Source organism: Limnohabitans sp. (assembly GCF_017848645.1).
GTDB lineage: Bacteria > Pseudomonadota > Gammaproteobacteria > Burkholderiales > Burkholderiaceae_C > Limnohabitans_A.
This window is the reverse complement of record NZ_JAFEIF010000042.1, coordinates 1-56,701: the sequence shown is the minus strand read 5'-3', so window position 1 is coordinate 56,701 and position 56,701 is coordinate 1. Positions and strand designations below refer to the sequence as shown.

At 61.4% G+C, this 56,701-nt stretch carries 52 protein-coding genes (1 of these 52 cut by a window edge); 26 read left to right on the top strand and 26 right to left on the bottom strand.

Features of this window, described 5'->3' with window-relative positions:
- The 3 genes in view from QZ190_RS09665 to QZ190_RS09655 are tightly spaced (at most 1 nt apart) and all read left to right on the top strand, a layout consistent with a single transcriptional unit that may run on beyond the window.
- Positions 1 to 1,223, top strand: the 3' portion of a protein-coding gene (locus tag QZ190_RS09665) for a glycosyltransferase (protein ID WP_291915556.1). It extends 769 nt beyond the left edge of the window; 1,223 of the gene's 1,992 nt are visible here — the last part of the coding sequence; its start codon lies off the left edge, out of view; its stop codon occupies positions 1,221 to 1,223.
- Positions 1,216 to 2,451, top strand: a complete 1,236-nt coding sequence (locus QZ190_RS09660) for an ABC transporter substrate-binding protein (RefSeq protein WP_291915555.1) — start codon at positions 1,216 to 1,218, stop codon at positions 2,449 to 2,451. The genes QZ190_RS09665 and QZ190_RS09660 overlap by 8 nt, the downstream gene beginning before the upstream one ends.
- Position 2,452: 1 nt before the next feature.
- On the top strand, positions 2,453 to 5,086 hold the full coding sequence (locus QZ190_RS09655) for an EAL domain-containing protein (RefSeq protein ID WP_291915554.1): 2,634 nt from the start codon (positions 2,453 to 2,455) through the stop codon (positions 5,084 to 5,086).
- A gap of 19 nt (positions 5,087 to 5,105) precedes the next feature.
- Here QZ190_RS09655 and QZ190_RS09650 read toward each other — a convergent pair whose 3' ends face one another.
- The 15 genes from QZ190_RS09650 to QZ190_RS09580 all read right to left on the bottom strand — a co-directional run bounded on the left by QZ190_RS09650 (position 5,106) and on the right by QZ190_RS09580 (position 20,961).
- A complete protein-coding gene (locus QZ190_RS09650) occupies positions 5,106 to 5,510 on the bottom strand; it encodes a YkgJ family cysteine cluster protein (RefSeq protein WP_062404282.1) in 405 nt (134 codons plus the stop codon).
- A 127-nt stretch (positions 5,511 to 5,637) separates the two neighbouring features.
- Positions 5,638 to 7,212: an acyl-CoA carboxylase subunit beta gene (locus QZ190_RS09645; protein ID WP_291915553.1), complete on the bottom strand. Its 1,575-nt coding sequence runs from the start codon at positions 7,210 to 7,212 to the stop codon at positions 5,638 to 5,640.
- Complete coding sequence (locus QZ190_RS09640; RefSeq protein WP_291915552.1) at positions 7,209 to 8,216, bottom strand: tripartite tricarboxylate transporter substrate binding protein; 1,008 nt, start codon at positions 8,214 to 8,216, stop codon at positions 7,209 to 7,211. The genes QZ190_RS09645 and QZ190_RS09640 overlap by 4 nt, the downstream gene beginning before the upstream one ends.
- Positions 8,217 to 8,228: 12 nt before the next feature.
- Positions 8,229 to 9,461 carry a CoA transferase gene (locus tag QZ190_RS09635; RefSeq protein ID WP_291915551.1) on the bottom strand — a complete coding sequence of 411 codons (1,233 nt, stop codon included), beginning with the start codon at positions 9,459 to 9,461 and terminating at the stop codon, positions 8,229 to 8,231.
- A complete protein-coding gene (locus QZ190_RS09630) occupies positions 9,458 to 10,195 on the bottom strand; it encodes a GntR family transcriptional regulator (protein WP_291915550.1) in 738 nt (245 codons plus the stop codon). The genes QZ190_RS09635 and QZ190_RS09630 overlap by 4 nt, the downstream gene beginning before the upstream one ends.
- Positions 10,196 to 10,205: 10 nt before the next feature.
- Positions 10,206 to 10,418 (bottom strand): biotin/lipoyl-containing protein, encoded by a 213-nt coding sequence (locus QZ190_RS09625; RefSeq protein ID WP_291915549.1) that lies wholly within the window; start codon positions 10,416 to 10,418, stop codon positions 10,206 to 10,208.
- Between the two features lie 111 nt (positions 10,419 to 10,529).
- Complete coding sequence (locus QZ190_RS09620) at positions 10,530 to 11,144, bottom strand: class I SAM-dependent methyltransferase (protein ID WP_291915548.1); 615 nt, start codon at positions 11,142 to 11,144, stop codon at positions 10,530 to 10,532.
- A gap of 86 nt (positions 11,145 to 11,230) precedes the next feature.
- A complete protein-coding gene (gene paaZ / locus QZ190_RS09615; protein WP_291915547.1) occupies positions 11,231 to 13,276 on the bottom strand; it encodes a phenylacetic acid degradation bifunctional protein PaaZ in 2,046 nt (681 codons plus the stop codon).
- A 113-nt stretch (positions 13,277 to 13,389) separates the two neighbouring features.
- A complete protein-coding gene (locus tag QZ190_RS09610; protein WP_291915546.1) occupies positions 13,390 to 13,731 on the bottom strand; it encodes a Na+/H+ antiporter subunit G in 342 nt (113 codons plus the stop codon).
- Between the two features lie 13 nt (positions 13,732 to 13,744).
- On the bottom strand, positions 13,745 to 14,020 hold the full coding sequence (locus tag QZ190_RS09605; RefSeq protein ID WP_108362688.1) for a K+/H+ antiporter subunit F: 276 nt from the start codon (positions 14,018 to 14,020) through the stop codon (positions 13,745 to 13,747).
- Entirely contained in the window at positions 14,017 to 14,571 is a 555-nt protein-coding gene (locus tag QZ190_RS09600; RefSeq protein WP_291915545.1) for a Na+/H+ antiporter subunit E, read from the bottom strand. Before QZ190_RS09600 ends, QZ190_RS09605 begins: the two co-directional genes overlap by 4 nt.
- Entirely contained in the window at positions 14,568 to 16,328 is a 1,761-nt protein-coding gene (locus QZ190_RS09595) for a monovalent cation/H+ antiporter subunit D (protein WP_291915544.1), read from the bottom strand. The genes QZ190_RS09600 and QZ190_RS09595 overlap by 4 nt, the downstream gene beginning before the upstream one ends.
- Positions 16,328 to 16,723 (bottom strand): Na+/H+ antiporter subunit C, encoded by a 396-nt coding sequence (locus QZ190_RS09590; RefSeq protein ID WP_291915640.1) that lies wholly within the window; start codon positions 16,721 to 16,723, stop codon positions 16,328 to 16,330. Before QZ190_RS09590 ends, QZ190_RS09595 begins: the two co-directional genes overlap by 1 nt.
- A gap of 58 nt (positions 16,724 to 16,781) precedes the next feature.
- Positions 16,782 to 19,616 (bottom strand): monovalent cation/H+ antiporter subunit A, encoded by a 2,835-nt coding sequence (locus QZ190_RS09585; RefSeq protein WP_291915543.1) that lies wholly within the window; start codon positions 19,614 to 19,616, stop codon positions 16,782 to 16,784.
- 181 nt (positions 19,617 to 19,797) lie between these two features.
- On the bottom strand, positions 19,798 to 20,961 hold the full coding sequence (locus QZ190_RS09580) for a serine hydrolase (RefSeq protein ID WP_291915542.1): 1,164 nt from the start codon (positions 20,959 to 20,961) through the stop codon (positions 19,798 to 19,800).
- Between the two features lie 298 nt (positions 20,962 to 21,259).
- Here QZ190_RS09580 and QZ190_RS09575 point away from each other — a divergent pair, with 298 nt between their 5' ends.
- From QZ190_RS09575 to maiA, 4 genes are all read left to right on the top strand, one after another.
- Positions 21,260 to 22,471: a 3-hydroxybenzoate 6-monooxygenase gene (locus tag QZ190_RS09575; RefSeq protein WP_291915541.1), complete on the top strand. Its 1,212-nt coding sequence runs from the start codon at positions 21,260 to 21,262 to the stop codon at positions 22,469 to 22,471.
- Between the two features lie 18 nt (positions 22,472 to 22,489).
- Positions 22,490 to 23,527, top strand: a complete 1,038-nt coding sequence (locus tag QZ190_RS09570) for a cupin domain-containing protein (RefSeq protein ID WP_291915540.1) — start codon at positions 22,490 to 22,492, stop codon at positions 23,525 to 23,527.
- Between the two features lie 182 nt (positions 23,528 to 23,709).
- Positions 23,710 to 24,411 (top strand): fumarylacetoacetate hydrolase family protein, encoded by a 702-nt coding sequence (locus QZ190_RS09565; protein WP_291915539.1) that lies wholly within the window; start codon positions 23,710 to 23,712, stop codon positions 24,409 to 24,411.
- A gap of 61 nt (positions 24,412 to 24,472) precedes the next feature.
- Entirely contained in the window at positions 24,473 to 25,108 is a 636-nt protein-coding gene (gene maiA / locus QZ190_RS09560; RefSeq protein WP_291915538.1) for a maleylacetoacetate isomerase, read from the top strand.
- Positions 25,109 to 25,607: 499 nt separating this feature from the next.
- Here the strand turns inward: maiA and QZ190_RS09555 are convergent, their stop codons facing one another.
- On the bottom strand, positions 25,608 to 26,510 hold the full coding sequence (locus QZ190_RS09555) for a LysR substrate-binding domain-containing protein (RefSeq protein ID WP_291915537.1): 903 nt from the start codon (positions 26,508 to 26,510) through the stop codon (positions 25,608 to 25,610).
- Positions 26,511 to 26,671: 161 nt separating this feature from the next.
- On the opposite strand from QZ190_RS09555, the gene QZ190_RS09550 reads away from it, so the two are divergent.
- The 6 genes from QZ190_RS09550 (at position 26,672) to QZ190_RS09525 (ending at position 32,274) form a co-directional block, all read left to right on the top strand.
- Positions 26,672 to 27,421, top strand: coding sequence for an SDR family NAD(P)-dependent oxidoreductase (locus tag QZ190_RS09550; RefSeq protein ID WP_291915639.1), 750 nt, complete (start codon positions 26,672 to 26,674; stop codon positions 27,419 to 27,421).
- A 56-nt stretch (positions 27,422 to 27,477) separates the two neighbouring features.
- Entirely contained in the window at positions 27,478 to 28,467 is a 990-nt protein-coding gene (locus QZ190_RS09545) for a TRAP transporter substrate-binding protein (protein WP_291915536.1), read from the top strand.
- 74 nt (positions 28,468 to 28,541) lie between these two features.
- Positions 28,542 to 29,069, top strand: a complete 528-nt coding sequence (locus QZ190_RS09540; RefSeq protein WP_291915535.1) for a TRAP transporter small permease — start codon at positions 28,542 to 28,544, stop codon at positions 29,067 to 29,069.
- 24 nt (positions 29,070 to 29,093) lie between these two features.
- The gene (locus QZ190_RS09535) at positions 29,094 to 30,353 is read left to right on the top strand and encodes a TRAP transporter large permease subunit (protein WP_291915534.1); all 1,260 of its coding nucleotides are present in this window, start codon (positions 29,094 to 29,096) and stop codon (positions 30,351 to 30,353) included.
- A gap of 44 nt (positions 30,354 to 30,397) precedes the next feature.
- Positions 30,398 to 31,267, top strand: a complete 870-nt coding sequence (locus QZ190_RS09530; protein ID WP_291915533.1) for a transketolase — start codon at positions 30,398 to 30,400, stop codon at positions 31,265 to 31,267.
- The gene (locus QZ190_RS09525; RefSeq protein ID WP_291915532.1) at positions 31,264 to 32,274 is read left to right on the top strand and encodes a transketolase C-terminal domain-containing protein; all 1,011 of its coding nucleotides are present in this window, start codon (positions 31,264 to 31,266) and stop codon (positions 32,272 to 32,274) included. Before QZ190_RS09530 ends, QZ190_RS09525 begins: the two co-directional genes overlap by 4 nt.
- A gap of 283 nt (positions 32,275 to 32,557) precedes the next feature.
- Here the strand turns inward: QZ190_RS09525 and QZ190_RS09520 are convergent, their stop codons facing one another.
- Positions 32,558 to 32,953, bottom strand: a complete 396-nt coding sequence (locus tag QZ190_RS09520; protein ID WP_291915531.1) for a PIN domain-containing protein — start codon at positions 32,951 to 32,953, stop codon at positions 32,558 to 32,560.
- A 23-nt stretch (positions 32,954 to 32,976) separates the two neighbouring features.
- Here QZ190_RS09520 and QZ190_RS09515 point away from each other — a divergent pair, with 23 nt between their 5' ends.
- Positions 32,977 to 33,588, top strand: a complete 612-nt coding sequence (locus tag QZ190_RS09515) for a hypothetical protein (RefSeq protein ID WP_291915530.1) — start codon at positions 32,977 to 32,979, stop codon at positions 33,586 to 33,588.
- On the top strand, positions 33,581 to 34,525 hold the full coding sequence (locus QZ190_RS09510; protein WP_291915529.1) for a nucleotidyl transferase AbiEii/AbiGii toxin family protein: 945 nt from the start codon (positions 33,581 to 33,583) through the stop codon (positions 34,523 to 34,525). Before QZ190_RS09515 ends, QZ190_RS09510 begins: the two co-directional genes overlap by 8 nt.
- A 99-nt stretch (positions 34,526 to 34,624) precedes the next feature.
- On the opposite strand, the gene QZ190_RS09505 is transcribed toward QZ190_RS09510, so the two are convergent.
- From QZ190_RS09505 to QZ190_RS09480, 6 genes are all read right to left on the bottom strand, one after another.
- Positions 34,625 to 35,629: an aldo/keto reductase gene (locus QZ190_RS09505; RefSeq protein ID WP_291915528.1), complete on the bottom strand. Its 1,005-nt coding sequence runs from the start codon at positions 35,627 to 35,629 to the stop codon at positions 34,625 to 34,627.
- Between the two features lie 38 nt (positions 35,630 to 35,667).
- A complete protein-coding gene (locus QZ190_RS09500) occupies positions 35,668 to 37,227 on the bottom strand; it encodes an HAD-IC family P-type ATPase (RefSeq protein WP_291915638.1) in 1,560 nt (519 codons plus the stop codon).
- The gene (locus QZ190_RS09495) at positions 37,110 to 38,453 is read right to left on the bottom strand and encodes an HAD-IC family P-type ATPase (RefSeq protein ID WP_291915527.1); all 1,344 of its coding nucleotides are present in this window, start codon (positions 38,451 to 38,453) and stop codon (positions 37,110 to 37,112) included. The genes QZ190_RS09500 and QZ190_RS09495 overlap by 118 nt, the downstream gene beginning before the upstream one ends.
- A gap of 39 nt (positions 38,454 to 38,492) precedes the next feature.
- Positions 38,493 to 38,930 (bottom strand): universal stress protein, encoded by a 438-nt coding sequence (locus tag QZ190_RS09490; RefSeq protein WP_291915526.1) that lies wholly within the window; start codon positions 38,928 to 38,930, stop codon positions 38,493 to 38,495.
- 102 nt (positions 38,931 to 39,032) lie between these two features.
- On the bottom strand, positions 39,033 to 40,358 hold the full coding sequence (locus QZ190_RS09485) for a helix-turn-helix domain-containing protein (RefSeq protein ID WP_291915525.1): 1,326 nt from the start codon (positions 40,356 to 40,358) through the stop codon (positions 39,033 to 39,035).
- Between the two features lie 311 nt (positions 40,359 to 40,669).
- Positions 40,670 to 43,234: a hypothetical protein gene (locus QZ190_RS09480; protein ID WP_291915524.1), complete on the bottom strand. Its 2,565-nt coding sequence runs from the start codon at positions 43,232 to 43,234 to the stop codon at positions 40,670 to 40,672.
- 245 nt (positions 43,235 to 43,479) lie between these two features.
- Between QZ190_RS09480 and QZ190_RS09475 the strand changes: the two genes are divergently transcribed.
- From QZ190_RS09475 to QZ190_RS09440, 8 genes are read left to right on the top strand one after another with little or no spacing between them, the layout of a single operon-like run.
- A complete protein-coding gene (locus tag QZ190_RS09475) occupies positions 43,480 to 44,916 on the top strand; it encodes a glycosyltransferase family 2 protein (RefSeq protein WP_291915523.1) in 1,437 nt (478 codons plus the stop codon).
- Complete coding sequence (locus QZ190_RS09470) at positions 44,913 to 45,569, top strand: hypothetical protein (RefSeq protein ID WP_291915522.1); 657 nt, start codon at positions 44,913 to 44,915, stop codon at positions 45,567 to 45,569. Before QZ190_RS09475 ends, QZ190_RS09470 begins: the two co-directional genes overlap by 4 nt.
- Positions 45,566 to 46,642 (top strand): hypothetical protein, encoded by a 1,077-nt coding sequence (locus QZ190_RS09465; RefSeq protein WP_291915521.1) that lies wholly within the window; start codon positions 45,566 to 45,568, stop codon positions 46,640 to 46,642. The genes QZ190_RS09470 and QZ190_RS09465 overlap by 4 nt, the downstream gene beginning before the upstream one ends.
- A complete protein-coding gene (gene wecB, locus QZ190_RS09460; RefSeq protein ID WP_291915520.1) occupies positions 46,639 to 47,916 on the top strand; it encodes a non-hydrolyzing UDP-N-acetylglucosamine 2-epimerase in 1,278 nt (425 codons plus the stop codon). The genes QZ190_RS09465 and wecB overlap by 4 nt, the downstream gene beginning before the upstream one ends.
- 10 nt (positions 47,917 to 47,926) lie before the next feature.
- Positions 47,927 to 48,742 carry a YaiO family outer membrane beta-barrel protein gene (locus QZ190_RS09455; RefSeq protein WP_291915519.1) on the top strand — a complete coding sequence of 272 codons (816 nt, stop codon included), beginning with the start codon at positions 47,927 to 47,929 and terminating at the stop codon, positions 48,740 to 48,742.
- The gene (locus tag QZ190_RS09450) at positions 48,739 to 49,551 is read left to right on the top strand and encodes a hypothetical protein (protein ID WP_291915518.1); all 813 of its coding nucleotides are present in this window, start codon (positions 48,739 to 48,741) and stop codon (positions 49,549 to 49,551) included. The genes QZ190_RS09455 and QZ190_RS09450 overlap by 4 nt, the downstream gene beginning before the upstream one ends.
- A 13-nt stretch (positions 49,552 to 49,564) precedes the next feature.
- Complete coding sequence (locus QZ190_RS09445) at positions 49,565 to 51,541, top strand: polysaccharide deacetylase family protein (RefSeq protein WP_291915517.1); 1,977 nt, start codon at positions 49,565 to 49,567, stop codon at positions 51,539 to 51,541.
- Positions 51,538 to 51,813, top strand: coding sequence for a hypothetical protein (locus QZ190_RS09440; protein WP_291915516.1), 276 nt, complete (start codon positions 51,538 to 51,540; stop codon positions 51,811 to 51,813). The genes QZ190_RS09445 and QZ190_RS09440 overlap by 4 nt, the downstream gene beginning before the upstream one ends.
- Before the next feature lie 148 nt (positions 51,814 to 51,961).
- On the opposite strand, the gene QZ190_RS09435 is transcribed toward QZ190_RS09440, so the two are convergent.
- The 3 genes from QZ190_RS09435 to QZ190_RS09425 all read right to left on the bottom strand — a co-directional run bounded on the left by QZ190_RS09435 (position 51,962) and on the right by QZ190_RS09425 (position 54,386).
- Positions 51,962 to 52,822 carry a hypothetical protein gene (locus tag QZ190_RS09435; protein WP_291915515.1) on the bottom strand — a complete coding sequence of 287 codons (861 nt, stop codon included), beginning with the start codon at positions 52,820 to 52,822 and terminating at the stop codon, positions 51,962 to 51,964.
- Between the two features lie 116 nt (positions 52,823 to 52,938).
- Complete coding sequence (locus QZ190_RS09430) at positions 52,939 to 53,991, bottom strand: TadG family pilus assembly protein (RefSeq protein WP_291915514.1); 1,053 nt, start codon at positions 53,989 to 53,991, stop codon at positions 52,939 to 52,941.
- A gap of 11 nt (positions 53,992 to 54,002) precedes the next feature.
- On the bottom strand, positions 54,003 to 54,386 hold the full coding sequence (locus QZ190_RS09425) for a TadE/TadG family type IV pilus assembly protein (protein ID WP_291915513.1): 384 nt from the start codon (positions 54,384 to 54,386) through the stop codon (positions 54,003 to 54,005).
- A 439-nt stretch (positions 54,387 to 54,825) separates the two neighbouring features.
- On the opposite strand from QZ190_RS09425, the gene QZ190_RS09420 reads away from it, so the two are divergent.
- The 3 genes from QZ190_RS09420 to cpaB are packed head-to-tail and all read left to right on the top strand — an operon-like array spanning position 54,826 to position 56,450.
- Positions 54,826 to 54,996 (top strand): Flp family type IVb pilin, encoded by a 171-nt coding sequence (locus QZ190_RS09420; RefSeq protein ID WP_291915512.1) that lies wholly within the window; start codon positions 54,826 to 54,828, stop codon positions 54,994 to 54,996.
- 34 nt (positions 54,997 to 55,030) lie between these two features.
- Positions 55,031 to 55,573 carry a prepilin peptidase gene (locus tag QZ190_RS09415; RefSeq protein ID WP_291915511.1) on the top strand — a complete coding sequence of 181 codons (543 nt, stop codon included), beginning with the start codon at positions 55,031 to 55,033 and terminating at the stop codon, positions 55,571 to 55,573.
- 28 nt (positions 55,574 to 55,601) lie between these two features.
- Positions 55,602 to 56,450: a Flp pilus assembly protein CpaB gene (gene cpaB / locus QZ190_RS09410; protein WP_291915510.1), complete on the top strand. Its 849-nt coding sequence runs from the start codon at positions 55,602 to 55,604 to the stop codon at positions 56,448 to 56,450.
- Positions 56,451 to 56,701: the final 251 nt, after the last annotated feature.

Below are 56,701 nucleotides of genomic sequence, written 5' to 3'. Positions count from 1 at the left end.
CAGACGAGCAACGCTTGTTTTTTGACCAGATGGCGGCTTCACGCGACGCGTGGCAGGCTGCCTTTTGCTGCGGCTCTTGCAGCATCATGCGTCGCCAAGCGGTCGATGCCATTGGTGGCATTCCCACGCAAAGCATCACAGAGGACCTGCTGACCACCTTGGTCATGTTGCGCAAGGGCTACCAAACCATTTACCTCAACGAACGCTTGAGCATGGGACTGGCAGCTGAATCGATCGAAGGCTTTTTCGTTCAGCGTGAACGCTGGTGCCGCGGCGCCATTCAATCCCTGTTCCTCAAAGCAGGCCCGCTGGGGCCGGGCTTGAGTGTCATCCAAAGAATCCTGTTTTTCCCCACCAGCTGGCTCACGCAATACGCCGTGCGCCTGATGCTGATCGCCATTCCTCTGGCGTATTTGCTGTTGGGTTGGTTGCCTTTTCACTTCACAGACACGGCCGACATGGTGTTTTACCAACTGCCTGTTTTCCTGTCGTTTTTTCTGGCCATGCGCTGGCTGGTCGGTGGCCATTTTTCACCGCTGGTCTCCGGGCCTGCGGGGGTGTTCGCCAGCTTCAGGTTGGGGCCAACGGTGCTGGCCTCGCTCGTCAAGCCCTTTGGCAAGCCATTTCGGGTCACGCCCAAAGGCTCGGACGCGGTCAATGGTGCCAAGGTGGACTTTTTCAGCCTGGGCATGATTTTGCTGTGCATGGGCCTGACGCTGCTGGGCTTGCTGCTGAACGTGGTGCCGGAACTGGCCGTGGTGCCCCACGACGAGTTTTTCCCCGTGGCCATGTTCTGGTCCCTGCTGAACGTCGTCACCTTGGGACTGGCGGCTTTGCTGTGTTTTGAAGGCCCTCGCTTGAGAAAGGAAGAGCGCTTTTTGATGGCCGAATCGGCCATTGCCCATGATGGCGAAACCCAAGTGGCGGTAGACATCATCGATGCCAGCGTCGATGGCTGCAAATTGGCCCTGCCGACCACAGGCCATGGACCGTTTCAAAAAGGCACGGCCAGCCTGACGGTGCAAGGCGTGGGGCGAATAAAGATCCAGCCCGTGCGACAGAAACATGCCCATCTGGCCGCGACTTTTGAATACGACAGCAAGGCGCAGCGCAACGCCATGATCTGCAAACTTTTTTCAGGGCAGTACACCACGGTGGCCCCTGCGACCAGCTCAACCCGACAGCTCATGTCATCCTTATGGGAGAAAACATTCCATGGCTAAACACCTTGTGACGCCATTCGAGGCCCTCCATGGCCGCCTTCAACGCCAGGCCTTGGCCCTTGCGTTCATCCTCTGTGCCTGCTGTGCTCAGGCTTTCGCACAAACCCCAGCCCAGACACAACACGCACCCGTGTGGATAGGTTTCGATGACGCCTATGGCCTGAAAACCAACACCTCCGCCATCGCCACCGAATGGGGCATCAAGGCGGCGATCGAAGAAATCAACAACAAGGGGGGCGTGCTCAATGGCAGACCTCTGAAGCTGATCACCACCGACAACAAAGGGGTCTCAGCCCGAGGCAAGGACAATTTTGTTCAACTGGCGGGCACCAAGGATCTGGTTGCCGTGTTGAGCGGTAAATTCAGTCCCATCAGCGTGGAGATGCTGCCCGATGCGCACCGCTTGAAAGTTCCTTTGATCAGCGTCTGGGGATCAGCAGACCCCATCACCGATCACGCGCACAAGCCCTCCTACTCGTTTCGTGTCTCACTCAAGGACGACTGGGGCGTCGAAGCCATGATGAGACGGCTGAGCACCAAATACAAGGTCCGGCAAGCCTGCGCCATCTTGCCCAACACGGCCTGGGGTCGTTCAGCGGAGAAAGTGATCCAAGAGAAGTCCAGGTCGAACACTGCCCAGTTTCCGGTGGTGCGTTGGTACAACTGGGGAGACGCTTCGTTGAAGGAGCACTACAAGGCCTGCCTGGACTCGCGCACCCAAGGGCTTTTGTTTGTAGGCAATGAAAAAGAAGGCGCTTTATTGGTCAAGGAAATTGCGGCACAAGCCCCTCCCATGCGCATGCCCGTGGTGGCGCATTGGGGTGCCGTGGGGGGGACCTTGCATGAACTGGTCAATGAAGAACTGTCCATGGTCAACATCGATTTCATTCAGACCTTCACGTTCATCAACAACAAGCGGCCCCGTGCCGTCTACCTTGCCGACTGGATTTTGAAAAACAATGGCCTGAACAGCACGCACGACATTCCAAGTCCGGTGGGTGCCGCACATGCCTACGACACAGTCCACCTTCTGGCCAAGGCCATTGACACAGCGAAAACCACATCCCCAGAAAAAATCCGGGATGCCTTGGAAAAATTACCGCCATTTCAGGGTGCCGTCAGGCACTACACCCAGCCCTTCACACCCCAACGGCATGACGCACTGGACAAATCACAAGTCCTGTTTGTCAAGTTGACGCCATCCGGTCAACTGATCCCGCAAGACTGACATGGGCCGATTGAAATCGCTCAAAGCCCAGATCAGCCACGATGTTTTCAGGCTGTTTGGGGCCTACATCCTGGGCGTGACATCGATCAGCATGCTGCTGGCCATCTATGGGATTTTTTTCTACCAACAAGAAGAGTTCAAACATTACAAAGCGCTGATCGCCACACGTCTGGACTCAGAAATCAGCGTCTCCTTTCGGCAAGCCCATGATTTGGCGCAATCGACCGAAATCTGGACTGGACTGACGGACTCGGATGGGCGCGGCTCCTACCTGTTGCCGCTCTTGACCAAAGCGAACCAGAACAAAAACTACAAGTTTGATCTGCTCGATTACCTCGGCAGGGTTTTCATCCACAGCGACAACACAAGCGGCTTGCTGTGGGATGCGCCGGCCAACATCCAGAAAACGATCGAGGACAGCCAAACCCATCTGGAGTTGGTCACCGTCGGTCCCACAGATTACCTGGCTGCCAGCGTGGCCGTCACGCCCAATTTCACGGACAGTGCCATCGGCATCATCTTGCTGCACCTGGATCTGGACAAGGTCATGTCGACACTGAAATTTCCGCAAGACCTCCAAATCCATTACAGCCTGACGCCTTTTGTCGACCGTGCGTCTGACCTGTCCAAACACAGTGAAGCCTTCCAATTTGAATGGAACGATTCGGGCCAAGACTACGTCCTCCACATTCAACTGCAGCAAAGCTATTTATCGGCTTTTCTTTTTGTCTTGACGGGCCTGGCCATTTCCATGGTGTCTGGCGGCTTGCTGTTCCTGGGGCTCAGGCGCTGGACCCAACTTTTTTCAGAACGCACCACACGGCGACTCGATGACTTGGTGCAACTGGCCACTGACACGGTACAAGGCCGCGGTGATGAATCTCTTGTGGACAACACTGGTGATGAGATTGCCAAGGTCTCGAATGCCTTGCAAAGCATGCTGCGAAATCAGAGACGGGCCACCCAAAGGCAAGCGATTTTCTCCAGGGTGTTCGAGACCGCCGCCGAAGCCATTCTGATCACCAACAAACAAGGTCTGGTGGTGGACGTCAACGCGGCTTTGACAGACATGACAGGCTACACCAAGGACGAACTCATCGACCAACCTGCGGGCAAACTCTATATTCAAAACGACAGGGGCGTCGATTTGTCGATCATTGCCGAGAGCGTGCGCAAGCACGGCGCCTGGCGTGGGGACACCTATTTTTTAAGTAAACAGCAAACCCCGTTGCCCGTGTTGCTGTCGGTGTCCACTTTGCTTGATGCACATGGCGTGAGCCAAGGCCATGTTTCGGTTTTTTCTGACATCCGGGCCATTCGGGAAGCAGAGAAAAAGCTCCAGGACCTTCTGCACGAAGACCTGCTGACGGGACTGCCCAACTACCGCGCTTTTTTGGCCTACATCCAGCAAAAAGTGGAAGGCAGCCGCTTTGCCATTTTGTTCATTGACCTGGACAACTTCAAAAACATCAACGACACCTACGGGCACGATCAAGGCGATGAAGTCATTCGGCTGATCGCGCAGCATCTCAAACAGGCGCTGCCTGCTGGCAATTTTCTTTGCCGACGCTCAGGTGATGAATTCATCGCGGTGCTGGATGTGGATGCGCATGAAACGATGGCGGTTTTTCAAAAAAACCTGAAACAGGCTTTCAAACCTGCAACCTTCACCATCCACCACATGGGAACCGTGCAAGTCACGGCCACCTTCAGTGCCGGGGCGGCCATGTTTCCCGATCACTCGACATCGATCCATGAGTTGCTCATTTATGCCGACACGGCACTGCTGAGCGCCAAGGAATCGGGTCGCAACCAGATCCAATGGCTCAACACCCAGATGATGACGGCCACCACCCGAAAAACCAAGGTCGACAGCAAGTTGGCTGTGGCCATCGGTGAAGGCCGAATCCACCCCCATTACCAACCCGAAGTGGATTTGCAGAACGGAAAAATCATCGGGTTTGAGGCCCTCGCGCGCTGGCATGACGATGAACTGGGCATGGTCAGCCCGGCCGAGTTCATCCCCTTGGCCGAGCAATCCGGTGCCATCGACCCCTTGACGCAACGCTTGTTTGCCCAGGTGGTCCAAGACAGCCACGCGATCCGCGCCCACTTTCCCCATGCCACCATCGCCTTGAACTCCTCGCCTCAGCTGCTCAGCGGCAAGCGCCTTTTGACCATGCTGTCGCATTTGGCATCCGAGCTTGAAAGCGGCTTGGACGGTTTTGTTTTGGAAATCACAGAAACGGACTTCGCCTTGAGCCCACAGGAGCTGGCCAGTCAACTGCAGGCCATCATGGGTTTGGGCGTTCGGATTGCGATCGATGATTTCGGAAAATCCTATTCCTCCCTGTCACGCCTGGCCAGCATGCCCATTCAGAAACTGAAGATTGACATGTCCTTCACAGCCGGCATGCAGCGAGAGGAAAACACCAAGATCATCTCTGGCATTTTGGCGCTGTCTCAGTCCTTGGGTCTGGAAGTGACGGCGGAGGGCGTAGAAAACGAGTTCCAGCGAGACACCTTGGTCCAGCTCGGTTGCCAGCAAGCACAGGGGTATTTTTATGCGCGACCGATGAGCCTCGTGGATTTGCTCGCTTTGCCAACCCACTTGGGCACCGCCAAGCAGGGCTGAGTCAGCCTGCTGGAGGCGATCAGCGCGACTGCGCTTTGTTGCCGTAGGGGCAGTGGTTGGGGCGCGGCCCCACTTGCGGATGCAGGCGGCAGGTGTTGGGGCGCTTGTCGTACACCGTGCAGCGGCGCGTCTTGGCATCGAGAAACTGGCAGTCGCCACTGGCGCGACGCGCCAGGCTGAAGATGCTGTTCTTGAAGTTGAAGTGTTCGATCAGCCCGGCCTTGGTCAGGCGCTTGGCGATTTGTTTGGGGTCTTCGTGCTCGGCTTCAAACGGGTCCACCAACTCCAGCCGCACCAAATCGGCCAGCTTGACCTCGACCGGCATGGTGCAGCAGTTGGCCGCACAGGTGTCGCACAAACCGTTTTTGTAACGGGTCCAGGTTTCGCAGCGGTCAACGTCAACGACGGCAATGGGGGATCTCATGGCATGGATTATCCCGGATCTGCGTGCTTAGACCACCTGCACTTGGTGCCAGTCATGAACGCTCAGCGGACGCAGCGCTCCAGAGCGAACGGGGCTGCCCCGAAAACGCTCGTGCCACAGAATGAAGTCATCCAACCCCTTCGCCGACACGCCCCAGCTTGACCAGCTCGCGCGCATCCTCAACCCAGTCACACAAAATGGCGCGGGTCTCGCGGGGGTCGATGATGTCCAAAATCCCGAATTTTTCGGCTGTGCGAAAGGGGGATGTCATGTTCAGATAAAAGGCCTCCAGCTCGGCCCGCTTGGCTGCGGGGTCGGGTGCGGCATCGATCTCGGTTTTGTGCGCGGCCATGACGCCGCCTTCAATCGGGATAGACCCCCACCGCGCCGACGGCCAGGCGTAGCGCAGGTTCAGCGCCTCGCCGTATTTGGGGGCGTGCAAGGCGCCGGCCATGCCAAAGCAGCGGCGCACCAGGATCGACACCCAGGGCGAGCGGCAGGCGTTGAGGGCCTCGCCCACACGCAAGGCACCCAGCAAGGTGCCGCCCAGCTCGGCCTCCAGCCCGGTTTGGTTGCCCGGTTGGTCTACAAAATTCACCACCGGCAAGCCAAACAAGCTGCACAGCTTCACATGCCGCTCCATTTTGTAGGCCGCTTGCACCGTCATCGCGCCGCCTTGTACCTTGGGGTCGTTGGCAATCACGCCCACGGGCACGCCGTTCAAACGCGCCAGGGCCGTGATGACCGAGCCGCCTTGGTAGCGACCGATTTCAAACACCGAGTCGAGGTCCATGACAGAAGCCAAAATCTTGCGCGGATCGTAGATTTTGCGGCGCTCGCGGGGGATGGCGTCTTTGAGCCAATCGTCGGCGCGTGTGGGGCTGTCTGGCGTCGGCAGCACTGGCGCCAGGTGGTGCACGCTGCGCGGCATGTAGCTCAAAAACCGCTGCACCTGCGCCAAAGCGTCGGCTTCGTCCTCGGCTTCGTTGTGCACCAAGGCGCTTTTGCGGTGCACCCGATGACCGCCTAAATCATTTTTGTCGACTTCTTGCGCATAGGCCTGGCGCACCACATGTGGGCCTGCGGCCATGACCTGCGATTGCTCGCGCACCATGACCGAGAAGTGCGAGGACAGCACCTTCACTGCCCCCTGCCCAGCACAAGCGCCCAAGGCCACCCCCACCACGGGTACGGTTTGCAGCAACTCGTTGGCGGGCCAGCTGGGGTATTCGGGGATTTTGGTCCCCCCGATTTGCATCAAGAGCTTGACGCTACCACCCGCTGAGTCCACCAGCCGCACCAAGGGCATGCGCAGTTGGTGGGCCATGCGCTCGATGTAAATCCACTTGTCGGCTATCGAGGCCTCGGACGAGCCCGCACGGATCGTGAAGTCGTCGGCATGCACAGCCACCTTGCGGCCTTGCACGCGACCAACCCCCACGATGGCGTTGGTGGGGTCCATGCGCTCAAAGGCCCCCTCACGGCTGTAATGGCCTTTGCCCGCCAGTGCGCCCAGTTCCCGAAAACTGCCCGCATCCATCAGGTGATCGATGCGCTCGCGTGCATTGAGGCGACCGCTGGCCTTGAAGCGGGCCAGCGCTTCGGCGCCGCCCATGGTGCGTGCCTGCGCGCGGCGCAGTTGCAGCTCGGCGAGTTCACTTTGCCATTCGCCCGAGGGCTCAAAAACAGGCCACTGGCTCATGCTGGCCCCAAACCCAAGGCGTCGACCAAGGCGCGCGTTTCGGCCAACTCGGCTTCGAGGTAGCGGTGCGAATCCACATAGCCTTTGAACATCGGGCGGTTGCCCGATTTCTCAACCATGGCTTGCCAGGCGGCAGACTCAGCCACTTGGCGCAAGGCGCTTTCCCAAAAACGGATCTGCTCCGCATCCACCCCACCGGGCAACAGAACGCCGTTGTAGCTGACGTAGTCGGCCGCCACCCCTTGTTCACGCCAAGTGGGCACGGCGGCCATCAAGCCAGTGCCGCGCTGGGGCGAGGCACTGGCCAACACACGCACCTTGCCAGCCTGCACTTGGGGCATGACGGTGGGGCCTGTGGCCGAGACCACATCCACATTGCCCCCCAGCAGCGCCACCATGGAATCGCCCGAAGAGCGGAACGGCACCACCGTGAGTTTGTCCACAGCAACACCCGCGACTTTGAGAGGTTTGGCAATGGCCAGGTGGGTGTTCAGTCCCCGCACTGGGGCGACGGCAAAGCTGACCGATGACGCATCGCGCTGCAAACGCGCCAGCAAGTCTTGCACGTTGCGCAGTGGGCTATCGGCCCGCACCGCCACCAGCGAGGTTTCTTCGACCATCATGGCCACAGGCACAAATTCGCGCATGTCGGCCTTGAGCATGCCCGTGGCTTGCCCCGCAATGCTGCCCGTGTGGAAGGTACCCAGGTGGTGCGCATTGCCCCGGTTGCGCTGCAATTGCTGCAAACCCAGCAAGCCCGCAGCGCCGGGTTTGTTTTCGGCCAACACGGTTTGGCCGTGTACCCGCTGCTGCGACTCCAGCATTTGCTTGATGCCGCGTGCATACAAATCGACCGAGCCGCCCGGGGCCACGCCAATGACGTAGCGGATCATTTCTGTGGGTTTCCAGCTGCTGTCTTGCGCCAGCGCCTCCCAGCCCATGGGGGCCAGGCTGGCACCCGCGATCAAGCCCAACGATTGGCGGCGGTTGATGTTGGTTTTCATGTCGCTTTCCTTTCAGACAGATGAAGAAGGCAGCACCACCGCACCACTGGCCACCAGGGCCTGCACGCGTTCGGGGCTGAGGTAAAGTTCCCGCTGCAGCACGTCAGCGCTGTCCGCGCCCAAGCTGGGGCCGCTGCGGTAAATGCCACCGGGCGTGCCAGACAGTCGGGGCACGACCCCGGCTTGGGTGGTATGGCCCAGCTGCTCGTGGGGCACCTGCTGCAGCATCTGACGCGCTTGGAAATGCGGGTCTTTGAAGATGTCGGCAATGGTGTAGACCAAGGTGCTGGGCACCTGGGCTTGGTGCAGCAGCGCCAACAGGCTGGCGGCCTCGTGGCCACGGCTCCAGTTGGCAATGATGGCGTCGATAGCGCGCATGTGCTCGGGCTGGCCGCGCACCTGGATCGTCTCGAAACGCGGGTCCGTCAACAACTCGGGCATCTGCATCAGGGCCACCAGCCGCTTCCAGATGGGCTGGCTGTTGGCCGCAATCAGCACCCAGGCCCCATCGCGCGTGGGGTAAGAGCTGTTGGGGGCCATGGAGGGCAAGTTCGAGCCCTCCCGCATGGGCACCACACCCAGTTTGTCATGCGCGGGCACGACGGGCTCCATTTGGGTGAACGCAGCCTCGTACAGGGCCACGTCCACCACCTGCCCTTTGCCTGTATGGGTGCGGGAATGAATGGCGGCCATGGCCCCGAAAGCGGCATAGACCGAAGACAAATAGTCGGTGGTCGCCAAGGCCACACGCGCCGGGGGGCGGTCCGGGTCGCCGGTCATGTGGCGCACGCCGCCTACGGCTTCGCAAATGGCCCCATAGCCGGGGCGTTCGGCATAGGGCCCGTCTTGGCCAAAACCACTGATGCGCACCAGCACCAAACCGGGGTTGCGTGCCGACAAGGCTTCATAACCCAGGCCCAGGCGCTCCATGACACCCGGGCGGTTGTTTTCCACCACGATGTCGGCCTTCGCCATCAGCTCAAAAGCCAGGGCTCGGCCCTGCTCGGACTTGAGGTCCAGGGCAATCGAGCGCTTGTTGCGCAAGATGGAAGCCGCGTACAAAGACACGTCGCCCACATGCTGCCCCATTTGCCGCACCGGGTCGCCATCGGGCGGCTCGATCTTGATCACGTCGGCCCCAAAGTCGGCCAACAGGCGAGCGCAGGCCGGTCCGGCAATCGTGCTGCACACCTCAATGACTTTGAGATCGGTGAGCGGGCCTTGGCGTTGCGGAGCGGCGTTCATGACTGCCCCCTTTGGCCCAGTTGCTGCACCGCTTCGTGCGCTGACTCTTCGATGCGCTGGCGGGTCAGTTGGACCACACGGTCTGCGTCGCCCGCCTCCAAGGCCCCAATGGCCTGCTGCCAAAGCGTCACCGAGCGCTGGCGTCGTGCCACAGAAGACAGGCCCAATTTGCTGTAACGCAAGGTCTGCAAAGAAATCGAGGTCAGCATGCGCTGCAGACGGCGGTTGCCCGTCAATCGGGCCACCAAAATCAGCAGTCGGTACGTGGTTTGGGCATAAAGCTCTCCCGCGTCGTCTTGCCCAGCCAAGGCTTGCAGGCGTTCGGTGCCTGCCCGCATCAGGGGCAACAGTTGGGTGCAGGGTTGGGCCATGAGTTTGCGCACGGCCACCTCAAACAAACCAGCTCGAATGTCCAGCAGCTCGGACAACTCCTGCGCACTCAGGTCGGTCACGATCGCGCCGCGCCGCGCCAGAAGGGTGGCCAAGCCCTCACGCTCCAAAATGCGCAGGGCGTCGCGCACGGGCCCCCGGCTGACTTTGAATTCGTCGGCCAACTCTTGCTCGCCGATCCGCGCGCCTGGGGCCAACTGACCACTGAGGATGCGTTCACCCACGCGGGATGCGATTTGTTCTGAAACCGTGAGCGTCGGCTCATCTTGATCAGCAAAGAGGCGAAACGCCACCGCACTGTCCAAGTCGATTAAGAGCTCTGCGGGCATGTCTTGGAGGGTCATCGCGTTGCCCTTATTCCAGCGACAGCAACCACTGCCCATCTTCCACCGCTTCGCCCTCAGCCACCAACAGCTCGCGCACGGTCCCGGCGGCCGGTGACTCCACCGGAATTTCCATTTTCATGGACTCGACAATCATCAAAACATCGCCCGCCGCGACGGCTTGCCCCGCCACCACTTCGACTTTCCAGATGCTGCCACTGACTTCAGAGTAAATTTTTTGCATGGTTGAATTTTTGAATGACATTCAGATTGTTAACAATCTTAATGCTTTCCAGAACCCGTACAAACCCTGCAAATCGTCAAAATTGTGGATTAACCCTCACTTACGGCCGTTTCAGGCTGCTTGCGTCTGGCCCCAGTAATGAAAAGTCATGGGGCGCGGCCCGGCCAGATAGGCCGATTGGGTTTGGGCCGCAAAGCCTGCGTCTTGCAGCAAGGCGGGAATGTCGCGCCCCAGCTGACAACCTCCGGCCAGCGGCCCCCAGAAGGGCTGCAAGCGCTCTTGCCAGCGGCGCACGTCCGCATCCGGTGCGCGGCCATGCTCGCAAAAAAGCAGATTTCCACCCGGCACCAGCACCCGGCGCATCTCGCGCAAGGCCTGCGCTGCATCGGGAATGCTGCACAGGGTGTAGGTGCATACCACGGTGTCAAAGCTGGCATCGGCCGTGGGCAGCTGCTGGGCCGACAGGCCCATCAGCTCCACAGCGATGCCCGCCTCTTGGCTGCGCTTTTGCGCCAAGCGGTGCATCTGCATGGCCGGGTCTACACCCACCAGACGGGTCACGCGGCTGCGGTCATAAAACGGCAAGTTGCGCCCGGTGCCCATGCCAATCTCCAGCACCCGGCCCTGCGCCTGAGGCACCAGCTGGCGGCGCTGCGCCTGCACCATGGGCAGGCCGCAAGCGAAGTCGATCAAGTAGGGCAGGACGTGTTGGTCGTAGAGGTTCATGGCAGGTCATTCTGTCACGGCCCACCCTTTGAAAGCCCATATCGGAAATGATGGTCCGACACGGGCTCGCATCGCGCAGCGGCCCATCAACCCTTCTTGGCCACCAAGGTCAAGATGTCATAACTGGCGACCACTTCGCCGAGCTGGTTGGTCACCTCCACGTCCCAAGCGACCACGCCTTGGCCCACGCCGTTGGCGTCTTTCTTGTTGCGGTCGATCTTGCGCTTGGCCGTCAGGCGCGCCTGAATGGTGTCGCCAATGCCCACGGGTTTCACAAAGCGCAGCGTGTCCAGACCGTAGTTGGCCAGCACCGGGCCGGGTGCGGGCGAGACAAACAAGCCAGCCGCTGCCGACAACACGAAGTAGCCGTGCGCGATGCGCTTGCCAAAGGGCGAATCCTTGGCGGCGATCTCGTCGAAGTGCATGTAGAAATAGTCGCCCGACAGGCCGCCAAAGGCCACAATGTCGGCCTCGCCCACGGTGCGGCGGTGGGTGAGCAAGCTTTCGCCAATCTGCAGCTCTTCAAAGTAACGGCGGAAGGGGTGGACCTCGGTCTCGATCAGTTTGGCGCCGCGCATGTACTCGCCCGTGACGGCAGCGATCATGGTGGGCGAGCCTTGCAAAGCGGTGCGCTGCATCAGGTGCTTGACGGCGCGGATGCCGCCGAGTTCTTCACCACCGCCTGCGCGACCGGGGCCGCCGTGCTTGAGCGGGGGCAGTGGCGAGCCGTGGCCGGTCGATTCGACCGCCGATTCGCGGTCCAGGATGTGCAGGCGGCCATGCAAGGCGGCGGCCACCGGGATCATGCGGGCCGCGATTTGCGGGTCTTTGGTGACCAGCGTGCCCACCAAACTGCCCTGCCCGCGTGCGGCCAATTGCAGTGCTTCTTCAATGCCGTCATAAGCCATGAGCGTGCTGACGGGGCCAAAGGCTTCCACGTCGTGCACGCTGTCGGTGTGCAAAGGCTTTTGGCACAGCAGCAGTGTGGGCTGGAAGAAAGCACCGCCCTCCACGCCCTGCCCCACGGGCTTGAAATCGGCACCGCCGCCAAACACCAGCTCGGCGCTTTGGCGCAGCAGGGCCACGCGCTCGGCCACGTCGGCTTGCTGCGAATGGGAGGCCAGCGCCCCCATCTTCACGCCTTCAACAGACGGGTCGCCCACCACCACCTTGGCCAGGCGGGCCTTGAGTTTTTCGGCCACTGCGTCGAGGTGCTGGCGCGGCACGATGGCGCGGCGGATCGCGGTGCATTTTTGGCCCGCCTTGACGGTCATCTCGCGAGCGACTTCTTTCACGAACAAATCAAACTCTTCATCGTCGGGCGAGACATCGGGCGCGAGGATGGCGCAGTTGAGCGAGTCGGCTTCGGCGTTGAAGGGGATGCTGTGTTTGACCACATTGGGGTGCACACGCAGCATGGCGGCGGTGTCGGCCGAGCCAGTAAAAGTCACCACGTCCTGACCATTCAGGCGGTCGAGCAGGTCACCCGTGGAGCCGATCACCAACTGGAGCGAACCGGCAGGCAAGATGCCCGATTGCTCCACCAAGCGCACCATGGCTTCGGTCAGGTAGCTGGTAGACGATGCGGGTTTGCCGATGCAAGGCATGCCCGCCAAAAAGCTGGGTGCGAACTTTTCCAAAAGACCCCAGATGGGGAAGTTGAAGGCGTTGATGTGCACGGCAATGCCGCCACGCGGCACCAAGATGTGCGTGCCCGCAAAGCCACCCTTTTTGCCCAAGGGGAAGGCCGGGCCTTCGTGGATCAGGTTGCCGCTGGGCAGCTCGTTGCTGCCCATGCCCGAATACGCAAACAAGGTGCCCGCGCCGCCTTCGATGTCCACCCAGCTGTCGGCGCGGGTGGCGCCCGTGTGGGCCGAGATGGCGTAAAGCTGCTCTTTGTGCTCACCCAAGTATTTGGCCAGGGCCTTGAGGCGCTGGGCGCGTTCCTGAAAATCCAGCTTGAGCAGGTTGGGCAGGCCCACGGTGCGGGCGTAGTGCACCGCGTCGCCAAAGTCGATGGCCTCGGCATGGGTTTGGAACACGGTCTGGCCGTTGAGGGCGCTGCGCAGGTTTTGTGCGCCTTGCTGGCCGATCCACTGGCCACCGATGAAACTTTGCAGGACTTGGGACATGGGGTGCTTTCCTTGAGGAGGTCAAAACCCGGTGCCTTGGCAAGCCCTAGCGCTGCCAATGCGTTAACCAACCGGGCGGTCGGTTAATTCTAGTCGCAATGGCAGGGTGGATTTCAGCTTTTGTGCCGCTCGGGCACCGCTTGGGGAGGCACCGGGGCTTGCGAGCGCGCTTTCAGGTGCAGCGCAGCCTGCGCCATCAGGTTGGCCGACACGGGCGCGGTGACAAACACAAACAAGGTGATGAGCAACTCGGCCATGCCCGCACGGCCCTGAAAAGCCGACACCAGCATGGACGCCACCAAAATGCCGCCCACGCCCAAGGTGGAGGCTTTGGTGGGCGCGTGCAATCGCATGTAAAAGTCGGGCAGGCGCACCAGGCCAATGGCGCCCACCAGCAGGAAAAAGGCGGCAATCACGATGATGGCCGCAGCGGCCCATTCGATCAGGGGATTCATGAAGAGGCTCCTTTTATTCGACCACGTCGCCGCGACTGAGGTAACGCGCCAGCGCCACCGTCGAGGCAAAACCCAGCATGGCCACCAGCAAGGCGGCTTCAAACAACAAGGCGGTTTGCCAACGGATGCCCAGCAGCACGATCAGGGCCACGGCGTTCATCGACAAAGTGTCGAGCGCGAGGATGCGGTCGGTGGTTTCGGGGCCACGAAAAAGTCGCCAGGCGCACAGTGCCACCGCCAGGGTGACGGCCACGATGGCGATCGACAGGGCCAGATCCAGGATGTTCATTGCGGGCCTTTCTGGGTAAGGGGTGCAGCCTGCTCGCTGCACCCAAAGATGTGCAGCAAGGGGGCTTCGTAGCGGGTTTTCATGTCGTCGATCATGGCTTGCGCGTCGTCGCAGTTGAGCGCGTGCACCAGGATTTCGCGCCGCGATTCATCCACCACACAAGACACCGTGCCGGGCGTGGTGGTGATGATGCTGGCGAACAAGGCGTTGACCATCGCGTGATCGCTGGCCAGGGGCACGGCCATCCAGGCGGGCGACATGGCCTTCATGGGGCCCAGCACCAGACGGGCCACGGTGATGTTGGACATCACGATGTCCTTGAGCACCACCAGCGCCAGACGCAGGGCTGCGCCCCAGTGGATGCTGGCGGCAGGGCCCAAAAACGGGTGGATCAGGCGCGGCACGATCAGCGCGATCAGCAAGGCAGCCAAAAGGTGCACGGGGGCCAGGCTGTGCGACAAAGCCATCCAGCTGACGCCCAGCAAGAGCGAGAGGATGGGGTGGCTGAGCCAGCGCGCGCGGATGGGGTGGTGCGCAGGGGTCGGTTTCATCGGGTTTCCTTTGCAGGAGCAGAGGCTGCGGCCTCGGCGGCAGAAGCCTCCGTGGCGGCAGCAGGTGCGGGTGTGGGCGCAGCGGTGGATGGCGCTGCAGCAGGCTCAGCCGGGGCTTGGGGTTGGGGGGCTGGCACCGACTGGCGTGCCCCGTCATAAGGCCGCGTGGTGGTCGAAGTCTGGCCCGGGGCCAGGCCCAGCACGGCTTGGGCGTAAGCGGCGGTGTCAGCCAGTTGCGTGGCCGTGTCGTCGGTGTAGCGCTTGATGGGTGAAGCCAGCACGGCCATGGCCAAGGTCAGCGCCATGAAGGCCCACACGGCCGACAAGAGCTTGGGGCTGCTGCCCGAGTTGCCTTGCGCCTCGTCCGGCTCGGGCTGCACATGCCAAAACAGCACCACACCCGCACGGGCCAAGCCCACGATGGTGAAAAAGCCCACGCTCAGAACCACGGTCCAGACCCAGGCCTGCGCGGGCAGGCCCGAGCTGCTCTCCAAAATCATGAGCTTGCCCAAAAAGCCGGGCAAAGGCGGCAAACCCGCAGCCGATGCCGCGCCAAACAACAGCATCAGGCCCAGCAGCACCGGCTCGCGCACGGCCACGGCGGGGCGCAGCTTGTCCAAGGCTTGGCCGCGCTGCGCGGCCATCAGCTCCACCAGCAAGAACAATCCCGCGATCACGATGGTGCTGTGCAGCGTGTAGTAAAGCGCCGCCGACAAAGTGTCGGTGGAGAACAAGCCCACACAGGCCAGCAAAGTGCCCACCGAAGACACCGTGAGGTACGCCACCAGGCGGCTCATGCTGTGCGCCGCCAAGGCGCCCAACACCCCCAAGGCGCTGGTGGTCAAAGCCAGTGGCAGCAGCCAGTCGGCCACGGCCAAGGCCGACTCCCCTGCCCCCACGCCAAAGATCACCCAGTGCGTGCGGATGATGCTGTAGACACCCACCTTGGTCATGATGGCAAACAGCGCCGCCACCGGGGCACTGGCTGCGGCGTAGGTGCCCGGCAGCCAGAAGTACAGCGGCACCAGCGCGGCCTTGAGGCCAAACACGGCCAGCAGCACCAGCGCCGCGGCCCGCGCCAGCCAGGCCTTCTCACCCGTGAGCTGCGCCACCTGCAGGCCCACATCGGCCATGTTGAGTGTCCCGGTCACGCTGTAGACCATGGACAGGCCGATCAGGAACAGGCCCGACGCCGCCAAGTTGAGCACCACGTAGTGGATGCCCATGCGAAAACGCTCGCGCCCCTGGCCATGCACCAGCAGCACATAAGAGGCAATCAGCAAGACCTCGAAGAACACGAACAGGTTGAACAAATCGCCCGTCATGAACGCGCCGCACAGCCCCATGAGCTGGAACTGGAACAGCGCATGGAAATGCCGCCCCCGCGTGTCCCAGCCGCCTGTGGCGTACCAAAGCACGGGCACAGCCACCAGGTAAGTCAGCAGCACCATCAGGCCGGACAAACGGTCCAGCACCATCACGATGCCAAAGGGCGCGGGCCATTCACCCAGTTGGTAGACCAGCAACTCACCCGTGCTGGCCTGCACCACCAGGCCAATGGCCATGAGCAAACCGAGCAAAACCGAGGCCATGGCCAAACGACGCGCCCAACGCTGGCGGCTGTCGCCATGGCCACCCCCGGCCACCTGTTGGCTGCCATCGCCCAGCAGCAACAGGGCCACGGCCGTGAACACGGGCAGCAAGACCGACAGCACAGGCGCGTGCTGCAACCAGAAAGAAAAAACAGCGTCGAACATCAGGCCTGTCCTCCACGCGCTGCACCAATCGTTAGGCCAGCCGTCTGGCCAGCCGCTTGGCCGGGAGCTTGGCCAGGCTCGTGCCCGTCCACATGGTCGCTGCCGCTTTCGTGGCGGCTGCGCAGGGCCAGCTCAATCACAAAGCCGGTGGTCGCAAAACCGATCACGATGGCCGTGAGCACCAGCGCCTGGGGCAAGGGGTCGGCCACGGGGCCGCTGCCCACCAATATGGGCTGGGCATTGCTCCACAAACGGCCCATGGCAAAGATGAAGACGTTCACGGCATAGCCCAACATCGACAAACCCAAGACCACCGTGAAGGTGCGCCCACGCAGCATCAGGTAAACGGCGCAGGCGGTGACAAAACCGATACCGCTGGCCAACAAAAATTCCATGCTCATGAGAGGTCCTTGCGGCGACTGAAAACACTGATCGACAAAGTTTTGAAGAGGGTCATGACAACACTTTCTGTCGCAAACCGGAGGCACCCGGCGCTTCGCGGGTCACGGTGCCCAGCACCGAGATGGTCAACAAGGTCGAGCCCACCACGACCAAATACACACCCAAGTCAAACAAGGCAGCCGAGGCCAGTGGCAGCTCGCCCAGGACCGGCACCACCGGGTAGCCATGCGCACTGGTCAAGAAGGGGCGGCCCCACACAAAGGCCCCTACGCCGGTCAAGCCAGCAATGCCCAAGCCCGAGCCGATCCACTTCACAAAGCGACGCCCCCCCTGGCCGCGCAGCAGGTACTCGGCCTTGGCCTGCCCCATGGACATGAACTGCAGCACCAGCGCCACGGCGGTGATCAGGCCCGCAATGAAGCCGCCACCGGGCATGTTGTGCCCGCGCATGAAGATGTAAATGGTGAACACCAAGGCCACCGGCAGCACCACCCCGGCAGCCACGCGCAGCATCAGGGGTTGGGCGGCAAAGGTCCAGGTGCGGCCATCGCTGTCCTGGGTGGGGCGGCGCGTGCGCATGCCCTCCATCAGGGCCAGCACGCCAATGGCGGCAATGCCCAGCACCGTGATCTCACCAAAGGTGTCGTAGCCCCTGAAGTCCACCAAGATCACGTTGACCACGTTGGAGCCGCCGCCCACTGGAATCGACTTGTCGAGGAAGTACCAGGAAATCGAGCTGTAGTCACGGGTGACAAACACCCAGGTCAACCAGGCCATGCCCGCGCCTGCGGCCAACGCGAGCGCCGCGTCGCGTGCACGCCGGGTGCTGCTCGACTCGCGTGGCGAATGCTGGGGCAACAAAGCCAGGCCCATCAGCAGCAAGACGGTGGAGACCACCTCGACCGACAACTGGGTCAGGGCCAGATCGGGGGCGGACAGGCTGACAAAGGTGAGCGATGTGACCAGGCCCACCACGCCCACCAGCACCACCGCCTGAAAGCGCTTGTGGTGCTGCAGCGCCAGCGCCAGGCTGACCGCGCCCAGCAGCAGCCAGATCATGATGGCCAGAGGCGATGCGGGCAGCAGCTCGCGCGGCCCGGTGCCAATGCCGCTGCTCAGCAAGGGCCAACCCACCACCAGCACCACGCCGCCCAGCATCCAGGCCACATAGCTTTGCAGCGAGCCGTTTTCCAGGCGCGTGGTGACCCGCGCAGCCAGCACAAACAGGCCGTCAACCAAGCCTTCGAACATCTGGCGCCCGGTGGCGCGGCCAAACCAGGCCTCGGACTCGATGCGGTGCAGGCGCTTGTTTTTGGCCAGCATCAGGTACAGCGCCACGCCCACCACCAGCGCGATCGCGCTCATGAGCAGGGGCAGATTGAAGCCGTGCCAAATGGCCAGGTGGTACTCGGGCAGCGGCTTGCCGGCCAAGGCTGTGGCCGCCACATCAACCAGCGGGCCCAGCGTGAGCGCGGGCAACACACCCACCACGATGCACAACGTGACCAACAAAATGGCAGGAAGCTTCATGCCCAGCGGCGGCTCGTGCGGGTGGGTGTTGGGCACATCGCCCAGTGGACCGTTGAAATACGTGTCGTGCACAAAGCGCAGCGAATAGGCCACGCTGCAGACCCCGGCCAAAGTCACCAGCGCGGGCACCAGCCAAGCGAACGCGCCAGAGGTGCCCACCACGGCTTCGGTGAAAAACATTTCTTTGGACAAGAAGCCGTTGGTCAAAGGCACACCCGCCATGGACGCGGCCGCCACCATGGACAGCGTGGCCGTCCAGGGCATGAGCGACCACAGGCCGCCGAGCTTGCGCATGTCGCGCGAGTGGGTTTCGTGGTCCACGATGCCCGCGATCATGAACAGCGAAGCCTTGAACGTGGCGTGGTTGAGCACATGGAACACAGCCGCCACAGCGGCCAGCGGCGAGCCCAGGCCCACCAAAAAGGTGATCAGGCCCAGGTGGCTGACGGTGGAATAAGCCAACAAACCCTTGAGGTCGTGCTTGAAGATGGCAATGAAGGCCGCGAACAAGACGGTGATCAGGCCCACCGTGGTGACAATCGCCTCGAAATAACCCGAGCCAGCCAGCACCGGGTACATGCGCATGAGCAAAAACACCCCGGCCTTGACCATGGTGGCCGAGTGCAGGTAGGCCGACACGGGCGTGGGCGCGGCCATCGCGTCGGGCAGCCAAAAGTGGAAGGGGAACTGCGCGCTCTTGGTGAAGGCCCCCAGCAGAATCAACAGCAGCGCGGGCAAGAACATCGGATCGGCCTGAATGGCGGCCACATGGCCCAGCATTTCACTGAGCTCGTAGGTGCCCGCAATCTGGCCCAAAAGCACAAAGCCCCCCAGCATGGCCAGGCCGCCACCGCCCGTGACCGCCAGCGCCTGACGGGCCCCGGCGCGGGCGTCTGGCCGGTAGCTCCAGTACCCCACCAGCAAAAACGACGAGACGCTGGTCAGCTCCCAAAACACCACCAAGAGCAGCAAGTTGTCCGACAGCACCACGCCCAACATGGCGGCCATGAACAGCATCATCTCGCTGTAGAACTTGCCGGCCGAATCCTTGGCGCTCAGGTAATAGTGTGCATACAAAATGATCATCAGCCCGATGAACAGGATCAGGCCCGCGAACATCATCGACAAGCCGTCAAGGCGGAAGGTCAGGTTCAGCCCGATCTCGGGCACCCAGGGCCAGGCGTTCATCACCGTCTCGCCCGCCAGCACGGCCGGGGCCATGGACAGCAACAGGCCCAAACTGGTGGCCGTGACGGTGCCGGCCGCGCAAGCGGTCAGTAGTCGCGAGCGGGAACCCAGCCAAAACGTGGCCAGGGTGCCCAGCAAAAGAGGGAGCAATACGATGGTGAGCAGCACGGCATGTCTTTCAAATGTGCGCCGCATTCTAGGCAGACCCTCGGTTTGGGCCCAGTGTGCGTGAGGCGAAGCCGCATCATGCAGGCGCAAAGCCGCACCAGCCGGTCGTTTCAGCCCCAAAACCCCATCAAAAAAGGGGCAACACCTGGCGGTGTGCCCCTGTCATTCAAGCTTGCGTTTGTCAGCGAGCGTCGTACACCGCTTTCTCGAAGTCGAGGTACAGCGGCAGCGACTTGTGATCGGCAAACGGGAAGATTTGCGTGAGGTAGACCCCCGCCAGCCCGTTTGTGGGGTCAATCCAGTAATAGGAGTTGGCCAGACCCGCCCACATCATGCCGCCTGCCGGGCGACCGGTGGGGGCGGCCTCGTGGTTGATCTGGAAAGCCAGGCTCCAGCTCTTGGGCACACCGGGGAAGAATTCGGCGTCATTGGTCAAGGGGATGGCCGCCTTGAGGTTGTAGACGCGGCAGTCACCCATGTGGTTCACGCCCAGCGAGGCCGCGCCCTCGGGGGTGATGATGCGCTCGCCGCCCAACTGTCCACCATTGAGCACCATGCGCAAAAAGCGCAGGTAATCCCCGGCCGTGCCGTACAGGCCGCCACCGCCCATCTCGAACTCGGGCTCCTGCGGAATCTCGAAGGGAAACACCGCCAACTGCCCATCAGGCCCACGCAAATGGGGCGAGGCCAGTCGCTGGCGCATGTCGTCCGAGATCCGAAAGGCCGTGCTGTTCATGCCCAGCGGTCCCAGAATGTTGTCTTTCAGATACTGGCCCAGGGTCTGGCCGCTGGCGGCCTCGACCATCTTGCCGGCCCAGTCGATGTTGATGCCGTACTCCCAGGCCTCACCCGGATCGAAGAGCAAAGGCAGCGTCAGCGCCTTGTTTTTACATTCGGTCACGCCGGGAATGCCCAGCGCGGCCTGCACCTTTTGCATGTCGGTGTTCCAGATTTCGTAGCTGAAACCGGCCGAATGCGTGAGCAACTGGCGCAGCGTGATGTCGCGTTTGGGTGGGCGTGTGGTGGGTTGGCCGTTGGCATCAAAACCTGTGAGCACGCCCACCTGGCCCAGTTGGGGGCACACGTTTTTGGCCGGTTCATCGAGCTTGAGCAAGCCCCGCTCCACACACTGCAAGGCGGCCACCGAGGTGATGGCCTTGGTCATGGAGGCGATCCAGCCGACCGAGTCGGTGGTCATGGCCGTGCCCGAGCCCAAGGCCCGCTCACCAAAAGCGCCCTCGTAAATCACGCCCTCGCGGTTGGCCACCATGGCCACCACACCGGGCACATCGCCGCGCTGCACACCCTGCGAAAGCACGGCACCAATCTTGTCTTGCATACCCATGGAATCACTCCTGAAGAAAAGCGGAAAGGGCCTTCAAGTTAAGCCGCCACCGCCTGGCAACCAACAGGGGAAACCCGCAAACCACCTTTGCGCAAGCTTGACCAGACGCTCTTTTTTGTAAGCACTTGTGACGATGCAGGCATGCGGCCTGATTGCGCCAAGCCCAGTGACCCGTCTGCAGGACGGCGCCACGCCCGTACGCCGTGGCGGCGTGTTGCCACTGGTCAACGGGGTTTTTAATAAGTATACTTATCGAATCGCCGTTATTCCTTTGCATACCCCCACTCCAGGAACCCCCATGAGCCCATCACCCAACACCCTCCCCGTCCTGGTCGCAGGCGGTGGCATCGGCGGCTTGGCCGCTGCTCTAGCGCTGGTGCGCCAGGGCTTTGCCGTCACCGTGCTGGAGCAGGCCCCCGAAATCGGCGAAATCGGCGCGGGCATCCAAATTGGACCGAACGGGTTTCATGCGTTTGACGCATTGGGCGTCGGTGACAAAGCCCGTGGCCGCGCGGTCTACACCGACTTCATGGTGATGCATGACGCGCTCGACGAGTACCAAGTCGGCAAGATCCCCACGGATGAAAAATTCCGCCAGCGTTTTGGCAATCCCTATGCCGTGATCCACCGCGCGGATGTGCACTTGTCCTTGCTCGAAGCGGCGCAAGAAACCGGGCAAGTGCAATTTCACACCAGCACCCGCGTGGAGCGCATAGAGCAGGACGACAGCAGCGTGACCGTGTGGGACCAAAACGGCAAGGCATTCAAGGGCTGCGCGCTGATCGGTGCCGACGGCGTCAAATCGGTGGTGCGCGAGCAGTTTGTGGGCGACCCGGCCCGCGTCACGGGCCATGTGGTGTACCGCGCCGTGGTCGACAAAAAAGACTTTCCGCAAGACCTGCAATGGAACGCCGCCGCCATCTGGGTCGGCCCCAACTGCCACCTGGTGCACTACCCGCTGCGTGGTGGCGAGCAGTACAACGTGGTCGTGACATTCCACAGCCGTGAGCAAGAAGAATGGGGCGTCAAAGACGGCAGCAAAGAAGAAGTGCAAAGCTACTTCCAGGGCATCTGCCCCAAAGCCCGTCAATTGATCGACCTGCCCAAGACCTGGAAACGCTGGGCCACCGCCGACCGCGAGCCGATTGGCCAGTGGACTTATGGCCGCGTGACCTTACTGGGCGACGCCGCCCACCCCACCACGCAGTACATGGCCCAAGGCGCCTGCATGGCCATGGAAGACGCCGTGACACTGGGCGAAGCCCTGCGCACACACCACAACGACTGGCCCAAGGCTTTGGACATGTACCAACGCGCCCGTGTGGCCCGCACGGCCCGCATTGTGCTGTCGAGCCGAGAGATGGGCCGCATCTACCACGCCAAGGGCGTCGAGCGCCTGGTGCGCAACGACCTGTGGCGTGGCCGCCGCCCCGAGCGCTTTTATGATGCGATGGCATGGCTGTACGGCTGGAACGTGGGCAACTGCCTCGACGCCGCACAGCACAACTGAACAGAACGGAGACAAAAAATGAACGACCTCGGCCGAATCGAAGACCTGCCCGCAGACTATGTGCAGGACCTGCGCAACGTGAACCTGGTGCCCCTGTGGCCCAGCCTGCGTGGCGTGCTGCCCCCCAAAGTGCCCACGCGCCAGACCCAGCCCACCTGCTGGGCTTACAAAGACATCAAGCCGCTCTTGCTCAAAGCGGGCGAGCTGACCCCGATTGAAAAAGCCGAACGCCGCGTGCTGGTGCTGGCCAACCCCGGCCACGGCCTCGACAAAATGCAGGCCAGCGCGGCCATGTACTTGGGCATGCAACTGCTCATGCCCGGCGAGTGGGCGCCCAGCCACCGCCACACGCCCAACGCGGTGCGCATGGTCGTTGAAGGCGAAGGCGCCTGGACCACGGTGGACGGCGAAAAGTGTCCCATGAGCCGGGGCGACTTGATCCTCACGCCCACAGGCCTGTGGCACGAGCACGGCCACGACGGCACCGAGCCCGTCATCTGGCTGGATGTGCTGGACTTGCCCCTGGTCTATTACATGGAGGCCAGTTACCACATCAACGGGGCACGCCAGAACGTGGTGCCCGGCCAAGGTGACAAGCAATACGCCCGTGGCGGCGTGGTGCCCTCACATGTGTTTGAGCGCAGCAAAAAGGCTTACCCCATGCTGCGTTACGCCTGGAAAGACGCCAAAGCCGCGCTCGAATCACTGGCCTCTGACGATACCGGTTTGGAGCAAGTGCAAGTCACATACACCAACCCCGAGACGGGTGGCGATGCGGAAAACATCCTGGGCTTTTACGCCCTGATGCTGCGCCCCGGCCAGACCCTGCGTTTGCCAGCTCGCTCGCCCGCGCAAGTCTTCCACGTCATCGAAGGCGCGGTCCAAGCACAGATCGTGGCCAGCACCTTCACCCTGCTTGAGGCCGACACCTGCTGCGCGCCCGGCTATGAGGCTGTGACGCTGACCAACCTGAACACCGACCAACTCGCCTTCGTCTTCATCGCCGACGAATCACCGCTGCACCGCAAGCTGGGGGTGTACGAGAACCGCGGCTAAACCGCCCGTCAGTGTGGCCCTTCGGGACCTGTTGATGCTTGACTTTTGTGGGAGGCCGCCCCTGCGGCCGAATGGTGAATTGACTCAGCCTTTTGCAAAGGCTCAAAGTGATTCAAACATTCGCGAGCAGGGGCTCGCTCCTACAAGGAAAACACATTGCCTTTTCACCATTTGACCCCCTCATGACCTCCTACCTCTTTACCCCTCCCGCCGTTCAATCCCTGCCCATCCGTGGCAAAACCGAGCGTTTCCCGATCAACCGCATTTTTTGCGTGGGCCGCAACTACCATGCACACGCGGTTGAGATGGGCCGCCCGGTCGACAAGAGCGTCGAGCAGGCTTTCTACTTCACCAAGTCACCGCAGACCCTTGTGGAAAGCGGCGCGACCGTCGACTACCCACCCCGCACCAACAACTACCACTTCGAGATGGAACTGGTGCTGGCGATTGGCAAAGAAGGTTTCCGCGTGAGCGAAGCCAATGCGCATGAACTGGTTTATGGCTACGCCGCAGGCCTGGACATGACACGCCGTGATCTGCAGCTGGTGGCGCGCGACAAAGGCCGCCCTTGGGACACGGGCAAGGACATCGAGCAAGGCTCGGTCTGCTCCGAGATCGTGCCCATGCCCGGCGTGGTGATCGAGAACGGTGCGATTGCCCTCGAAGTCAACGGCGTCACCAAGCAGTCGTCCAACGTGGACAAGCTGATCTGGAACATCCGCGAAATCATCGCCGACCTCTCCACCTACTACCACCTGCAGCCCGGCGACCTGATCTACACCGGCACCCCCGAAGGTGTGGGCGCGGTGGTGACCGGTGACAAAATCACGGGCCGCGTCGAAGGCGTGGCCGAGATCGCGCTGAACATCGGCGCTGCTCAATAATGCCAAGCGCCCGCAGCCGCCCTGTGCATGCGGCTGCACACCCACCCACAGGACCCCAGCCATGAAGCTCTACAACTTTTTCCGCAGCGGCACCTCGCACCGCCTGCGCATCGCGCTCAACCTCAAAGGCATCGCCACCGACTATGTGGCGGTGGACCTGCGCGTGGAGGAACACCTCAAAGACGCATTCAAAGCGGTCAACCCGCAGCAGCTGGTGCCTGCGCTCGACACCGGCGAGCAAGTGCTGATCCAGTCGCCCGCCATCATCGAATGGCTGGAAGAAAAACACCCCACGCCCGCGCTGCTGCCCACCGATGTCAACCAACGTGCCCATGTGCGTGCCCTGGCCGCCATCGTGGGCTGCGACATCCACCCCATCAACAACCGCCGCATTCTGGAAACCCTGCGCAAACAGTTTGGCGCCAACGAAGACGCGGTGAACGCCTGGTGCGCCACCTGGATCAGCGCAGGCTTTGACGCCTACGAAGCCCTGATCGAAGCCGACGCGCAACGCGGCCGCTTCAGCTTCGGCGACACGCCCACCCTGGCCGATGTGTACCTGATCCCCCAGGTCGAAAGCGCCCGCCGCTTCAAAGTGGACCTGACGCAATGGCCACACATCATGGCGGTGGAAAAAGCCTGCTTGGCGCTGGAGGCCTTTCAAAAGGCTGCGCCGGGTCAGCAGCCGGATGCCTGAGCGACACGCCTCAAAAGCAAGGGCCCTTCGGGGCCCTTTTTTGATGGTGATTTAGGAAGGAATTTCTGCTTTGCAGCGGGAGCAGTCATCGATCTTCGTAAGCTGACCTGCAGCTATCGGCCAGAAGCAGTCACTCGAACTCACTTGTCACTGTTTCGTCCGCTGACCGGTTTCAGGTGACCACCGTATAGCGGCAAAGTTCTGAATCGCATCAGGGAAATGACAGCCTGCTCCAACGCTGAGCGAAATATCCGGCTCTGCTACTACAACGCCGTGGCATTCGTAACGGTCGTGAGCGACTTAGCGTTTTTCAGGACTTTGGTGGGCACGTCCGGCCTTTGCCGATCGATGAACTGACATGCGCCAAGTACCCGAATGAAGTCAGCCACGGTAAAGAGTTGCCGATTGGCCTGTCGGTCTGACGGTCGTGGTCAATCCGGATCTTCATGTATGAGATGAGCGGGTGCACTGATCTTGGTATGTTGAGACTGTGCCGTGATCAGGCTGTGCAGGTTTCCTTACACCTCGAGGCTTCCCGATGCAGCCATGATAAGAAAGCCTCCACTGCAGGTCGCTTGGCATGCCGCTCGGGAAACACTGCAAAGTGAGCTTTGACCTTGATGGCCTTGTTGACTCCGAAAACGGGCGCGAGCTTGCCTTGCTCCAAATGGCCGCCAGCGTTGGTGGCGCTCTCCAGTGCCACGCCAAGGCCTTGGGTGGCCGCATCCAGTGACATCTGTGCCCGGTCAAAGCGCACTGGAAACCGCTCTGGCGCCCGCAAGCCGGTGTAGCGTGCGAACCAGTCAGACCACTGGACCACACTCACATTACTTTGGATCAAGGGTACTTCCAGCAACTGCTCAACGCTCTTTAGGTTATGTTCTTGAATGAACGTAGGGCTTGCCAAGGGCAGTATGTTTTCTTCAAACAAAGGCTCTACCACCAAGTCGCCCCACTGAGGCACGCCGTAGCGTATATCGATATCTGCCTGCCCCAGTGTGAAGTCGCTCGGGGTATGCGCGGCTGAAAGGTTCAGTGAGATATCGGGGTAGGCCTGGGCAAAGCGGTGCAACCTTGGCATCAGCCATAGACTAGCAAAGCTGGGTGCCGAATGCACATACAAGTTGTTGCGAACGCCTTGGCGAAGATCGTCAGTGACGGCCGTAATGGCTTCCAGTGCTGCGCTCACACGAAATCGGTAATGCTCTCCAGCAGTGCTGAGTCGAACGCCGTGGGCGCTTCGTTGAAAAAGACGCACGTCTAAAAAGGCCTCTAGTCGGGCGATCTGATGGCTGACCGCCGATGCCGTCAGGTTCAATTCTGCTGCAGCAAGTGCAAAACTGCGCCGCCTGGCCACAGCTTCAAATGCCTGCAAATTGTTGATCGGGGGGAGAGACGGCATAGGGGCAACCCTGTTTTAAGATGACAGATTGTCATCTTACTGTGAAAAAGCATCGCTTGTTTTAACTTTAACAGGCGACGATCATCGGCTTTCTCAATCCTGAACCTGCTGCTTCGGCAGGCCAGGTCTTTAGAAACTCATTCAATTGGAGACAAATGCAAATGCTGCTTAAAGACAAAGTCGCCCTCATCACAGGTGGTGCCGGAATGAATGGCTTGGGCTTTGCTACTGCACGCCAAATGGCGGCGCAGGGCGCTCGCGTGGTCATCATGGACCTTGCACGAGCTGAACCCGTTGCCGCTGCAGCCCGTCTAGGGGAAAGTCACCTGGGCCTGGTGGGCGATGTGACCGACAAAGCCGCCTGTGATGCAGCTGCAGCCCAAGTGCTGGCCAAGTTCGGTCGCATCGACATCCTCATCAACAACGCAGGCATTACCCAACCGGTCAAGACATTGGCCATCACGGGTGCTGACTACGACCGAATTCTTGACGTCAGCTTGCGTGGCACTCTTTATATGTCCCAAGCTGTTCTGCCCGCCATGCGTGAGCAGCAAGCGGGCTCTATTGTTTGTATTTCGTCGGTTTCTGCTCAGCGCGGTGGGGGCATTTTTGGCGGCCCGCATTACTCCGCAGCCAAGGCGGGCGTGTTGGGTTTGGCCAAAGCGATGGCGCGAGAATTTGGTCCAGAAGGTGTTCGCATCAATTGCGTGACCCCAGGCTTGATTGAGACCGATATCACACAAGGCAAGCTCAGCCCTGATCAGAAAAAAGACATCGCACAAACCATTCCACTGAACCGCCTTGGCAAAGCCGATGATGTGGCCGGCGTGTGCGTGTTCTTGGCCAGCGACTTGTCCGCTTATTGCACCGGCATCACGCTGGATGTCAATGGCGGCATGCTCATCCACTGATTTCCATTCCCCCATCAGTTCCCCATACATTCCAATTTTTCTAGGAGACAAACCTCATGCAACGCATTACTTTCACCCGCACCCTGATTTCGCTGGCCGCCTGCGCCTTGCTGCCTCTTGCAGCGCATGCCCAAACCGTCAAGCTCACGCTTGGTCACGGTGCTGCACCTGGCAACCCACGCCACGAAGCTTCGGTCAAGTTTGCCGAATCGCTCAAAGCCAAAACGAACGGACGCATTGAAGTACAGGTGGCTCCCTCTGCTCAGTTGGGTGACGATGCCGCGATGGTGACCGCGCTGCGCACCGGTGCGATCGACATGTCCGCCAACTCTCAAGGCGCGGTGGCCAACGCTGTGCCTGAGTTCAACGCCTTTGGCATGCCCTTCATGTTTGCTACGCCCGCTGCCGCCTTCAAGTTACTCGACGGCCCGCTGGGCAAAGAGCTGGGCGAGCGTTCAGCTGAAAAAGGCATGGTGCTCCTGGGCGCTTGGGACAATGGCATCCGCCACATGACCAACAGCAAACGCCCCATCAGCAAGGTTGAAGACATGAAAGGCTTGAAGATGCGCGTGCCGCCTGACGCAACGTTGGTAGACATCATGAAGTCTCTGGGTGCTGAGTCACAGCAGATCCGGTTTGCCGAGCTGTACGTAGCGCTGCAACAAGGCGTGGTGGACGGTCAAGAAAACCCACTGGTCAACATCCATGCCAGCAAAATCTATGAGGTGCAAAAGCACTTGGCCTTGACGGCGCACCAGTTTCAGATGACTCCGCTGCTCATGAGCAAACGCACTTGGGACAAACTTTCTGACGCCGATAAGCGGGCGGTGCAAGAGGCTGCCAACGAAGCCACCGCCCTGCAGCGCAAGTTGTCGCAGGAGGCTGATGAAAAATTGTTGGCCGACCTCAAGTCCAAGGGTGTGCAAGTCACCACGCCTGATCAGGCAGCCTTTGCCAAAGCCACGGCCGATGTGGACGACAAATGGATGGCCAGCAACATTGGCGCCTATGTCAAGAAGGTCGTAGCCGCTGCACGCGCGAAGTAATCGCATCCAGTCAGCATCAAATTGCGGTGCCCGTGCGAATGGCGCAGGGCACCGCCCCCTTTTTGGAGAATCCAATGCAAACCGCCGAATCCAGCATGATCGAGCGCGGCGTGGCCAGTCTTTGCCGCGTCGTGTTGTGGCTGTCCACCTCTGTGATCTTTGTGATCCTGTGCGCCAACACTGTGTTGCGTTACGCCACTGGCGCGAGCTTGCAGTGGGCCAATGAAGTGCCTGAATTGTTGTTCCCTTGGCTGGTGATGGCGGGTGTGGTACTTGCGTCGCTGCACAGCGCGCACATTGCCACCACTTTTTTGATGGACGCCGTACCGGCCAAAGTGCGACGTCTTGTCGCCATCGTGAGCTGGTTGATCGTGGCCGGACTCTACGGCACGCTGGCAGTGGCGACTTACCGCATGCTCGATATCGTGCACGACGAAAAGTCGCCCATTTTGCAGTTACCCGGCTCCATCACTTACGCCTGCGTGATGGCGGGTATGGCACTTTTGAGCTTGCTGGCTTTGCAATCGGCTTGGCTTGCGTGGTCCAAGTCGGCTGTGGACGCTGCACCGGCTGAAGGCCAGGTTCCTGTCGCGCACTGGTGATCGTCACCATTTGAAAGAATTCTCATGAGCGCACTCATCCTTTTCGTTTTCCTGATCACGGCTGTGGCTGCCATGCCCATTGCGCATGGTCTGCTTGTGGCCGCGCTGGCCGCCGCGGCCACTTCTGACAAGGTGCCGCTGGACCTCTTGGTTCAGCAAATGGTGGCCCAGGTGCAAAGCTTTCCGCTGATCGCCATTCCATTCTTCATGCTGACAGGCACCCTGATGATGGGGGGCAAACTTGGTGAGGCTCTGATCGGCGTGCTGACCACTTTGATCGGACGATTTCACGGCGGCCCGGCCCAAGTCGGCGTTCTCTCATCGACCTTGTTTGGTGGTGTTTCGGGCTCGGCAGTGGCTGATGCATCGGCCATCGGCTCGCTGCTGATTCCGTGGCACAAGCGCCTGGGCTATCCACCTGCGTTTTCAGCCGCCACCTTGGCCGCAGCAGCGACCATTGACATTCTGATTCCGCCCTCGATTCCGATGATCTTGTTCGCGCTCACCTCGAACGCGTCGATTGCATCGTTGTTTGTGGCCGGTGTCCTACCAGGCCTTTTGATGTGCGGAGGCTTCATGGCGGCTTGCTGGTGGGTAGGCTGGCGCCGGAACCTGCCCCGCGATCGTTCGCCATTTAACGGCGCTGCCTTCCTCAAGCACATGCTGTATGCCTCGCCCGCCATCGTGCTGCCGGTACTGATCATCGTCTTCTTGCGCTTTGGCATTGCCACACCCACGGAGGTGGCTGTGCTGTCCACGCTGTACGCAGGCCTGGTGTCGACGATGGTCTACCGCGACCTCGGCTGGAAGCGTTTGAATGACGCCATCGTTCATGCTGGTCTGGCTACCGGCGTGGTGTTGCTGGTCATCATGGCCTCGGCAGCCATTGGGTGGTTACTGACCTATGACCAGATGCCCCAGGGCATTGCCCAATGGGTGCAGGCCAATGTGCACGCCAAGTGGCTGATCATCTTGATGATGAACCTGATGATGCTGGTGCTGGGCATGTTCATTGACCTGCCTGCCGCCGTGCTCCTGCTCACCCCTGTCTTTGTGCCGCTGGCGCAAAGCATCGGCATGGACATGACGCAGCTCGGCATCATGATGGTTGTCAACCTGGCCATTGGCCTTTACACACCGCCGGTAGGCACTACTTTGTTCATCACCAGCGCCTTGGCCAAGGTCAAGGTGGGACAAACCGTACGCGAGCTTGGGCCCTTTTACCTCGTCGCCTTTGGCGTGCTGGCCCTCGTGTCTTACGTCCCAGCCAGCATCATTCGCTGACGTACCCACGCTATCAGTTCGCCAGCATTTTTTAGGAGCATTTCATGAGTAATCCATCTGCGTCGCTGTCATCTGCGGCTTGGCGTATCCGCCGCTACGCGCTTCGCATGGGCGAAGTTCAGGGCCAGGGCTACATTGGGCAAGCCCTGGGTTGGGCCGACGTGCTGGCTGTGGCCTACCACCATGCCATGAACTTGCGCCCTCAAGAACCAGAGTGGGAAGGCCGAGACCGTTTCTTGTTATCACACGGCCACTATGCCATCGCCCATTACGCCGCGCTGATCGAGGCAGGCGTCATCCCAGAAAGTGAGCTCGACTCCTATGGCAGCGACGACAGCCGATTGCCCATGTCCGGCATGGCCGCTTACACCCCCGGCATGGAAATATCGGGTGGATCGCTGGGTCAAGGCTTGGTGATTGGCGTGGGCATGGCGCTCGGTCTGAAGCAAAAGCGCAATCCTGCATTTGTCTACAACTCCATGTCTGACGGTGAACTGGATGAAGGTTCCACTTGGGAAGCGGCCATGTCCGCCGCTCACCATCAACTGGACAACCTGATTTGCTTGGTGGACGTGAACAACCAGCAAGCCGACGGTCCCTCAACCAAGGTGCTGGGTTTTGAACCTTTGGCCGACAAATGGGCTGCGTTTGGCTGGCATGTGCAGCGCGTCAATGGCAATGACATCGCCGCCGTCCAAGCCGCATTTGATGCTGCCCGCGCGCTCAATGATGCCAAGCCGCGTGTGATTTTGTTCGACACACTCATGGGCAAGGGCGTGCCCTTTTTGGAGCAACGCGAGAAGAACCACTTCATCCGTGTCGACCCACCCGAGTGGCAGCAAGCTCTCGAGATTTTGGACCAGAACCAACCCGCCCCCTACGTTGACGCTAACGCCCAAGGAGTCGCAGCATGAACACCGCCGTCGCAGAAAAAAAGCCCCGCCTCACTACCTCGGCCATGATCGCGTCCATTGCCTCCGAAGGCCAACGCGTCACAGCCGCACCCTTTGGCAAGGCCCTTGTTGACTACGCAGCCACGCACCCTGAAGTCGTCGGCCTGACGGCTGATCTGGCCAAATACACCGACTTGCACCTGTTTGCCCAAGCGTACCCCGAGCGTTTTTACCAAATGGGGATGGCCGAGCAGTTGCTCATGGGCGCTGCTGGCGGCTTGGCCAAAGAGGGCCTGGTGCCCTTTGCCACTACCTATGCTGTGTTTGGCACGCGCCGCGCGTATGACTTCATTCACCAAGTCATTGCCGAAGAAAACCTCAACGTCAAGATCTGCTGCGCTTTGCCGGGTTTGACCACCGGCTACGGCCCCAGCCACCAAGCCACTGAAGACCTGGCCATGATGCGTGGCATCCCTGGCCTGACCATTGTTGACCCCTGCGACGCGCTGGACATCGAGCAAGCAGTGCCTCAAATTGCTGCGCACAAAGGACCGGTTTACATGCGCATTCTGCGGGGCAGCGTGCCACTGGTTCTCGACGAAATTGAAGGCTACAAATTTGAGTTGGGTAAAGCGAAAATGTTGCGCGAAGGCGCTGACGTGCTGATTATTTCCAGCGGCATTCTGACCATGCGTGCGCTAGAAGTTGCTAAGGACTTGGCGGCCGACAACATTGGCGTGGCCGTGCTGCACTGTCCCACCATCAAGCCGCTGGACGAAGCGACCATCGTTGCAGCAGTGGGTTCCAAGCCTCGAATGGTGGTGGTTGCCGAGAATCACTCTGTGATCGGCGGCTTGGGTGAAGCAGTGGCCAGTGCCCTGCTACGCCACAATGTACAGCCAGCTAGCTTCAAGCTCGCCGGTCTGCCCGACGAATTCCTGGACGCTGGTGCACTGCCCACTCTGCATGACCGCTATGGCATTAGCCGTGAGGTGCTCGGCCAGCGTGTTAAGGCATGGCTAGCTTAAAGTCAGACCTAGGTCGCTTCATCTAAGCCAGCGCGGTTCCTAATATAAATAATGCGCAGTGAGGCAATTATGCAGACCGAGTCGGTGCGTGTAAATTTTTGACCGTCGGCTTAGGGTCGGCTGCTGTCGGTCTAGGACTCGCTGTGAAGTGCCGCTATCAGCCTAGAGCCGTCGGCGTGGTAATCACTTCAAGGGTCAGCTGCTGCCCCGCCGCAGCTATCGCGGCAAACTTGGCGTAGCAATCGCCGCGCTTTTGTGCGTCTGATGCACCACAACTCGTCCATTACTGTGCTGCTTGAACCCAGTTCTCTACTTCCATAGCAGGCACTCGAGCGAACTCCCCCATGTTGTTCGTCACCAGCACCAGGCCTTCGCTGCGAGCGTGCGCTGCAATGTGCATGTCGTTCACACCGATAGGCTGGCCGAGTTTTTCAAAGACGGCGCGAATGGCGCCGTGATGCTGTGCGGCCTTGGGGCCATAGGGAAAAACTTGTAGGCGAGTGCAAAAGTCTTCGATGGCGGCCAGGTTCTCGCACACGCGGCTGCTTTTCTCCGCACCAAGCAAGAGTTCGGCGAGGGTGATGGAGGAAATGGCCATGCGGCTGGCATTGGCGTTGAGTTCATCCACCGGCGCACCAAAAATCAAGTGTGCATGATGGGGAAAATCAGTAAAATGCATGAAACTTCAATGAAGAAACATTCATGACCGCTGCTGCCTCACTGCATACTCCGTCTTTGAAGGGCGCCACTGCGAACCTGGCGGATGGCTTGCGCGCCGGCCACGTCTACCGGCGCGAGGATTTGGCTTTTCTGAGCAATGCCATTGATCGGCATTTGCGCGAACTGGTGGCCATGGGCAAGCTTCAAAAACTGGCCCAAGGGCTTTACCACGCACCCAAACAATCGAGCTTTGGCCCACTCCCGCCTACCGACGATGAGGTGGTGAAAGGCTTTCTACGGGACAAGGAATTTCTGGTCTTCTCGCCCTCGGCTTACAACGCGGTGGGCCTGGGCACCACCCAGCTCTACAACCGCACGCTGGTCTACAACCACAAGCGCCATGGCGTCTTCCAACTGGGCAATCGACAGTTCGACTTCCGGGTCAAACCACGCTTTCCCAAAAAGCTGAGCCGGGAGTTCCTCTACGTGGATTTGCTCAACAACCTGGACGAACTGGCCGAAGACCGCGATGTGGTGCTCAGCCAGGCACGCAGCAAGTTGTCCTCCTTTGATCACAAGCGCTTGCAAGAGGCCGTCAAAAACTACGGCAACATGGCCACACGCAAACGCTTTCGGGAGTGGATGGGTGCTTGAATTTCTTCACGACCGCCGCGACTTCGACCAATTGCTTGCGGTCGTCGCCAACGACCGGGGGCTTGATCCCATGTTGGTCGAAAAAGACTACTGGATCATGCATGGCCTGTGGGGCCTTCAGGCTCAGGGTTTTGTGTTCGAGCTCAAAGGCGGCACATCCTTGTCCAAAGGCTTTGGGGTAATTCATCGGTTTTCGGAAGACATTGACATCCGCATCGAGCCACCAGATGACTTGAACGTGAAAACCGGTCGCAATCAGGACAAACCCGCACACATCGCATCGCGGCTGGCCTTTTACGACGAGCTGGCCAAACGCATCCGCATTCCTGGCGTCGTCAGCGTAGAGCGGGACACCTTCTTTGATGATGACAAGATGCGCAGCGCCGGCATTCGCCTGAACTATTTCCCGCGTACGACCACCTTGTCCGGCGTGAAAGATGGCATCTTGCTGGAGCTGGGGTTTGATGACACAGCACCCAATCGCGCTGTGACGATTTCTTCTTGGGCTTTGGAGTTTGCCCGGGATCGAGGTGTTCAGGTCTTGGACAACCGCGCTGTGGATGTCCCTTGTTACGCGCCCACGCACACCTTCGTTGAGAAACTCCAGACCATCTCGACCAAGTACAGACGGCTGGCCGAGGCCAAGGCCTTCCCCGCCAATTTCCTTCGGCACTATTACGACGTGTACTGCCTTCTTGGGCTTCAGGAGGTGCAAGCGTTCATCCGGACGACCGCATACCAGGAACGCAAGGTTCAGCGTTTCCGCTCCGGTGATGAGTTGGTCATTGCCAAGAATCCTGCATTCACACTGAGTGATCCAGTGCAGCGAGACCTCTTCGCAAGGGAATACCGGAAGTCATCTGCGCTTTATTACCAGGGTCAGCCGGAATTTGACCAACTGCTTGCCAGGATCAAGGAGCATCTGGATTCGATGTGAGGCTCGAACTTTGGCTGGAAACCAAGCCAAAACCAGCCAATTACTGGGTCAGTGATGGAAGCATGGATCCTCGGGCCAAGCCCGAAGATGACTGATCAATCAGCCAAACACCTCGGTATCCACCTCGCTGTTGGACTGCGCGTTGTAGCGGTCCCCTGCCACCGTGCGCTGGTTGATCAGGGCGTCAAGCCGTGCCAGCAGACTGGCGTCGAGCTTCACATCCACCGCCGCCAGGTCATCGCGCAGGTGGTCCACCGAGGTGGTGCCGGGGATGGGGATGATGTCTTCGCCTTGGTGCAGCAGCCAGGCCAGTGCCAGCTGCGAGGGGCTGCAGCCGGCCTCTTGCGCGAGCGCGTGGTAAGCGGGCAAGAGCTTCAGGTTGGCGGCGTAGTTCTCCGGGGTGAAACGCGGCATGCTGCGGCGGATGTCCTTGGCGTCGAAAGCGCTCACGTCCAAAGCTGCGCCGCACAAAAAGCCACGCGCCACCGGGCTGAAAGCCACAAAGGCCACACCCAACTCACGGCAGGCCTGCAGCACCGCGATCTCGGGGTTGCGTGTCCACAGCGAATACTCGGTTTGCAGCGCCGCGATCGGGTGCACCGCGTGCGCTTTGCGCAGCGTGCTGGCCGACACCTCCGACAAACCAATGGTCTGGATCTTGCCTTGGCGCACTAGGTCGCTCAGTGCGCCCACGCTGTCTTCGATGGGCACTTGTTTGTCCCAACGGTGCAGGTAATACAGGTCGATCACCTCGGTCTGCAAGCGGCGCAAGGAGTCCTCACAGGTCTTCTTGATGGTCTCGGGGCGGCCGTCGATGACACGCACTTTGCTTCCATCGCTTTGCTCAACGCCCTGCATGCCGCATTTGCTGGCCAGCGTGAAGCGGTTGCGGTGCGGCTTCATCACCTGACCCACCAGCGTCTCGTTGGCCCCAAAGCCATACAGGGCCGCCGTGTCAAACAAAGTCACGCCTTGGTCCAGGGCGGTGAGCAGCACACGCTCGCCCTGCTGGGACGAGACAGGCGCGCCATAAGCATGGCTGAGGTTCATGCAGCCCAGGCCGATGGCGCTGACGGAGAAGGAAGCGATTTGACGGTTTTTCATGGCGCTATCTTAGCGACTTGCTGCACCTCACACACGCCTCACATGCGCCGCACACCGGACCACCGCCACAGTGCTTTTTCGAGTTCGATCAACAGGAACAAGGCACCCGCCAAGGTGCCGATCACAAGCCAGCTGAACAGGTCCAGGGCGCGGGTCTGGAACACCGCCTGCATGAAAGGCGCGTAGGTGAAAAGCAGTTGTATCGCCACCATCAGCAGGCTCACACCGATGGCCACCGGGTTGCCCGTGAAGGTCTCCAGGCGGAAGGCGGAGCGGGTGAAGTGGCGGGCATGAAACAGGTAAAACAGCTCGCTCACCACCAGCATGTTCACCGCAGCGGTGCGGGCCATCTCCAGGCTGCTGCCACGCAAGAGCTCCCACTCGAACACCGAGAACGTGACCGCTACCATGAGCAAGCTGACAAACACCATGCGCAGCACCAAAGGCCGGGTCAGCAAGGGCTCGGTCGGTGGGCGCGGCCCGTGGCGCATCACGCCCTCCTCGCCCGGCTCGAAGGCCAAGGCCAGCGACAAGGTGACCGCCGTGATCAGGTTGACCCACAAAATTTGCCCCGCCGTGACCGGCAGCGCCAGGCCCATGAAAATCGCCAACACGATCACGCCCGCCTCGCCGCCATTGGTGGGCAAGGTGAAGAGCAAGGTCTTCTTGATGTTGTCAAACACCACCCTGCCCTCGCGCACGGCGCGGGTGATGGTGGCAAAATTGTCGTCGGTGAGCACCAGGTCCGAGGCTTCGCGCGCCGCGTCCGTGCCCTTGTGACCCATGGCCACGCCTATGTTGGCCGCTTTCAGGGCCGGGGCGTCGTTCACGCCGTCGCCGGTCATGGCCACCAGGTGCCCCTGCGACTGCAGGGCGTGCACCAAGCGCAACTTGTGCACGGGGCTGGCGCGGGCAAACACATCGGTGTCCAGCACCCGGTTTTTCAGGGCCTCGTCGTCCATGGCCTCGATGTCTTCGCCCGTGAGCGTGTGGCGGGTGGCCAGGCCCAGTTGTGCGCCAATGGCCGCTGCCGTGAGGGCGTGGTCGCCCGTGATCATCTTCACCTGAATGCCCGCCCGCTGGCATTCGGCCACCGCCGCCATGGCCTCGGGCCGGGGCGGGTCAATGATGCCCACTAGGCCCAGCAGCTCAAAGCGGGGGCGGATGTCGTCCATGCTCAGCTGGTGCGTTCCGCCTGGCATGGCGCATTGGGCCAGGGCCAGCACGCGCTGGCCTTGGGCAGCGGCGTCGGCCACAGCGGCTTGCCAGTGCGCCGCGTCCAGCGGCTGGCCGCCACTGTGGGTGCACAAGCGCAGCACCACCTCGGGCGCGCCTTTGAGCAGCACCTCCGGCTGGCCCGCGTCGCCCTGGGCTTGCACCAGCACCGCCATGAAACGGTGCTCCGACTCGAACGGAATCACATCCAGCCGCTGCACGGTGCGCAGCACCTCGGCGCTCAGGCCCGCCTTGTGCGCCAGCGTCACCAAAGCACCCTCGGTCGGGTCGCCCACCATGCGCCAAGAACCAATTGCTCCGCCTGCTTTAGCCAAATCTTCTGCGCCCACAGCACGGGGCAATTGCGCCAGAGGCTGCAGCACAGAGCCCTGCCCCTGCGGCTCAATGCGCGCCTCGTTGCACAGCCCCGCGCAGCGGGCCAAGGCCAGCAGCTGCGAGGCGTGTTCGGGCTGCACAGCGGTGTCGCCGGCCCAAAATCCGCCCAGCGGCGCATAACCCGCCCCGTCACGCGCAAGCGCTGACCGGGCAGGACCACCTGCACGGCGGTCATTTCGTTTTGGGTCAGGGTGCCGGTTTTGTCCGAGCAAATCACACTCACCGAACCCAGCGCCTCCACCGCAGGCAAGCGCCGCACGATGGCGTTTTGCCGGGCCATGCGGCGCGTGCCGATGGCCAGCAACACCGTGACGATGGCGGGCAGCCCCTCAGGGATGGCGGCCACCGCCAAGCCCACCACCGCCATGAACAATTCCTGCGCGGGCAAATGCGCCGCCCAATAGCCATAAGCAAAAGACACCGCCCCCACGCCCACGATGAAGGCCGTGATCTGGCGGGCGAACTGGTCGAGCCTGCGCGTGAGCGGCGTGACCAGCGACTGCACGCCGCCCACCAGGGTGCCGATTTGTCCGATCTCGGTGCGCGCCCCGGTGGCCACCACCACGCCCATGCCCTGCCCCGTGGCCACCAGCGTGCCCGAATAGGCCATGCACAGGCGGTCGCCAGTGGGCGCTTGAGCTGGCACAGCCTCGGTGTGCTTGCCCACCGGTACCGACTCGCCCGTGAGCGCCGCTTCGGTGATGCGCAGGTTTTTGCAACGCAGCAGGCGCAGATCGGCCGGGACCTTGTCACCCGACTCCAGCAACACCAAATCGCCCGGCACCAAGTCCTCGGCGGCCACGGGCTGACGCGCCCCGCTGCGCCACACATGAGCCCGGCTGGCCAACAGGCCACGCACCGCGTCCATGGCTTTTTCAGCCTGGCCCTCTTGCACAAAGCCAATCAGCGCATTGATCAGCACCACCGCCAAAATCACCACCGCGTCCACATGCGCCTGCAAGGCCAAGGTGACGCCCCCGGCGATCAGCAAGACATAAATCAGCGGGTTGTGAAACTGCAGCAAAAAGCGCCGCCAGGCGGGCAAGCCCCGCACCGTGGGCAAGCGGTTGTGGCCATGCGTGCGCAGCCGCTGCACCACCGCATCGGGCGACAGGCCTTGCGCCGGGTCCACCGCCAGCGCCTGCAGCACCTGCGCGGCACTTTGCGCGTGCCAGTGGGCATGCGGCTCAGGCCCAAAAGCAGGCGTCTGCATGGGCGCGCGCAGGTCTGCTGCCGGGCCGCCCGACACGCCTTAAGCTTTCAAAATCATCACCGGCACGGGCGACTGCGCCAGCACCTTTTGCGCCACACTGCCCAGCAGCAGGGCCGACACACCGCCGCGCCCGCGCGAACCCAACGCAATCAGGTCACAACCCAAGGACTTCTGCGCCTCCAAAATGCCTTTGACCACCGAAGCGCTCTCGACCGTGGCACTCTGAAAGGGCACCTTCAGCGCCTCGCAATGGGCGCGCAAAACAGACAAATGCTGCTCGGCCCAAGCCGCCGCTTCCTGGCTATGGGCTTGTTGACCCAAAGTTGATGCCTGACCCACACCCGCGTACAGATAAGGGTCAATCACCATCAGGCCATAAACCTGCGCGCCCTGGCATTGGGCGAACGAAATGGCCAAACGGGCCGCCGCCAAGGCGGCATCGGAGCCATCGATGGGCAACAGAATTTTTTGGACCATGGTCATCTCTCAAGTCGGTGCATCACAAGCCCATGCTAGGTGGATCCGGCAGGACGTGTTTTGACGCAAGTCATGCAAATCACCAACAGCACCCAACACCCCTCAAGAGCGCCAAGCTGCGGGCCTTGCCCCCGCATGCCCGTTCTGGAATTGCCAAGGCCCGTCCTGCGGCGCTTCGGGCATCACGGGCTCGCTCACATCGATCAACACCATGCGGTTTTCCACGCCCCACTCGTCAGCGGTGGCGTCGATGCGCACGCGCAAGCCGCTGCGGTGCGCGGTGGGTGTGAGCTGCACCACGCAGTGGCGGCGGCACTGCCCGCCCAGCACCTCGTGGTGAAAGCGCGCAAAGGGCGCTTGCGAGTCTCCATCCAGAAAATCTGCAAACAGCTGGTGCTGGCATTGCGAGCGCTGGATGTCGAGCAAGATGGCGCCCGCCAAATTGGTCTGCAAAATTTTCCCTTGCGCGTCCAGCGTGACAAACCCCACGGGAGCGAAGTCATAGGCATCAACGTACTTTTGCAAATCGTCCCCCGTCTGGGGCTGGGCCGCTTCTTCTTGGCTCAGGCCATAAGGCGGCACACATGAAGACGGATCGGGCAGCGCGGCTGCGGTGGGCAAAGCGGCCCCTGCTGCATAGCCTAGCTGCAGCTCGGCGCTGTCGTGATCACTGCCGCTGTGATGGCCTGCCAAGCGGGCCAGCTGCTGCAAGTAGCGCTGCGACTCGGCCTGGCTGCGCGCCTGGCATTCGCAAGCCATATGGCGCAGGTTGTCTGGATCTTTCAAGGTGATCTTGCCCCGGCTGTTGCCAATCCAGCCTGCCGCCTGAAAGCGGCCGGCCGCCTGCGTGACCGATTCGCGCCGCACGCCCAGCATGTGGGAAATCGTCTCGTGCGTGACGTGCAGCTCCGCGCGCTTGGCCGCCTGTGCGTTGCTCAGCAGCCAATGGCTCAGGCGCTCAGACACCGCATGGTGGCGGCTGCACACAATGCTTTGGGCCATCTGCGCCATTTGCCACTGCACATAGAGCAAGGCCAATTTTTGTAACCGCACTTGCGTGTCCAAGATGCGCAAGAACACATCGGCCCCCATGCGCAGCGCCTGCCCACCACACTGCACCTGCACCGTGTGCTGCATGGCCAGGCCGCCCAAGACCAGCGGCACACCGATCAGGCCATCACAAGCCACCAGCGCCAACTCGGCCGACTCGCCATCGGCCGTGTGCGACACCCAGGACACACTGCAGCTGAGCGGGAAATACACATGCGCCATCGCATGCCCAGGCTGGGCAATCACCTGGCCCGAAACCAGCGTGACACGCTCCAGGTGCGGCGCAAGCGCTGCCAGCTCTGCGGCTGACAGGGCCGCCAAGATCAGGTTGTGGCGGGCACTCAGCCCTGACGCGTGTTGAGATTGAACGGACCGCATGGACGGGGCTGGGCTCACCTCGGGCATCGGACCTGGAGCCCCCCTCTCACACATCGCAGGATGCAGCAAGGCCTGTAACTCAGGTGCACTCACAAGGGGATATTGAAGGCTTCTGGGGCTGGGGTGGTTGGTTGAACGCCACATGTCGAACTCCGATCAAAAGGGCCACTGCAACCATTGCAGGGTGAACATGGCTTCATGCTCGGGCCAATGCTCGGCAGCGTCGATTGATCGAACGGTGTGTTTGCATAGCCCAGAGGGCATATACCTCTGGAAAATGCAGCTGATCCAGCCGATCGCAGCGAGGGCACTCAACTGCGAAACACCAGCTGCGTGCCGCCCTGAGCCTTGACAAGCCAGAACCGCGCATCCGTGCCGTCCACCGTGGCACTGCCCGACACAATCACCGGGGCCTGCACAAAACGCGACTTGGGCAGCCGCCACACCATCTCCTGCAGGCTTTGCGGATGGTTGGCCATGAAAACGGTTTGCCCCGTGCCTGGGTCCAGGCTTTGTGACCAGCTCACCTGCAGGCGACGGTTCATGAAGTCGGCCAGGCGTTCCATGGTGTACCAGGCAAACTGCGGCCCCTTGCTCTTGGCGTAGCTCAGCATGTCCAGCAGCACGTTGCGCCACAAATACGCGCCAGGCGGGTGCGCATAAATCATGCGGGCGGTGTTGTGTGTCACCCCGAAATCGATCATCTCGCGCTTCCACGCAATGATCTCGCTTTGCGGCACCTTGTAGTCCTGGAACTCTTCGTAGGTGGCGTACAAACCCGCAGGCGTGACCGGGAACACCCACAAGCCGGGGTTGAGCAAACGCCCATCGCGGTATTGGCGTGTACCGCCCAAACCGGTGTGCCCCGCAAAGTAGGTCGACACCACGCCTTGCTGCTCATGCCAGTCCATCGACCACATCGGGTTGTTACCCTCAGGCGACGAATAGCTGCGCGACTTGAACCCTGTGGCCGCATCCACATCACGGCGGTTGATCACCAGACACTGCATGAAGTTGTCCAGCCGCAGCTGCGGGTTCAAACACGCGCCACCGGTGCTAACCAACTCGTTGGTCTCGCTCACGTTCAGGCCATAAAAATCATGAATCCAGCCGCCATGCGAGCCCACACTGTGGCCTGCGGCTTTGAACGTCTTGAGGTACTGCTGCGCTGTTTTGTTGCGTGCCAGGTTCCAACCCAACCGATCCCCCGCCACGATGGCATCGGGCCCGGCGGTCATCTCGATCGAGAACAAAGCCTGCGGATCGCTGAACACCTTGAGCTTGATCAGCGCCCCCGTGGGGGCCTGCGCTGCTTTGGCGTCCAGATGCCAGTCAAAGCTCATGCCGCCCACGCCATTGGGCATGGATGACAGGTGCGGCAAGTCCAGCACCTCGCGCACAAAAAAATTCAGGTAACCGTGCATCATCAAGGCATCGGTGCGGCCCTTGAGGTAGGTCAGCGGCAGGTTCACAAACAGCACCTGCCCGGCCCCCACCGGATTGACGCCCGCCACCAAACCAAATTGAGGTGAAGTGGCCAACACCTTTTGCCCGGGCAAGTTGCCAAACTCGCCCGCCGTCACATAGCTTGGGTAAATCAGCGGTCCCAGCAAATAGCCGCTGTAAGCCTCCAGGGGTTCATCCCCCGCCAAGAGCGCTGCGCTGCGCACGACGGTGTCGGCGCTCTTGGTCGAGGTGGGCATGGGATCGGGTAAAGGCTGCGACACGGCAGGCAAGGCGTGCGCTTGGAACGCCCGTCCCAGATCGATTTGCACCTGGCGTCCACTCGTTTTTGACACGCTGCGATCACTGCTCTTGGCATAGGACATGCGGCTGTACTGCTGCGGATCAAAGCCGCGTGCGCCCCCCGCATCGTTCACACCCACAGGCAGGTACAAGGCCGCATCGCTGCTGATTTGCGCCGCACTCAGCAAAGGCGCGGCGGCGGTGCTGGCTGCCAAACCCACAAAGGGCAGCGACTTGCCCGGTGGCACCAGCAAACTGCGCAAGGTGCTGCGTTTTGCAGTGACCGGCCCCAGGCCCGTGGTCTGGTCGCGCAAGGCCTCGTACATCACATAGTCCACCCCGGCCATGTCGCTCAAGCGTGACTTGGGAATCGGGTACACCGGCGTGCCATCGCTCAAGGTGGTCAGCGCCCCAAAGTCAAACACCAGCATGCTGCGCCCGCCTTGTTGGGTGAAAGTTTTGACCGCTGCCAACAAAGCATCGGTGGCCTGCACATGCAAACCATCGGGCAGGATCAGCCCCGCAAAATCACGGGCCGAATCACCCAAGGCCAGGAACTGCGCATCGGTGATGGGCTGCACACGCACGCCCAGCTCAGATGCCGCGTCTACCCAAGCTGACACACCGGGGTCGGCCATGTTCTGACCGTCGGGCAGCAACAGCATCAGCACACCGGGGTCGGGCACAGGTGGGGCCAGCAACGTGGCGGCCACAGATGGCAAAGACTTGTCGGGCAGCGCAGCAGACGCGCTGATCCCCAGTGCCTGCGTCCATGCGCTCACCGTGGCCACAGCGCGTTGCAGCAAAGAGCTCGAAGCCGCATTGGCAGTCGACGTGACCGAGGCGGGCACTGGTGCGGGGATGACGGGTGACTGCGTTGTGATAGCGCTGGCCAACACCACCGTGGGGACCATCAAAGCGGCATTCGGGTCCTGTGCCAACAGCTCGGGCAAAGGGCCCACTTCCGGGTCTTCGGACAGGACGCCATCGCTGAGGTCCTGCAAGCCGAGTGGGCTGGGAACATTGTTCGCACCACCACAAGCGCCCAGCAAGATGGCGGCACTGCACACCACCCCCAAGGCCCTGCGGGATCGCTGCCAAAGAACTTGATTTGAAGAAATATTTTGCACGGCTTGACTCCTTGAATGCTTGGGACACAACCACAAACCAGCGCTCATCCAGGACAGCGGTCTGCGCATCGGATCAATGTAAAAACGCCCCGCCCCAATGACTGTTCGTTGATTCACCGGTTGCGATTTCGGTGCTGCACATCACCGCTCAGGGCGCAAGCGCACAGGGCGGGCGTGCGCTGTTTCGCTGATGAAAAATCAGCGCCAACGGACCATGCACTTTCTTTGCTCAAGTAAAGGACACCATGCCCACCAGCCATCTCTCGAAGACTCCAGACCTTGGCCCCAACCACTCGGCCGCTGCACATTGCCCACACAGGCCAGGGCGCACGGGGAGCATCACCATCACCTGCCTGATGGGCGTGGGCCTGAGCACCCCGGCCGCAGCGCAAGAACTCGCAGCCACCTGGCAGCAGCGCCCAGGCAGTCTGACTCTGGCCTTGGTGTTGGGCGTGATCGTGCTGGTCATGCTGAGCTACGGTGTGCGTCAAATGCTGTATGCGCTCAACCGCGTGTTTGGCACGCAGCGCTACCCCTATGCCCATGTGCTGCCGGCCCAGTGGCCCATGGTGACGGTGTTCATCGCCGCCCACAACGAAGAAAAAGTGATCGCCGACAGCATGCAGGCGCTGCTGCAAAGCGACTACCCACCTGATCGCCTGAACGTGGTGGTGGTCAACGACCGCTCCAGCGACCGCACCGCCGCCATCGTGGACGCCACCATCGCGCAACACCCCGGGCGTCTGCAGGCCTTTCACCGAAACGGCGGCAAGCCCGGCAAAGCAGCAGCCCTGAAAGATGCGGTGCGTTACGCGCAAGGCGACATCGCCCTCATTTTTGACGCCGACTACACACCTGGCCCCAGCTTGCTGCGGCAACTGGTGACCCCGTTTCTGGACCCCGAGGTCGGGGCCGTGATGGGCCGCGTGGTGCCACGCAACGTCTCCACCAATTTGCTCACCCGCATGCTCGACATGGAACGCTCGGCGGGCTACCAAGTGGACCAGCAAGCCCGCATGAACCTGCACGGCGTGCCCCAGTTTGGCGGCACCGTGGGCGGGGTGCGTTTGTCGGCCGTGCAAGCGGCCGGGGGCTGGCGCGACGATGTGCTGGCCGAAGACACCGACATCACCTTTCGCTTGCTGGTGGCGGGCTGGAAAACCGTCTACAACAACCAGGCCACCTGCTACGAAGAGGTGCCCGAAGAATGGTCGGTGCGCCTGCGCCAGATCCACCGCTGGGCCAAGGGCCACAACCAGGTGCTGTGGCGTCAGGTGCGACAGCTGATCCGCTCGCCTTGGCTGAGTTGGCGAGAACGCATCGATGGCCTGATGCTGCTGCACATCTTTTTGCTGCAACCCCTGCTGCTGCTGGGCTGGGTCATGGCCGTGGGTCTTTATTACCTCAATGGCTCCGAGGTCCTGACCGTTTTCGTTCCCAGTTTGCTGCTGGTGGTGTATGCGGCTTTGGGTGGCTTTTCGGCCTTCATGCAAATGGTCTACGCGGTGCTGGTTGACGGTCACCGCCAGCGCATCCGTTTGCTGCCTTTTCAAATGTTCAATTTTGTGGCGAGCTTGCCCACCATCACCGCAGCTTTGGGCGATGTGGTGCTGGACCGTGTGCTGCGCAAAGAACTGGTCTGGCACAAAACTGTGCGCTACCGCAAGGAGTCCGGCGCATGAACGGGTTTATTGAACCTTTGGCTCTACTGTTCGGGGCCCTCACCCTGGTTTTGCTGGCCTGGCCCTTTTACCCGGCCTGGCGCGAGTTGCGTCACCCCAGCGATGCCCGGCCACTTCAAATCAAGCATGACCCACAAGCGCTGCACGCCAGTGCAGCAACCCACGCCGAGGACTTCGAGGCGCTGCACAGCCCCTACCCGTCCCCCACGCCAGAGGACGACCAACGCCAGCTGCTGACGCACCTACCCCACGCCCAACCTTGGGGAGACCATGGCTGGCGCGTGCAAGGCGACTGCCACTTGCCCGAGGACAGCTGCTTGCCTGGCCCGCTGGTGGTCAGCGGAAAGCTGACCTGCGGCGCACGCAGTCTGGTCGCAGGCGATGTCAAGGTGCACGGCGACATCCACTTGGCCCCAGACAGCACCCTGCTGGGTGCCTTGTTTGCACACCAGGTGACGCTGGCCGAGGGTGCACGGGTGTTGGGGCCGGTGGTTGCGCGAGCGGCCGTGCGCCTGGGGCCACACACCGCCATTGGCCGCAGGGGCCAGCCCGTCAGCCTGAGCGCCGAGAAAGTGCTGGCCGATGACAGCGCCTGCGTGTACGGCCCGGTCTGGATACAGACCCAGACGCAGACCCCGGGGATCGCATCATGAAGCGACTGCGCCCGCTCCACCTTCTGCAGCATGGCCTTAAAGCCTGGTCTTGCCAAAGCCTACTGGTCCTGGCGTGCAGCGTCCTGGGTCTGAGCGCGGCCCACGCACAAGCCACCCTGCAAGCTGCCCCCATGCAGACCACACCCACAGGCCAAGCCCTGGACCTGAGCGGCTACACCGACGCCACCGGGGCCATCACGGTGCAACACCGGGGCGACACCGTGGACCCGTATTTCGCCTTGCAGGCCCTGGGTGTGGCCCAGTCGCAGGGGCTGGATATTTCGGCCTACGCCCTGCCCTGGGCCCGTTGGCTGTCGCAGCGCTACCAAGAAGCGGGACACTTGGGCCGTTATTGCCAAAGCCCACAGCAGCCAGGCAGGGCCCATCAAGCCAGCTCGCGCACCACCTGGCGCTGGTGCAAAGCACCCGATGCCGACGACTCGTCGCTGGCCCTGTGGTTGCAGTTTTTGCACCGCTTGGCGCCACACGAACGCGCCCAAATGCCCATCGCAGCATTGCAAGCGCGTGCGGCCCAAGACCTGCGCGGCCTGCATGAGCCAGCCACCGGGCTCTACCACGTCTCGCCGCACATCCGCTACAGCCTGTTCATGGACAACCTGGAAGTCTGGTCAGCCTGGCCCAGCCCCAGCTTGGCACGGGCCATCCACGTTGCTTTCTGGGACCCAACGCACCGCATCTTTCGGGTCAGCACCCAAAAGGCGCACCCGCACCCAGGTCACCATTTCTATCCCGACGCCACAGCCCAGATTTACCCCTTGCTGGTGGACTTCCCGGGCCTGCCCGGCGGCGCTGGTGCGCATTACGTCCAATGGATGCGCGAGCACCGCGCCACCTGGCTGGCGCAAAGCGGGCGCGAATTTCCTTGGGGCCTGATCGCCCTGGTGGCCTGGCGTCAAGGCGATCTGCTCAGCGTGCGCTGCTGGCAGCAACGCGCCCTACCGCACCGCCACAGCGCGCTTTGGACTGTCACCGACGAAGTCATTGCCCAAATCCTGCCGCCTTGGCACCCCCCCAACCACACACCACCCACCTCAGAGGAGAACTGCGCATGAGCCACTATCTGGTCTGCACCGGCACACGCCCCGAAATCATCAAAATGGCCCCCGTTTACCGCAGCCTCAAAGCGCGCGGTGAAACCGTTCAAGTGCTGCACACCGGGCAACACGAAGACATGGCCATGGCCCTGTACCGTTTTTTCCACATGGGCCCGGACCACCACATGCACCTCAAGCGCGAGCGGGCTGGCCTGTCGCAACTCACGGCCGAATTGCTGCAAGGCATTGACCAGGTGCTCAGCCATGCCCAGCCCGACGTGGTGCTGGTGCAAGGCGACACGTCCAGCGCCTTGGTCGGGGCCATGGCGGCGTATTTCAGGGACATCCCGGTCGCGCACATCGAAGCGGGTTTGCGCACCGGTCAGCATGATCCCTTTCCGGAAGAAAAAAACCGCGAGCTCATCGGACGCCTGGCGCAATGGCATTTCCCGCCCACCCCGCAAGCCCGCCAGAACCTGCTGCGCGAGGGCGTTGCGGCTGCGCACATTTTTGAAGTCGGCAACACCGTGATCGATGCCGCGCTGTGGGTCAGCCAACGTCTGGCCCAGCAGCCCTGGGGCCAGGCCTACCCGGACGATGTGCAGCAACTGCTGGGCCGGTTCGACAACGCACCCTTGATGCTGGTGACCGCGCACCGCCGCGAAAACTGGGGCCGCCCGATCCAGCACATTGCGGCAGCCGTGGGCACTTTGCTCAAACTCAACCCACAACTCATCGCCGTCTGGCCACAACACCCCAACCCCAGCGTGCGCCTGGACATCGCGCAAGGCCTGGGCGATCTGGCCCCCGAGCATGCGCAGCGCCTGTGCCTGACCGAGCCACTGGACTACCCCGCGCTGATCGGGCTGCTGTCGCAATGCCATTTTTGCCTGACCGACTCGGGCGGCATTCAGGAAGAGGCCTCGGCCCTGCAGCGCCCCGTGCTCATCACGCGCGACAGCACCGAGCGGCAAGAGCTGGTCGACGCCGGGGGTGCCCTGCTGGTGGGCACAGACCCGCACGCCATCATCGAGCACAGCACGGCTTTGCTGCACGACCGCAGCGCCTACCAGGCCATGCAACTGCGCCAATGCCCGTTTGGTGACGGCCAGTCGGCCCTGCGCATCGCCGATGTGCTGACCGGCCACCACCTGAGCATCCCCCTGGGTGCCGACACACACCCCTTGTCCCAACCCGTCCAGCACATGCCCGCCCAACACATGCCCACCTTGCCGGGCGCAGCGCTTTCGAGCCTCTCACCTACCCACGGCCGCAACGCGTACCCGCACTGAAAGCCCCACCATGCACCGCTCCCACATGATCCGTCTGCCCCAGCCACACGCCAGCCTGCTGCTGTCCATTGCAGCGCTGATGCTGCCCAACGTCTGGGCCCAATCCGGCACACCATCAGGCCTGCACCAGGCCGAGATCTACAGTACTCACGACACGCTCAGCGGCAGCTTTGCCAACTGGCGCGAAATCGGCTTTCGCGGCCTGTACGGCACGGGGCCACACCTGCTGGCGGCTGAAGTGGCCACCATGCAACGCTTCAACGAAGACGGCAACTACCTGGCCCTGGGCGACACCCTCATCCTGGACCGCCATTGGTACGGCTCTCTCACGGTGGGTGCGGGCGACGGCGCGTCCTACCTGCCGCGCTACCGGATCGACGGTTTCCTCCACCGAAAATGGCTGGACGACCTGAGCCTCGTCACCAGCGTGGGCCTGGGGCATTACAAAGCGCCTGACGCACACCAGGACGACAACTTGAGTCTGGGCCTGTCCTGGTACCCGCCGTCGAGCTGGGTGCTGCAGACGGAGGCCAAGTTCAACCGCAGCCGCCCCGGCCCCATCGACACACAGCAGTATTTCGTGGCCGCCACCTGGGGCCAGGCGGGCCAGACCCGCATCACCGGCCGCTATGGCTGGGGCGAAGAAGGCTACCAGTCACTGGGGGCCGATGCCTTCATCTCGCGCTTTTCCAGCCACCAGACCACGCTCTCGGCCCAGCACTGGCTGGGCCCGAATTGGGGCATCAAAGCCAGCGCAGAACGCTACAGCAACCCTTTCTACAAACGCCAAGGCCTGCAGTTGGCGGTGTTCAAGGTGTTGCCATGACACACCCTGCCAAACCCAAACCCAAACTCGGGCCCGGGCCAGCCACTACGGCCCCATTGCCCAGGCCCCAACACCTGGGCCTGCAGTGGCTGCTCTTGTCTGCCGCGCCGGTGCTGCTGCTCTGGATCCTGCAAGCGCACCTGATGGCTTTTTGGCAATGGGTGATCAGCGCCTGGTCTGGCGTGCTGGGCCTGTCGCTGAGCACACGCCTGTCGGCCCAAGGCGACACCTTGTTCTGGACCGCCACGGGCGACGGCAGTTTTGCACCCTCGCTCACGCAAATTGCCGCCACGGCCGTGCTCGCAGCCGCCGTGTGGTTAGGGAGCGGCAGACTCAGTGACCGCTTTCACCCGCTCAAAATCAGCCTGCGGGCGCTGTGCCTCATCCAGTGGAGTGCCTGCCTGTTCTTCTGGTTGGCCCCGGCCAGTTTCCCTTACACCATCAGCTCGCACGCCAGTGCCCTGATGGGCATGGGCTTTGGTTTCATGCTCGCCATCGGCCCCATGCTGGCTCTGGGCTGGGGCATTTTGCGCATGCCCCTGTTGCACAAAATCCTCGCCCCCTTGGCCGTGCTGGCTTACTTTGCCCTCATGTTGCCGCACAAAACCTTGCTGCATGTCTGGTTGCTGGAACACCTTTCCATCCTGTTCATGCCCTTGCTTTTTTTGTGCTTTGGCGCCTTGCTGGACCTGTGGATTTTTGTGGCCCTTTACGCCTGGCTGGCCAGCAACACGCCCGTGCTGGCCCACTCAGACTCGACTGCTGCCCAAGCCTTCGTCCCAGCACCCGACCCCCACTTGGTCCGTTAAGCCGGAGAGCCCCATGCCAGCCCCCCCCAAAAAATCCGACAAACCAGGCCAATACAGCATGGCCCGCAAACTCCTGCTGCTGCTGGCCATCCTGGTCATAGCCACCGTCGCCAGCATGACCTGGCCCCAAGCAGACAGCCGGACCCAAGTCCCCACCGGCCTAGTGCTGCTGCTGCCCCATGCCGATGCGCGCCAGCACACCATCACCCAAGCCTGGCTTGATGCCGCCCACGAAGAAGGCTTGCCCATCAGCACCATGACGGATGATGAATTCATCCGCTTGCAAGCCAGTGGCCAGCCGATGGCGGGCGTCATCCTGCCCGACACGGTGCACCCCAACGCATCGGACCTGCTGGTCAACACGCTCTACCAATTCGTTGAAGGCGGCGGTCAATTGATGGTCAACTTTGATGCGGCCCTGTTCCAGCTGCACCACAAGCACTATGCCGCCGACGAATCTCGCCTGTCGACCCTGGTGGGGGTGCGCTATGCGCTCTACAGCCACTTGCAAGACGACACACTGCACAGCGGCCCCGTCTTCGCCAGCCGCGAAGGAGAAAGGCAACTGGCCATCCAGCCCGGAAAACTGGACTTCGAGGACGATGCCCCCGACAGCTGGGGCGAGCTGACCACCTACGCCTACGATCACTTGGTGTACGACCACTTTCGCACCGCGCCTTGGTGGGCCGCTGCTGCTCCGGGACTCTTGCGCACCCGCGATGCACGCGCCGACCCGCCTGCGCCAACGCATGTGCCGCTGGGCGCGGGTTCGGGCAGTTTGCGCACCTGGGTCAAGTCCGAGCAAGGCGACGTCATCGTCTCCAGCCATGCCCACGGCCAAGGCCAGGTGCTCTTTGCCAACTTGCCGCTGGGCTACCTCAAGACGCGCACCGACAGTTACCTGCTGCACCGCATGCTGAGCTTTTTTGGCACCCACATGGCCCACCTCCCTCGCCTGGCCGCCACCCCCAACGCCACAGGCGGCATGGTGCTCAATTTGCATGTGGACTCCAGTTTTGCCCAAAAACCGCTGGACGACCTGGAGAAATCAGGCTGGTTCGACAACGGCCCTTATTCCATCCATGTGACCGCCGGGCCACACGCCCACCACGAAGGCGACCGCTTGGGCCTGAACATCCCGCAAAACCCTTGGATGCAGGCCTTCCTCAAACGCCAGCACGACAAAGGCCATGAAGTCGGCAACCACGGCGGCTGGACCCACAACGTGTTTGGCAACGAAGCCGACGAACACAACCGCAGCCGATTTGAGCCCTATCTGGTGCGCAACCACGACAGCATCCGAGACGCCATCGGGCAAGAGCCGGTGGTGTACTCCGCCCCCATGGGCAACCAGCCCACCTGGGCCACACAATGGCTGCACGAGCGCGGCTTCAAGGCCTTCTACACCACCGCTGACACGGGCCTGGGTGCGACCCGCTCCTACATTTCGGGCCAACCCTCACCATATTCGAAGATGTGGAATTTCCCGATCTCCAACTTCAAACGCATCGCTACCGTGGACGAGCTCGAGCAATTCGGCCTGGAAGAAGACGAGATCCGCGACTTCATCGTGGCCCTGTTTGCCCATGTGAGCGAAGAGCACCTGGTGCGGCTGTTTTACTTTCACCCGGCCACCACACCGCAATACTTCAAGACCATGAAAGCCCTGCAGGAGCAAGCCCAACTGCTGCAAATTCAAAAGGTCTTTCGCTGGTACCGCATGGCCGAGCTGTCGGACTTCATGAACCGCCGCGCCACCGTCAAGTGGCAAGTGCACGACCAACAAGACCAGCGTCAGTTGCAGGCCCGCAGCCAGGACACGCTGGACAGCATGACCTGGCTCATCCCCACACGCAGCGCCAAAGATCTGCGCATCACCCAAGGCCAGGGCCGTATCGAGCGGCAGGAACACCACTGGCTCGTCAGCGCCGGCCCGGGCCAAACACTGGGTGTGGCGTGGACACACCAAGCACCAGGAGAACGCCCATGAGCACCCAAACCCCACTGCATCCCGTCCCTTTCAACAGCCTGCCACGTTCAGTTGCGCAGATCGCGGCCCACGGCCAGGCCCGAACACCATGCCGCGAAAACGACTTTCGCATCATTGGCGAACATCTGCGCAGAGCCAGTCAGTCCAACAGCCTGGCCTCGCGACTGCACGCACAAGGTCTGAGCGTAGACGCGGAGCAGCAAACCCTGCTGACACATGTCTTCCTGCAAAATGCCCTGTGCCGCATCAAGCCACAAGGCGCCCAGGGCTAAGGCGTGGGATAAACCATCGAACCATGCTCCGCATACAAAGGCCAGGCAGGATCAGGAGCGCACCCGAAGGCGGTGGGCGTGCCACACGCCCTTCAAAACCATCGCCCACAAGGATGGACTCCCTGCAAAAGGGATCAGCCCATCGATGTCACGAGCCTGCGTAAAAACCGCAGGACTCAAAGGGGTAAGTCGGGTCGACATGGACCACCGCTCTGGCCATGTACACCGCCGGGTTCTCGGGAGTAATAGGCAAAGCACTGGCCTCCAGTTGCACCACCACGAGTGTGGACGCGGATACCACTGGCGCGATCAATCCGGCTTCGGCCGTTTGGGCACCCGCCAGCACGGCCAGCGGCCCCTGAACAACACGCCAGCGGTAGTTGAACACCGTGTCCGTGGGCAACCCACGGGCTGTCAGCCGAACCGGTGCGCCAGGCTGGCAAATGCTCGCCACAGGCGTCACGGACATGCCCTTCAAATAAGTGCCCTCAGGGGCGATGCCATTGAGCGCCACGTTGGGCTGCACGCGCAGCTGGCGTGTGTAGCTCACCTGCCGCCCAACCTCATTCAGGCCTGACAGCGTCAAGTCATAAAGCGCATCCGTGGTTGTGCTTTGCCCTTCGGCAAAAACAGTCAATTTACATTGCCAATTGCTCCCCCCGGAACCGGCGGGCGATGTGGCCGTGGCCAAGGTCGGTGTGACCGAATCGTTTTTGAGGGCCACGGCACAGTCCTGATTGAAAACACTCAACACCGGATTGGTGGCCGCCAAGGGCATCACAGACCAGGACATGTTGGTCAGGCGGTACTTGACGCTTTCCAGCGAACCTGAAACCACACCACCCTCGCCCGCTTTGAGCAGCACTTCTGCACCGCTGTTGGACGAAATGCCACCAGCGCCCTCACCGCCACAGGCCACAAGCAGGCTCGCCGAAGACGCCGCCACAGACAGTTTCAATGCCGTGCACAAAGCGCGGGGCCATTTGTTGAATGCAAACACTGGACTCATCAATTGCTCTCTTTCATGGTGGGGTGAGACAGGTGAAGAAAAAAACCACACTTGCATGCTGAAAGCTCAGCGCGAGACTGTCTGTATCGGATCGCACAAACGAGTCAATACAGGCATCACTTGAACAAACTCGGCTGAGAGATGACGCCGTAATTGGGCCCCACACCGCCAGACTGGGGCGGTGGGCATTGGTTGCTCATTTTGGCCAGGATGTATTTGCCGCTGCCGCCCACCGCGTCCAATAGCTGCAAACAGGCAAAGCCAATGATCGGTGCCGACGTTCCTGAGACCACCTGCTGGAGTGTGGGTACCACCACGAATTCACATTTTCGGTTGCCGGCAGCGCTGCATTTTTTAACATCGGTGTACAAGCTGGTTTTGACACCCGTTTGCATCCAGGCGGCATCGCCCACCGACATGCTGATCGGATTGCCCTCCTCGATCAAATTTTCAATGGCATTGGCCCCTGAGGCCTGGGTGTCCAGCGAGGTCCACTCGCCCGACTCACAGTTGTCGTAGTGGTAGATGGATCCGATCTTGAACTCAGGTACCAGACCGGTCAGTGGGTCTACACGCGGTGCGGCTGGTTGCGCATTCATGTCCCAAAACTTGTCGTACATGCATTTGGAAATGCCAAATGGAAACAAACCGCCCGGCAAAATGGTCCCCGGGCTGCTCACTCCCGCCACCGCCGTCACCCGCACCGGTTTGGAAAAAACGCCCCAGATGCTGGCTAAAAAAGTGCGCACAGGCCCTTGGTTCTGGCCATCGCTTTTGCCCAGGCTCACCTGCACAGCGGGCGCGTCGTTGGCCCCCGGTGTCATGGGCAAACCTTGCAAACCCGTGGCAGTTTGGGTCGTATCCCAGTATCCGGTTTGAATCTGGCCATCGGCCAGTGCATGGCCTGCTGCGCGGTTGAGGGCGATGGCGTTGCTGGCAGTGCTTGCAGCACCTGACCAGTTCAGGACCGAGGCCCCTTGGGTGTAGAGCTTTCGCGCTCCGGCCAGCGCTGCCGCGTCGGCATCGTTTTGCAATTCGTTGCGCACCACATGCAAATAAGCCAGGTCGACCGCCAAGGCCCCTGCACCCACCAACACTGGCAGAGTCAGGGCCACCAGCACGCTGACCGCACCTTTTTGAGACTTGGAAAACCGTTTGATTTTTTGCATCACTGTGTCCTTCACTCGTAAACCATCTCCGTACTGGCCTGCAACACCCAGGGCTTGCCCAAGCTGTCAAACAAGCTGCCCAGGCCTATGCCTTTGAAGGTGTAGCTCACCGTCACACGCAGCGTGGGGTCACCGTTCAAGCTGGCCTTTTGGATGACCACAGTGGGTTGAGACGGGTTGGTGCCAAAACTGACCAGCGCACTTTGGGCGTATTGGGTGACGACCTGTCGAATTTGCGCATCATTGAGCAACGGGTTACGTGCCACGATGCCCGCGCGTGCGCCTTCCCGACTGGCATTGGTGATCACGGCTTTGTCGTACAAAGCCAGGCTCGCATCAATGCCGCCCACCAACAAACCCAAGAGGATGGGCAAGATGAGTGCGAACTCGACCACGGCTGCGCCGTGCTGCTGGGCTCTCGTTTTAACGCCTTGCCGGCCTCCTTTACCAAGGGTTGGTTCCGCATCTGCAGGGCTTGAATGTCTCTGCTTTTTTTGACCCCTGCAGCCCTGGCGTGCGCTGTCCTGAAACCATGTCATGGGCAATCTCCTGAACTGGGCCCGAACGACCCAAATGCAAAACCCCAACCTTAAAGACGCGCGCGGCTTGTTTCGGTGCGCTGGCGCACTGCGCGCTCTGCATGACCCCAAATTCATCGCTTTGGTGCTGTAGCGCACTGTTCGAGGCCAACCAATTTTTTAAAGTGGGCTTGCGGTTTGGAAAAATTCTGACCGCTGCAAAGTCCCAAGGTCACAGCAAGAAAACACCTACGGTAAGTGCCGCGAAACAAGGGGCTTGAAGCTCACCTCAACTTTTCAACTCTGGAGTTAGCACATGAAAAAATTTTCTCAATCTTTCAAGACATTTTGGGCCGATGAAGATGGCGCAAGCGCCATTGAATACGGCTTGCTGGCCTCGCTGATCGCGTTGGCGATCACGGTTGGTGCGACCGCTCTGGGCGGTGCGTTGAACACCCTGTTCAACGACATCGCAGGCCAGCTTTAACGCCTCCAGGTTCACTCGCACTTGAAACGCCTCCATGCCCCTCAGCCTGTTTGACTGGACACATCTGGCCGCACTGGCCGCCATGCTTTTGGCGGCCATGTGGCACGACACCGCAACGCGCCGCATACCCAACACGCTGGTCTTGTGGGGCAGCTTGACCGCCATCGGGCTGTCACTGTCGCCACACGGCATCGGACTGGGCTCGGCGCTTGCGGGGGGCATGGTGGGTTTTTTGGGGTTTTGGGTGTTCTACCTGCTGGGGGCCGTGGGCGCGGGCGATGTGAAGCTGGCCGCTGCCACGGGCCTGTTTGTGGGGCATCCCGACATGCTGTGGGTCAACCTGCTCATTTTGCTGGCCGGGGGTCTGCTGTCCATCGCTTGGGCGGTGTTCAGCGGCCAACTGGGTCAGACCCTGAACAACCTGAGCACCGGTTTGTCGCAAATTTGGCTCAGCCGCCAACACGGGCCAAGTGCTGAGCGCACGGCCTTTCCGGTGAGCGCAACGCGCATGCCCTACGCCTTGGCCATTGGCGCGGGCACGGCGGTGTACGTGCTCAAGCTTTGGCCTTTTTCGTGATTATTTTGCATTGCAAGGACTGTTTTTTATGAGAAACATTCGCCCCGCAGGTGCGCTGCTGATGGCCTTGGCACTGGGCTTGGCAGCCGCCGCTTACGCCGCCAGCTGGTTGCAGAAACAAAGCGCGTCCAATACCTTGCAAGTGATCGTGGCTGAGCGCGATTTGCAGATGGGTACCCGGCTGCAACCGGACATGCTGCAAACCTTGGCCTGGCCCAAGGCTGCGGCCATTCAGGATCCCTTGACCACGCTCGACCAAGCAGTGGGTCGGGTCATTCACATGCCAGTGCTGCGCGGTGAGCCCCTCCTGCAAAGCAAGCTGGCACCGGTGGGCGAAAAAGGCGGCCTGTCTTCGGTGCTCGAGCCTGGGCAGCGTGCGGTCACTGTGAAGGTCAATGAAATCATGGGTGTGGCCGGTTTCGCACTGCCTGGCAATTTTGTGGACGTGATGGTCAACACGCCCGACAGCCTGAACCAGCCCGTCTCCAAAATCGTCATCGAACGCATCAAGGTGCTGGCCGTGGCGCAAGACGTCTCCACCAACGAGAGCAAACCTCGCGTGGTCAATGCCGTGACCCTGCAGGTCAGCCCGCAGCAGGCCGAACAAATTGACCTGGCGCGCAGCGTGGGCACCTTGTCGCTGGTGCTGCGCAGCCACAGCGACAACATCCCGGTGCAAACGGCCGGTGCACGCAAACTCGACCTGCTGCCCCAAGTGGCTGCTGCCGTGGTGGTGGCCACAGCCGCCAAAGCCGCGCCACCGCGCCCGCGTGCCGCTCGTCCTGCCCCCACCACCCCGGCCACACCCGTTGCGCCATCAGCGCCAGAGCCTGCCCGGTTCGAAGTCATTCGGGGCCTGTCCCTCTCGCAAGAGTAAACCCAACACCGCCTGAACCGCCGCACCGGGCACAACCCGGTCACCCACTTGCAGCCACCTGGAACTAGTCCCTTCGCCATACCAAAGAGAGCACCATGCCAGCCATCCAACCCAGCCCGCACAAAAAAGCAACAACGCCAACCCCTGCAAGCTCCGGGATGTCTCGGCACCCCTGGCGACATGCTGCCAGTGCATTGGCCGCGGCTCTGCCCCTCGTCTTCGCTGGGTCCCACACCGCAAATGCAGCGCCC

What these genes read in the sequence shown, in the direction of transcription:
- QZ190_RS09590 (WP_291915640.1), bottom strand. Translation starts at nt 16,723, where the DNA reads ATGGAATTTTTGTTGGCCAGCGGTATCGGTTTTGTCACCGCCTGCGCC.
- QZ190_RS09650 (WP_062404282.1), bottom strand. Translation starts at nt 5,510, where the DNA reads ATGAGATCCCCCATTGCCGTCGTTGACGTTGACCGCTGCGAAACCTGG.
- QZ190_RS09520 (WP_291915531.1), bottom strand. Translation starts at nt 32,953, where the DNA reads ATGCATTTTACTGATTTTCCCCATCATGCACACTTGATTTTTGGTGCG.
- QZ190_RS09530 (WP_291915533.1), top strand. Translation starts at nt 30,398, where the DNA reads ATGAGTAATCCATCTGCGTCGCTGTCATCTGCGGCTTGGCGTATCCGC.
- QZ190_RS09660 (WP_291915555.1), top strand. Translation starts at nt 1,216, where the DNA reads ATGGCTAAACACCTTGTGACGCCATTCGAGGCCCTCCATGGCCGCCTT.
- QZ190_RS09490 (WP_291915526.1), bottom strand. Translation starts at nt 38,930, where the DNA reads ATGGTCCAAAAAATTCTGTTGCCCATCGATGGCTCCGATGCCGCCTTG.
- QZ190_RS09565 (WP_291915539.1), top strand. Translation starts at nt 23,710, where the DNA reads ATGACCTCCTACCTCTTTACCCCTCCCGCCGTTCAATCCCTGCCCATC.
- QZ190_RS09495 (WP_291915527.1), bottom strand. Translation starts at nt 38,453, where the DNA reads ATGCAGACGCCTGCTTTTGGGCCTGAGCCGCATGCCCACTGGCACGCG.
- QZ190_RS09430 (WP_291915514.1), bottom strand. Translation starts at nt 53,991, where the DNA reads ATGCAAAAAATCAAACGGTTTTCCAAGTCTCAAAAAGGTGCGGTCAGC.
- QZ190_RS09535 (WP_291915534.1), top strand. Translation starts at nt 29,094, where the DNA reads ATGAGCGCACTCATCCTTTTCGTTTTCCTGATCACGGCTGTGGCTGCC.
- QZ190_RS09465 (WP_291915521.1), top strand. Translation starts at nt 45,566, where the DNA reads ATGAAGCGACTGCGCCCGCTCCACCTTCTGCAGCATGGCCTTAAAGCC.
- cpaB (WP_291915510.1), top strand. Translation starts at nt 55,602, where the DNA reads ATGAGAAACATTCGCCCCGCAGGTGCGCTGCTGATGGCCTTGGCACTG.
- QZ190_RS09440 (WP_291915516.1), top strand. Translation starts at nt 51,538, where the DNA reads ATGAGCACCCAAACCCCACTGCATCCCGTCCCTTTCAACAGCCTGCCA.
- QZ190_RS09475 (WP_291915523.1), top strand. Translation starts at nt 43,480, where the DNA reads ATGCCCACCAGCCATCTCTCGAAGACTCCAGACCTTGGCCCCAACCAC.
- QZ190_RS09525 (WP_291915532.1), top strand. Translation starts at nt 31,264, where the DNA reads ATGAACACCGCCGTCGCAGAAAAAAAGCCCCGCCTCACTACCTCGGCC.
- QZ190_RS09545 (WP_291915536.1), top strand. Translation starts at nt 27,478, where the DNA reads ATGCAACGCATTACTTTCACCCGCACCCTGATTTCGCTGGCCGCCTGC.
- QZ190_RS09420 (WP_291915512.1), top strand. Translation starts at nt 54,826, where the DNA reads ATGAAAAAATTTTCTCAATCTTTCAAGACATTTTGGGCCGATGAAGAT.
- QZ190_RS09455 (WP_291915519.1), top strand. Translation starts at nt 47,927, where the DNA reads ATGCACCGCTCCCACATGATCCGTCTGCCCCAGCCACACGCCAGCCTG.
- QZ190_RS09580 (WP_291915542.1), bottom strand. Translation starts at nt 20,961, where the DNA reads ATGGGTATGCAAGACAAGATTGGTGCCGTGCTTTCGCAGGGTGTGCAG.
- QZ190_RS09450 (WP_291915518.1), top strand. Translation starts at nt 48,739, where the DNA reads ATGACACACCCTGCCAAACCCAAACCCAAACTCGGGCCCGGGCCAGCC.
- QZ190_RS09625 (WP_291915549.1), bottom strand. Translation starts at nt 10,418, where the DNA reads ATGCAAAAAATTTACTCTGAAGTCAGTGGCAGCATCTGGAAAGTCGAA.
- wecB (WP_291915520.1), top strand. Translation starts at nt 46,639, where the DNA reads ATGAGCCACTATCTGGTCTGCACCGGCACACGCCCCGAAATCATCAAA.
- paaZ (WP_291915547.1), bottom strand. Translation starts at nt 13,276, where the DNA reads ATGTCCCAAGTCCTGCAAAGTTTCATCGGTGGCCAGTGGATCGGCCAG.
- QZ190_RS09635 (WP_291915551.1), bottom strand. Translation starts at nt 9,461, where the DNA reads ATGAACGCCGCTCCGCAACGCCAAGGCCCGCTCACCGATCTCAAAGTC.
- QZ190_RS09515 (WP_291915530.1), top strand. Translation starts at nt 32,977, where the DNA reads ATGACCGCTGCTGCCTCACTGCATACTCCGTCTTTGAAGGGCGCCACT.
- QZ190_RS09610 (WP_291915546.1), bottom strand. Translation starts at nt 13,731, where the DNA reads ATGAATCCCCTGATCGAATGGGCCGCTGCGGCCATCATCGTGATTGCC.
- QZ190_RS09435 (WP_291915515.1), bottom strand. Translation starts at nt 52,822, where the DNA reads ATGAGTCCAGTGTTTGCATTCAACAAATGGCCCCGCGCTTTGTGCACG.
- QZ190_RS09655 (WP_291915554.1), top strand. Translation starts at nt 2,453, where the DNA reads ATGGGCCGATTGAAATCGCTCAAAGCCCAGATCAGCCACGATGTTTTC.
- QZ190_RS09630 (WP_291915550.1), bottom strand. Translation starts at nt 10,195, where the DNA reads ATGACCCTCCAAGACATGCCCGCAGAGCTCTTAATCGACTTGGACAGT.
- QZ190_RS09445 (WP_291915517.1), top strand. Translation starts at nt 49,565, where the DNA reads ATGCCAGCCCCCCCCAAAAAATCCGACAAACCAGGCCAATACAGCATG.
- QZ190_RS09540 (WP_291915535.1), top strand. Translation starts at nt 28,542, where the DNA reads ATGCAAACCGCCGAATCCAGCATGATCGAGCGCGGCGTGGCCAGTCTT.
- QZ190_RS09575 (WP_291915541.1), top strand. Translation starts at nt 21,260, where the DNA reads ATGAGCCCATCACCCAACACCCTCCCCGTCCTGGTCGCAGGCGGTGGC.
- QZ190_RS09595 (WP_291915544.1), bottom strand. Translation starts at nt 16,328, where the DNA reads ATGTTCGACGCTGTTTTTTCTTTCTGGTTGCAGCACGCGCCTGTGCTG.
- QZ190_RS09555 (WP_291915537.1), bottom strand. Translation starts at nt 26,510, where the DNA reads ATGCCGTCTCTCCCCCCGATCAACAATTTGCAGGCATTTGAAGCTGTG.
- QZ190_RS09605 (WP_108362688.1), bottom strand. Translation starts at nt 14,020, where the DNA reads ATGAACATCCTGGATCTGGCCCTGTCGATCGCCATCGTGGCCGTCACC.
- QZ190_RS09415 (WP_291915511.1), top strand. Translation starts at nt 55,031, where the DNA reads ATGCCCCTCAGCCTGTTTGACTGGACACATCTGGCCGCACTGGCCGCC.
- QZ190_RS09505 (WP_291915528.1), bottom strand. Translation starts at nt 35,629, where the DNA reads ATGAAAAACCGTCAAATCGCTTCCTTCTCCGTCAGCGCCATCGGCCTG.
- QZ190_RS09620 (WP_291915548.1), bottom strand. Translation starts at nt 11,144, where the DNA reads ATGAACCTCTACGACCAACACGTCCTGCCCTACTTGATCGACTTCGCT.
- QZ190_RS09640 (WP_291915552.1), bottom strand. Translation starts at nt 8,216, where the DNA reads ATGAAAACCAACATCAACCGCCGCCAATCGTTGGGCTTGATCGCGGGT.
- maiA (WP_291915538.1), top strand. Translation starts at nt 24,473, where the DNA reads ATGAAGCTCTACAACTTTTTCCGCAGCGGCACCTCGCACCGCCTGCGC.
- QZ190_RS09470 (WP_291915522.1), top strand. Translation starts at nt 44,913, where the DNA reads ATGAACGGGTTTATTGAACCTTTGGCTCTACTGTTCGGGGCCCTCACC.
- QZ190_RS09600 (WP_291915545.1), bottom strand. Translation starts at nt 14,571, where the DNA reads ATGAAACCGACCCCTGCGCACCACCCCATCCGCGCGCGCTGGCTCAGC.
- QZ190_RS09570 (WP_291915540.1), top strand. Translation starts at nt 22,490, where the DNA reads ATGAACGACCTCGGCCGAATCGAAGACCTGCCCGCAGACTATGTGCAG.
- QZ190_RS09485 (WP_291915525.1), bottom strand. Translation starts at nt 40,358, where the DNA reads ATGCGGTCCGTTCAATCTCAACACGCGTCAGGGCTGAGTGCCCGCCAC.
- QZ190_RS09645 (WP_291915553.1), bottom strand. Translation starts at nt 7,212, where the DNA reads ATGAGCCAGTGGCCTGTTTTTGAGCCCTCGGGCGAATGGCAAAGTGAA.
- QZ190_RS09550 (WP_291915639.1), top strand. Translation starts at nt 26,672, where the DNA reads ATGCTGCTTAAAGACAAAGTCGCCCTCATCACAGGTGGTGCCGGAATG.